Below are 57,671 nucleotides of genomic sequence, written 5' to 3' on the forward strand. Positions count from 1 at the left end.
CCCTCAAACCCCCCCCCCCCCCCCCGCGCCCGCCCGCCGCCGCGCCCCCGGGGGGGGGGCGGCGGTTTTTCCAGGCCGCCCCCCCCCCCCCCCCCCCCGGCCCCCCCCCCCCCCGCCGCACATACACAGATACCCTTGACACGTGACCGACGCCCAAGAGACCGCAGCAGACACATCACTGCGAACCACCGGGGGCGCTCCCCCGGACGACGTCGCCCCGGCGCCGACCCCCTTGCTCGAACCTCGCGAGGGCATCCCCCCGGTGGTGGCATCCGACGACGCCCTGGCCCGGGTGATCTCCGCCTTCGCCGCCGGCTCCGGCCCGGTGGCCGTGGACGCCGAGCGCGCCTCCGGCTACCGCTACGGCCAGCGTGCCTACCTCGTGCAGCTGCGCCGGGACGGCGCGGGCAGCGCGCTGATCGACCCCGTCGGCTGCCCCGACCTGTCGGGGCTCGGAAGCGCACTGAGCGGCAGCGAGTGGATCCTGCACGCCGCCACCCAGGACCTGCCCTGCCTGCGCGAGATAGGAATGACCCCCACCGGGCTCTTCGACACGGAGCTGGCCGGACGGCTCGCCGGCTTCCCGCGCGTCGGCCTCGGCGCCATGGTCGAGAACGTGCTCGGGTACTCCCTGGAGAAGGGCCACTCCGCCGTCGACTGGTCCACCCGCCCGCTGCCCGACCCCTGGCTGCGCTACGCGGCGCTCGACGTCGAGCTGCTGATCGACCTGCGCAACGCCCTGGAGGAGGAGCTCGACCGGCAGGGCAAGCTGGAGTGGGCCCGCGAGGAGTTCGACGCGATCGCCTCCGCGCCGCCCGCCCCGCCGCGCAAGGACCCCTGGCGCCGCACGTCCGGCATGCACAAGGTCCGCCGCCGCCGGCAGATGGCCGTGGTCCGGGAGCTGTGGACCACCCGTGACCAGGTCGCCCGGCGCCGCGACATCTCGCCGGGCAAGGTGCTGAGCGACGCCGCGATCGTCGAGGCGGCGCTCGCGCTCCCGCCGAACACCCAGGCGCTGACCGCGCTGCCCGGCTTCGGCCACCGCATGGGACGGCGTCAGCTGGAGCAGTGGCAGGCCGCCGTCGACCGCGCCAAGGCCCTGCCCGACTCCGAACTGCCCCAGCCCGGCCAGGCCCTCGCCGGTCCGCCGCCGCCCCGCGCCTGGGCGGAGAAGGACCCGGCCGCCGCGGCCCGGCTCTCGGCCGCTCGCGCCGCGGTGTCGGAGCTCGCCGCGCGGCTGAACATGCCCCAGGAGAACCTGATCACCCCCGACACGGTGCGCCGGGTCTGCTGGGAGCCGCCCAAGCACCCGACGCCGGACGCGGTCGAGACCGCGCTCGCCGGGTACGGGGCGCGGCACTGGCAGATCGAGCAGGTGGCCCCGCTGTTGGTCCGCGCGCTGGCCGCGACGGCCTGACGAATCGTCACCGGACGCCCCGCCGGACGCGTACGGGGGTCGCATTCGCGCCAGGTTCCACGGCGGCGCGCACACCGCGCCACGAGCGCCGGACGGGCTGATTCCGCCCTGTCCGGCGCTCGTCGTCGTATCCGCTCCTTCCCCGCGCCCACGACCCGTCCCCGCGCGGCCGTGCGGGGCCCCGCGGCCACTGGCCGGAACGGGCCGGACGGGTGGCTTTCCCGCATGTGACCTTCGCCGCTCCCGGTACCAGGGGTGGGCAGTCTGGTTACCCGCAAGTAGCATGAGGGTGCGGCGCGCTCGGGCGCGCCCGCAGCAGTGCCATCCCGCACCCTGGAGGAGAGCCACCGTGCCTCGTACCATCCGGGACGTCGTCTTCGTCGACGGCGTCCGCACCCCGTTCGGCAAAGCGGGCCCGAAGGGCATCTACCACGAGACCCGCGCCGACGATCTCGTCGTGAAGGCCATCCGGGAGCTGCTGCGCCGCAACCCGGCCCTGGACCCCGCGAAGATCGACGAGGTCGCCATCGCCGCGACGACCCAGATCGGCGACCAGGGGCTGACGCTGGGCCGCACCGCCGGAATCCTGGCCGGTCTGCCGCAGTCCGTCCCCGGTTACTCCATCGACCGCATGTGCGCGGGCGCCCTGACCGCCGTCACCTCGACGGCCGGTTCCATCGCCTTCGGCGCGTACGACGCCGTCATCGCCGGTGGCGTCGAGCACATGGGCCGTCACCCGATGGGCGAGGGCGTGGACCCGAACCCGCGCTTCGTCTCGGAGAAGCTGGTCGACGAGTCCGCCCTGTTCATGGGCATGACCGCGGAGAACCTGCACGACCGGTACCCGCAGATCACCAAGGTCCGCGCCGACGAGTACGCGGTCCGCTCCCAGGAGAAGGCCGCCAAGGCGTACGCCGACGGCAAGATCCAGCAGGACCTGGTGCCGATCTCCGTGCGCCGCACCAACCCGGAGGGCGGCGAGACCGGCTGGGGCCTGGTCACCGCCGACGAGCCGATGCGGCCGGGCACCACGATGGAGAACCTGGCGGGCCTGAAGACCCCGTTCCGCGCGCACGGCCGGGTCACCGCCGGCAACGCCGCCGGTCTCAACGACGGCGCGACGGCCTCGATCATCGCCTCCGAGGACTTCGCCCGCGAGAACGGCCTCCCGGTCAAGATGCGCCTGGTCTCCTACGCCTTCGCGGGCGTGGAGCCGGAGGTCATGGGCTACGGTCCGATCCCGGCGACCGAGAAGGCCCTGGCCAAGGCCGGGCTGACGATCGGCGACATCGGCCTGTTCGAGATCAACGAGGCCTTCGCCGTCCAGGTGCTGGCCTTCCTCGACCACTACGGCATCGCCGACGACGACGCCCGGGTCAACCAGTACGGCGGCGCCATCGCCTACGGCCACCCGCTGGCCTCCTCCGGCGTGCGTCTGATGACGCAGCTGGCCCGCCAGTTCGAGGAGCAGCCGCAGGTCCGCTACGGCCTCACCACCATGTGCGTCGGCTTCGGCATGGGCGCCACGGTCATCTGGGAGAACCCGCACCACAAGGACGCCGGAGGCGACAAGTGAGCACCACCACCGAGCTCCTGAAGGGCGCGGCCGAACTCTTCCCCGACGAGGTCGTCACCCAGGCGCACGTACGCCACCTCGACCTCCCGGCCGGTGCGGGCCGCTTCGCCCTCATCACCCTGGACAACGGCCTGGACCACACCAAGCCGACCACCTTCGGACCGCAGTCGCTGGCGAACCTGAACGCCGCGATCGACCAGGTCGAGAAGGAGGCCGCCGAGGGTGCGATCACCGGCGTCGGCATCACCGGCAAGCCGTTCATCTTCGCGGTCGGCGCCGACCTCAAGGGCGTCGAGCTGCTGAAGAACCACGACGACGCGCTGGCCATCGGCAAGGGCGGCCACGACGTCTTCCGCCGCCTGTCCGGCCTCGCGGTCCCGACGTTCGCGTACTACAACGGCGCGGCGATGGGCGGCGGCGTCGAGGTCGGTCTGCACTGCTCGTACCGCACCGTCTCCAAGGCGCTGCCCGCGTTCTCGCTGCCCGAGGTCTTCCTCGGTCTGGTCCCGGGCTGGGGCGGCTGCGCGCTGCTCCCCAACCTGATCGGTGCCGACCGCGCGGTCTCCGTCATCATCGAGAACTCGCTGAACCAGAACCGCCAGCTCAAGGGCAAGCAGGTCTTCGAGCTCGGCATCGCCGACGCGATCTTCGAGGGCGCCGACTTCCTGGAGCAGTCGCTGATCTGGACGGCGAACGTGCTGAACGGCACGGTCGCGGTGGAGCGTCCCGAGGTCGACCGCGGGGACGCCTGGGACCAGGCCGTCGCGCGCGGCCGGGCCATCGCCGACTCCAAGGTGCACGGTGCGGCCCCGGCCGCGTACCGCGCGCTGGAAATCATCGCCGCGGCGAAGGACGGCGACCTGGGTGCCGGCTTCGACGCCGAGGACCGGGCCCTCGCGGACCTGATCATGGGTGGCGAGCTGCGCTCGGGCATCTACTCCTTCAACCTGGTCCAGAAGCGCGCCAAGCGCCCGGCCGGTGCCCCGGACAAGAACCTGGCCCGTCCGGTCACCAAGGTCGGCGTCGTGGGCGCCGGCCTGATGGCCTCGCAGCTGGCGCTGCTGTTCCTGCGCCGCCTGGAGGTGCCGGTCGTGCTGACCGACATCGACCAGGAGCGGGTCGACAAGGGCGTGGGCTACGTCCACGCCGAGATCGAGAAGCTGCTCGGCAAGGGCCGGATCAACCAGGACAAGGCCAACCGCCTCAAGGCCCTGGTCTCCGGTGTGCTGGACAAGGCCGAGGGCTTCTCCGACGCCGACTTCATCATCGAGGCCGTCTTCGAGGAGATCGGCGTCAAGCAGCAGGTGTTCGCGGAGGTCGAGGCGGTCGCCCCGGCGCACGCGATCCTCGCCACCAACACCTCGTCCCTCTCGGTCACCGAGATGGCGTCGAAGCTGAAGCACCCCGAGCGGGTCGTCGGCTTCCACTTCTTCAACCCGGTCGCGATCCTGCCGCTGCTGGAGATCGTCCGCGGCGAGCGGACCGACGACGCCTCGCTGGCCACGGCGTTCGGTGTGGCGCGGAAGCTGAAGAAGACCGCGGTGCTGGTGAAGGACGCCCCGGCGTTCGTCGTCAACCGCATCCTCACCCGTTTCATGGGCGAGATCCAGAACGTCATCGACGAGGGCACCCCGGTCGAGGTCGCGGAGAAGGCCATCGAGCCGCTCGGCCTGCCGATGTCCCCGCTGGTGCTGCTGGAGCTGGTCGGCCCGGCGATCGGTCTGCACGTCTCGGAGACCCTGAACCGCGCCTTCCCGGACCGGTTCACCGTCTCGGAGAACCTGGCCGCGGTCGTGAAGGCCGGCAAGCGCGGCTTCTACGTCTACGACTCCGGCAAGCCGGAGCTGGACCCGGAGGTCGCCGCGCTCCTGAAGCAGGGCGACGTCGTCCTGACCGAGGAGCAGGTCCGCGACCGGGTCCTGGACGCGGTGGCGCAGGAGATCGGTCTGATGCTGGACGAGGGCGTCGTCGCCGAGGCCCAGGACATCGACCTCTGCCTGATCACCGGTGCGGGCTGGCCCTTCCACCTGGGCGGCATCACGCCGTACCTGGACCGTGAGGGCGTCTCGGAGCGGGTGAACGGCAAGAAGTTCCTCGCTCAGGGCGTGGCGAGCGTTCCGGCGTAACGCCTCCTCGCCGACGCGACGGCGGGCCGTACGGAGACCACTCCGTACGGCCCGTTCCCCGTTCCGGGGGGCGGGCGGCGGCGCCGCGTCACCAGGCGGGCAGCGCCGGGTAGTGCTCGCAGTCCGGGCCGCAGGGCAGCCGCGCGGACATCGAGGTGTGCAGCCAGCTGTCCTCGGGAACACCGTGCACCTTCAGCTCCAGTCGCGTCGGGGGCGAGTGGATGGCGCTGAACACCGCGACGAACTCCACCGTGTAGGTGCCCGGCCGCCAGTCGTGGGAGTGGGTGACCCGCCAGCTCCCGTCGTCCCGCACCGGGGCCTCGGCGATCAGCCGGCCCCGCTCCAGCACCATGACCTTCTGGACGCCGCGCGCCGCCGTGCCCGAGAACCGGGGGCGGGGACCGCTCCACGCCCCCTTGCGCGGCCCGATCACCTCGGGCGCCTCCAGCCGGTCGAGGACCTCGAACTCCGTCTCCGCGGCCGTGGACACCGCGTTGCCCGCGAGGGCGACCGCGGTCACCTCGTGTCGGCCGGCGGGCCACTGCACGGCGCGCCGCCACTGCCACGTCCCGTCCTCGGCGGTGCGGGTGCCGCCGAGGTACTCCCCCGCCTCGAAGAAGATCACGTAGTCGGCGCCCGCCGGCGCCGTTCCCGTCAGCTTGCGTCCGGCGCCGACCGGTTCGGCGAAGGCGGGTGAGGTCACGGTCGGGGCGGCGGCCACCTCGGGCCGCGCGGTCAGCGCGAGCTGCGGCTGCTGCACGGTGAACTCGGTCTGCACCGGCGGCGCCTGTCCCGGCACCAGCCGCTGGACGTCCACCAGCCCGGGCGGCAGTCCCGGCACGCCGGCCAGACCGCTCGCCACCAGCCGCGCCGCTTCCCGGGCCCCGGCATGGTTGAAGTGGGAGGCGTCGACGATGCCCTGCGGGTGCCCCGGGTGATCGCCCGGATCAAGCCACCGGAAGAGGCCGCGGGCGCGCATGGGGCCCAGCTCGGCGAGGAGCCGGGTGGTGGCGGCGTTCATGTCGACGACCGGGCAGCCGAGTTCCCCGGCGGCCTCCAGGGTCAGCCGCGCGTAGCCGTCATGGGTGTCCACCGGGTTTCCCGAGGTGTCGAAGACGCAGCGGGCCGCCGGGGTCACGAGGACCGGCACGGCGCCCTCGGCACGCAGCGCCTCGACGTACAGCCGCAGGTACTCCTTGTACTCCCGCGGGCCGTGGTACCGGTTGAGCTGGTTGATGCGCTGCTCGACGTGGCCGAAGGCGATGAGCACGAGGTCGCCGGGGCCGACGAGGGTGAGCAGCGCGGCGAACCGTCCCGTGTAGTAGTCCCGCAGCGTCATGGCGTCGCGCGCGTAGTTGCGCACGTCGCAGTCGGGCCCCAGGAACTCCTCCAGGTACTGGCCCCAGCCCGCGAGGGGCGCCTCCTCCTCGGTGCGGGAGGCGGCCACCGAGTTGCCGATGACGCAGATCTTTCGCATGTCTTCTTCTCGTCTCCGTTGTCGTGCGGCCCCGGGGCGGGGTCAGCACGCCTGCCAGGGGCCGAGGGCGGCGCCCGGCCGGGCTTCTTCCTGCCGTGCCCAGTGCAGTCGGCCGTCCGTGCCGAGCGCCGCGACGACCGCCCGGCCGTACGCGTCGGCGGCGACGGCCGGGGCACCGGCCATCTGGATCTCGTGGTGTGCCCAGTCGGGCCGTGCCGCGTCGTGGCCGTCCGCGGACAGCACGGTCACCGCGGGCCTGCTCCGCTCGTCCCTGCGGGCGACGACCAGGAGGTCGTGGTCGGGAGCGAGCAGCCGGAGCGCGGCGACCGCCCCGGTGCCGCCGTCGTCGCTGAGCCGTTCCACCCGCTGTTCCCACGTTCCGTTGGGGCGCTGCCGGTGGCACATCACCGCCCCGGTGTCCTCCTCCCGGTAGAACAGCGCCATGCGGTTGCGGCCCACCTGCACGGGGGTGAGGCCGGAGGCCGGCCGCCAGCTCTCCGGCACGCCGGTGACCAGCTGGTCCTCCAGCTTGAACGGCCCGTACACGGCTTCCTGCCGCCACCGCACCCCGCCGGTGCGGTTGGTGGCGTACATGTCGATGCGGCCGGTGGAACGCAGCACGGTGGTCAGGGAGTCCTGCATCCAGCGCCCGCCGAGCGTCTCCCAGGCGGTGAACCCCTCCGGCGTCTCGCGCCGCAGGCTGACGCCCACCGAGAAGTTCCGCACGAAGACGTGGAGGTGGCCGGCCGGGTCCACCACCGCCGCGGGCACGCCGACCTCGCGGCAGCGCCGCCAGTCGCGGGTGGCCTCGTCGGGGTTGCCGAGGGATTCCCAGGGCAGCACGGAGCCGGTGTGCGCCTGGCGCCACATGCGCACCACCTCGATGTCGACCCGGCCCTCGGCGCCCTGGAGGCGGCGCAGCCCGACCAGGTGGACGCCACCGGTGCGGTCGGGGGCGACGTCGAGGCACGGCAGGAGGTCGCCGCCGGGCAGCAGCAGCGGTCCCTCGAAGCGTCCGGCGCCGGCTTCGGTCTCCGTCCACACCGCGGCCTGGTCGCCGAGGACCGCGTAGGCGGCGAGCCGGCCGTCGGCCTGCCGGTGCAGCCACCGGGTGCCCTGGGGGTAGCGGCTGCGGGTGCTCCAGCCGTAGCGGCGGATGTCGGCGCCGTCGCCGAGCTGGAGGTCGCCGCAGTGGCGGTGGGCGCAGGCGTGGCCGTCGGCCCCCGCGTACACGTCGACCAGGGACTTCTTCAGCGCGTGGGAGCGCTCGCTCAGGTTGCTCGGCCAGTTCTTGTTGCCGTAGCCGGTGAAGTGCTCGACCAGCGGCGGACGGCTTCCGGCGCGCAGGTGGCGGCGGAGCGCCTCGCGGGCGAACTGGGCCGTGGCGGTGTGGTCGGCGTGGTCGCTGGAGGTGATGCCGCGGGCCTCGTCGTACGACTCGTGCAGCGGGTCCGGGTCCATGGTCCACAGCGCCGTGGGCTGCGCGTAGGAGAGCAGCTGGACGAGGGCGGTGACGACGTCCTCGCGGCCGAGGGCCTGCGGCTGGTGCAGCTCGGAGTTGGCTGCCAGCAGGGTGGGCTGGCGGGCGGCGCGCCCGTCCCACAGGCTGGTCAGCCGGGCCTGCGGCTGGTCCGCGGGGAAGCCGTGCGCGGCGTCCGCCATCCGCAGGCCCAGGAAGAAGAGCTGCACGTGCGGCGCCTGTTCCAGGTAGAACCGCTCCGCGGCCACGCCGGGGACGAGTTCGACCGGTTCCCGGGCCCAGGGGGCCTCCCGGTCGCCGAGGACCATGGTGGCGTAGGCGGCGCGCAGGCCGTTCTGGCGGGCCTCCATGTATCCGGCGAAGTCGACCGGGGCCTGGTCCCGCAGCGGGTCGCGGGTGTCCACGTTGCGCCCGTCGGCCTCACCGGCGGTGAGGTAGACGCTGGTGACGCGGTGGCCCGCGGTCAGCAGCCGGTACAGGTCGGGGTTGACGAAGTAGAGGTCGTCGTCGGCGTGGGCGAACACCTGGAACAGCGAGGTGGGGTTCGTCCCGGCGGGTTGGGTCATGGTCGGTGGATGCTCCGATCGGGCACGGCCGGCGAACGGCGGACGGGGCGGGGCGTGCTCACAGCGGCCACTGCGGCAGTTGTCCGGCGTGGAAGCGCTGGTTGCGCGGGGAACCCGCCTCGAACTGGCTGGCCACCGGGAAGTACGAGGGCAGGAAGGCCGCCAGGACGGCGTCCTGCTCGTCCTCGGTGACGTCGCCGTCGTGGTAGTCGTTCAGACAGAAGACGTCGTGCGGGCGGTTGAGCTGGAGGCGGGAGAGCCGTTGCTTGTGCTCGCTCAGCCCCACGTTGACGAAGCCGCAGTTGATGCTGCCCGGGGCCGAGCGCTGGGTGTGGAAGCCGAAGTAGTGGTGCAGCGACGACGCGATCGCGAGGTCGGAGTGGCTGCGGAAGCGGCTGGCCGCGGTGGCCGCGACCGCGTCGGGGTACTGGCGCTCGATGTCCGCGAGGACGCTGCGCCGCAGCGGATGCGGGGCGTGCAGGAACGAGTGGGCGAGGACCTGTCCGAAGGTGTCGGCTATCAGGCCGCGGTTGTTCTTGGCCGCGCTCATGTTGAACTCGTCGCCGGTCGTGGCCGGTCCCATGGGCACGGTGGTCGGGGACATGAAGTGCTTGGCGACCCCGTTGCCGTGGAAGAACATGCCGGGCTGGAGCACCCGGCCGATGAACACGTCGTCGTTGAAGTACAGGAAGTGCTCGGCCAGCCCGTCGATCCGGTGCAGCTGGCTCTCGATGGCGTGCGAGTTGTACGTCGGCAGCACCGACGGGTCGGCGAAGATCTCCCGGTGGTCGACCACCCTGATCCGGGGATGGTTCAGGTCGAGCCATTCCGGCACCTGCTGGTCGGTGACCAGGTGGATGGTGCGGATCCACGGGGCGTACATGTCGATGGAGCGCAGCGAGTAGCGCAGCTCGTCCCGGTCGCGGAAGCGGGCGGCGCTGCTCGCGGAGTCCTCGGTCTGCATGCCGAGGGCGCGCATCACCGCGTTCTTCCGCTCCAGCCAGGAGACGTCCCCGCCGTTGACCCAGGTGTACACGGCGTCGACGGGGAAGCCGATGTCCCCGTGGACGGTGTGGGCGTACGGCTCGATGGTGGGGTAGGTGCGTCCGCCGAGCACGGTCTCGTGCACGCGCATGGTCCGGGTGGGCACCCGGTCGCCCACCAGGGTGCGGACCGGGGAGACCATCATGTACGGGTCCTCGGGGTCCTCCTCCCAGAAGTTGATGGTGCAGCCGTAGACCCCGGCGAGGCGGAGGGTGCGGGCGGGCGTGACGGCGTTCTGGTAGACGCGCACGGCCGGGCAGGTGGCCTGGGCGTACTTCTCGGCGAAGGCGGCGAGGACGGTGGCGGTGGGGCTCTGTCGTTCGTTGAGCAGCGCCACGTAGACCGCGCTGCCGCCGTGGGCGGCGGTGAGTGCCCTGAGCACGGCCTCCCGGTTGGAGGTGTGGACGGCGACCGCGTGCCGGACGTTGGTGTCCCGGGTGACGAAGTACGGGATCTGCGCGTGTTCCAGGGCCGTGGCGACCAGTGCCAGGTTGTTCTGGACCACGTCCCAGGGGGATTCGCTCCCCAGCCGGCGGCACAGCTGGCCGCCGTCGCGCACGAGGCCCCGGTCGGAGCGCAGCAGCCGTTCCTCCAGGGCCCGCTGCTCCTTGGTGTCGACGGAGGTGGCGGGGGCGGGGGCGGCCGGGCGGAGCATTCCCTCCTGGCCGCTCATCAGGGAGTGCAGGGCCTGTCGTTCCGCCCTGCGGGCCTCGCGCTCCCCCGAGGCCCGTTCCTTCTCCAGTTCGGCGAAGACGTTCTCCCACATCGCGGTCACCACGGGCGGGGCGAGCCGGGAGACCGATTCGGCGGCCGCGCGGCCCATGTCGTGGCGCAGCGGGGCGTCCTCGATGAGCCGGATGAGCGCCCGGGCCGCGGCGTCGGTGTCGTTCGCCGGTACGAGGATGCCGGTCCGCCCGTCCAGGACGACCTCGCGCGGGCCGTTGGGGCAGTCGTAGGAGACCACGGGCACGCCGGCGGCCTGGGCCTCGGTCAGCACCAGCGGGAACGCCTCGTTGCGGGAGGTCATCAGGGCGATGCTGGCCTTGGCCCACTCCTCGGCCAGGTGGGGGGAGTTGCCGTTGAGCTGGACGCTGTCGTGCAGGCCGAGCACGTCGATCTGCCGTCGCAGGGCGCCGGAGAGCGGTCCGTCGCCGAAGACCCGCAGCGTCCACGTGGGGTGCCGGCGGACCACGGTGTCCCAGATGGTGATGGCGTGGTCGATCTGCTTCTCGCCGACCAGGCGGCCCGCGATGACGACGGTGCGGGTCTCCAGGGTGGAGCGGGGCCGGAATCCGCGTGGCAGGGCGTTGGGGACCACGTCGATGCGCGGCGCGCTGTGGCCGAGGGTCTCGGCGAACCAGTCGCGCGTGCGGTTGCTGAGCACGGCGAGCGCGTCCAGGCGGGAGGCGTAGCGCAGCAGCGGTTCGGCGCTGGGGCCGCGCAGTTCGGAGACGCGGTGCTCCTGGTGGAGCGTCATCACGTGCGGGGGTGCCAGCTGCACCGCCAGTGCCATGAGCGCCGGTGTGGTGGTGATCAGCAGATCGGTGTCGGTGTGCTGGAGCGCGTACTCCAGTTCCAGGTCGGTCAGCCGGTTGAAGGCCGCCTCCCAGGAGGGGTCCACCAGGGCGCTCGGCCGGTCGGCCACCTGGGCCCACGCCTCGGCGGCCAGGCCGGTGCGGCGGATCGGTACGGGAGCGGGTCCGGTCCGGTCGATCAGGTAGTCGACCCGGATGCGCTCGTCGATCGGGAAGAACAGCTGCGGCTGGGTCTTGAGGATGCTCAGCACGCGGACGTCGTGGTTGCCCACGAGTTCGGCGGCCTGGTTGAACACCGCTCGTTCGGTGCCCCCGACGGCGTCCGCGGTGAGCAGGAGGAAAGTGATCTTCATGGTGTGCGGTTACGCGGCTTCCGTCATCGGGCTGCACTGGATGCGGAAGTTACCCGCGGGCGTGTAGCGGGGCAGTACGAGCATGGGGGAGCCGCCGACGGGCGTCACGGTGGTCTGCCGGACGGCGAAGACCCGGCCGGGGTTGCGGACGTCGTGCAGGCGTCGTCCCAGGCGCATGTCGCGCAGGTTGTCCGAGCACAGGACCAGGTCCCACTGCTCGGCGCGGTCGCGGCGCGGCGCCATGAGGTGCAGCGGTGCGGACACCTGCCACAGCCCCTCGTCCAGCCGGGCGGCCTCGACCGCCAGGCGGCGCCCGGAGGCGACGAACTCGACGCGGGGGGCCTCGGGTTCGTCCCCTCCGACCACGCGGAAGGCGACCTCGGCCTGGCTGTGGGTCACGTGCACCCGTACGACCTCCACCGAGGGCCGGGCCGGGCTGAACGTCACCCGGGCGTTGCCGGTGACGCTGCGGCCCAGCCGGTAGCGGGCCCCGGTCGCCGCGGACGCCTCCATGGGCCGGGTCGGGCCGCCGTAGGGCGCGGGAAGGTCCACCAGGAGCAGGGGCAGTGTGCGGCGGCGCAGCCCCTGTGACAGGCGCAGCCGGATCTTCCAGCGGCCGGGGGTCAGGGGCAGGCCGTTCACGTCCTGGCCGAGCAGGATCGCGGCGTCCATCGCGACGCCGCCGTCGTGGTCGGTGTAGACCCTGGCGGCCGTGGCGAGCCGGCGGCCCCTGCGCCTCAGTTCGATCCGGGCGTCCTCGTCCGGCCGGACCCGGCGCGGCATCCGGGCGTGCAGGTTGATGGTCTGCCCGTCGAGCACGGCGGCGTAGTGGAGCACGGCCGCCCGGCCCTTGCGCCGGGGCAGGAAGAACCGGCGCAGCAGGACGGATCGGACGCGGGTGGTCTGACGGCGCGTCCTGCGGCGCAGGGCGCGCAGAGGTCGTCGGCGTTTCATCGGAGGGCTCCGTCGGCGGGACCGTGGTGGGTGGGAATCGCGTCCGGGCCCGGGGGCAGGACGCGGCGATCATCGAGCCGGGCGGGGCCGGTGATCCCGTCGGGCAGCTCGTACCGGCTGGGGACGGGGAAGTAGCTTTCGAGGAACGACCGGACCATGCGGTCCTGCGCCTCGGGGTCGGGGTGCACGACTGTGTCGTTGAGGCAGAACGTGTCGAAGTCGCGGCGGGCGAGCAGCGAGTTCAGGCGGTGCTGGGCCTGTTCGGCGGCGAGGTCCACGTAGACGTAGCGCAGGCTGCCGACGGTCGCGCGGCCGGTGTGGAAGCCGTAGTAGTGGTGCAGGGACGAGGTGATCGGCACGTCGTCGGGTGAGCGGAAGCGCGAGTGCTGGGTGCGGTGGTGCTCCTGGTCGTACACCGACTCGATGTCGGTGAGGACGCTGCGGCGCAGTGCGTGCGGGGTGTGCTTCATCTTCTGCGCGATCCGGGTGCCGAAGGAGCGCTCGATCAGGGCCCTGCTGTTCTTGCCCGCGGCGTTCACCGGCAGGTCGTCGTGGATCGAGGAGCCGGTCGGCACGAGTGCCTTGGACTGGAAGAACTTGCTCAGTCCGTTGGCGTGGAAGAAGTGTCCGGGGGTGAGCGGGCGGCCGAGGAACACGTCGTCGTTGAGGTACAGGAAGTGCTCGGACAGCCCGTCGATCCGGTGCAGCTGGCTCTCGATGGCGTGCGAGTTGAAGGTCGGCAGGGCGGTGGGGTCGGAGAAGATCTCGCGGTGGTCGACGACCCGCAGGCCCGGTACGTCGGTGTCGAGCCAGGTGGGCACCTGTCCGGCGGTGACCAGGTAGACGTTGCGCACCCAGGGCGCGTACTGGTGCAGGGAGCGCAGCGAGTAGCGCAGTTCGTCGCGGCTGGTGAACCGGGCGTCGTTGGCGGCCTGGGCGTGCAGGCGGGGGGCGGGCGCGCCGGGGCGTCCGGAACGGGCGGCGTCCCGTTCCGCGGCCCATACCGGATCCGAGTCGTCGACCCAGGTGTAGACGACGTCGACGGGGAAGAGGTGGTCGTCCGGCAGCGGCTGGGTGAACTCCGGCAGGGTGCGCGTGACGCCGGTGGCGTAGGCGCCGGGCACGAGGGCGAACAGGGCCTGCGGGGCGGTCGGCCGCGGGGTGTCCGCGGGGACCAGGTCGACCACGCGGTTGGGGCGGGGGGCCTCGTAGTGGCCGTCCCGTTCCGCCCAGAACTCCAGGTCGCATCCCTGGTCGGCGCCGAAGACGAGGCTCTGGGTGGGGTCGGTGACGTACCAGGCGAGCCGGAGGACGTCGTGCCTGCGCAGCTGGCGCCAGGACCTGGCGTCCTCGCCCGGTCGCATGTCCGCCTCCGCCGCGGTGTCCGGGCCCACGTAGCCCGGGGTCTGCTCGAAGGCGATCCGGAGCATCTCCTCCGCCGCTTCGCGCAGCGCGGCGGGCACCGCGACCGTGGGGACGTCCTTCGTGGCGCCGCGGACGCAGAAGTACTCGATGTTCCCGGCCTCCAGCACGGAGACGAGGATGTGCAGGTTGCGGGCGCGGGCCGCCCACGCCGTGGCGCCGTCCACGAGCAGGGCGTGCACGTGCCGGCCCCTGGCCCGGACCACCCGGTGCGTGGAGGCGGCGCTGTGCCGGGGCGTCCTGCGGCGGCCGCCCATCGCCCAGACGACCGTCGCCGACCGCACGGCATCGACGGAGGTGAGGGAGGACTTGACGACGGAACGCAGCGGCAACGGCACCTTGCGGACGATGCCCCTGCGCGCGCCCACCGGCACCACCGACCGGTAGGCCGAGACCAGTGATCCCGCCTCCGGGTTGCCGGAACCGGCCAAGAGGCATCCACCACCCACGCCACTGCGGTCCAGCGCCTATCCCGTCCGGACACCACTTCGTGCCCGGACGTCGAACGGTATGAGACCGAAACCTGTCATTCGCCATGCGGACCGCCCCGCCGGGGGTCCGCCCTGCCCACCGACGAGCAAGTCACAGAACTTTCACATAAAAAACCGATCAACGTCCAACCAAAAAGACGGACATATACGACATATGGTCGTGAGGAATCCCACCCAGCGGTTATACAACCTTTTACAACTTCACGAGGTCATCACATGAAATCGAGGTGACGCACCGGTAACACATCGGTGGCGCACCGCTGTTGCCCCGGAGGCCGTCCGGGGCGCCGGCTCATCGGGTCACAGCCGGTTCCAGTGCGGCGAGAGCGTGAGCCCGGGGCCCGCCTCCTGGCGGACGACGGACACGCCCCCGTCCCGCCCGCAGACCGCGACGACGACGCGGCCGTGCCCGTCGAGGGCCAGGGCGGGGTCGCCCACGCACTGCTCGGCGGTGTCCGACCACCAGACGCCGTGCTGCTCCCCCTCGGTGGCGCAGACCCCGATCAGCAGGGTGCCGCCCGCCCCGCGCTGCGCGAGGACCGTGCAGTCGTAGCCGTCGAGCGGGGCGCGCAGCGCCACCACGGCACCGTCCCCGGGCTCTCCGCCCACCGGCACGGGCCAGGCGCCCGCACGATGGGCGACCACCCCCGCCGTGTTCGCGTCGACCCAGTAGTGGGTGAGGCGGTCCGGTGCCGTCTCCAGCGCCGTCACGGAACCCGCCGACGCGTGGAACTGGAGGGGCGGCAGACTCCGCAACGGGCCGTCCGGGCTCTCCTGGCGCCACTGCTGCACCCCGCGGTCACTGGGCGCGAAGACCTCCACGAGCCCGCCCGAGGTCGCCGACGCCACGACTTCGGCGGCCAGCCCGGCCCCTTCGAGGTCCCGCCACGCCTCCCACTTGCCCCCCTTGCCCTCACGGCGGAGCTGCAGTCCACTGCCCGCGTTGCGCACGAAGACGAAGACGGTCCCCTGCGCGTCGACGGCCCCGGCCGGCGCACCGATCCTCCGGCCCGTCTCCCGGTCGCGGTAGAAGTTGCCGAGGGAGCGCCACGCGGTGGCGGGGCGACCGGTCTGGTACTGGACGGCGTGCACGATGTCCACGCGCGGCCCGTCGGAACCCTGGCGCTCGCGCCGCCCGAGGAAGTGCACGTACGAGTCGGCCCCCTGGACGACGGCCAGGTCCGTCAGGTCCGCGGCCGGCATGAACTCCGGTCCGTCCCACCGGTCCCCGCCCGCACCGCGCTGCGTCCAGCGCAACAGGCCGCCGTCCGTGCGGGTGTGGAGCGTGAGCCTGCCGTCCTTGCCGAGCGTCATCCAGCGACCGCGCGGCGTTCCGGAGACCCGGTGGCGCTCGGACGACGGGGCGGAAGGGCGGGCGCTGCTCGCGGAGTCCGGTCCTCTTCTCCGCATGACCCGCAACACCCTCTCCGCTTCACCGGTTCTTCATCCTGCCCGCACGGGGCCGACACATCATATGCTCAGCGCCGGTCCGTCCCGCGGAGCGGCGGCACCCGGCTCAGCGGCGTGCTCCGGGGTTCCTCAGGCACCATCCCTCCCACGCCGAGACGATCATCGCGCGGGCGTCGTGCCGGGCGGACCAGTCCAGCTCGGAGCGGATCCGGTCCGCCGAGGCGACGACCCTGGCCGGGTCGCCCGCCCGGCGCGGGGCGCTCACCGGCGCGGCGGCGGGCCCGTACCCCGTCACGTCGCCGATCAGCTCGATCATCCGGCGCACCGAGACGCCCTCGCCGCGGCCGACGTTGAGCGTCAGGTCCGTGCCCGGTCCGCGGTCCGCCAGCGCGCGGGCCGCGGCGAGGTGCGCCGAGGCGATGTCGTCGACGTGGATGAAGTCGCGGACGCAGGTGCCGTCGTCGGTGTCGTAGTCGTCGCCGAAGACCACCGGGGCCTCCCCCCGCGTCAGCCGTTCGAAGACCATGGGCACCAGGTTGGACACACCGGTGTCGGCGAGCTCCGGGGCGGCGGCGCCGGCGACGTTGAAGTACCGCAGCGAGGCGGTGGCGATGCCGTGCGCCTTCCCGACGGCGCGCACCATCCACTCGCCGGCCAGCTTCGTCTCGCCGTAGGGGTTGATCGGGGCGCACGGGGTTTCCTCCGTCACCAGCCGCACGTCCGGCATGCCGTAGACGGCCGCCGAGGACGAGAAGAGGAACGCCCGCACCTCTCCCCCGGCCGCCGCCTCCAGCAGGGTCTGCAGGCCCTGCACGTTCTCCCGGTAGTAGTGCAGCGGGCGCTCGACGGACTCCCCCACCTGCTTCTTCGCCGCGAGGTGGACCACGCCGCGCACCGAGAGATCGGCCAGGGTGCGCCGCAGCAGGTCCGCGTCGAGCGTCGACCCCCGGACGAACGGCACGTCCCGGTGCACGCGCGAGGGGTCACCGGTGGAGAGGTCGTCGTACACCGCGACCCGCTCGCCGGCCGCCCGCATGGCGCGGACGACGTGCGCCCCGATGAATCCCGCTCCGCCCGTGATCAACCAAGTCATGGGCGAATAGTAGTTCGAGGTGCACACATCACGATTCCGGGGACCAAAACACCCATTCGCACGATCCTCTGTTCTATAGTGCACGGTCAGTCATGCACGCACGGACCGGCCACACCCCCCACCCGAGTCCCACGCACTTCACCGTCCGCTCCGGGCACTGAGATTTGAGGACTCGACCACGATGAGCCACGACGCCACGGCACCGGGCCCCTCGGCCTCCCAGGAGGGCGGCCGGAAGCGAAGGGGCGGCCCCCGCAGGCGCCGCCGCGGCCTGCGGATCGCACTCGTCTCGGTGCTCGTCCTGCTGCTCGCCGCCGGCGGCACCCTCTACTGGCTGTACAGCCGCCTGGACGGGAACATCAAGGGCGTCGACATCGACAAGGCCCTCGGCGAGGACCGCCCCGAGAAGCTGCCCACCAGCGGCCAGAACCTGCTGGTCCTGGGCTCCGACTCACGGGCCGGCGCGGAGAACAGGGAGCTGGGCGGGGGCGGCGCCGTCAGCGGCGCCCGCTCGGACACCGCGCTGGTGGTGCACATCCCCGAGGGCCGGACGAAGGCCGTCGCGGTCTCCATCCCGCGCGACACCCTGGTCACCCGGCCCGAGTGCACCAGGGCCGACGGCACCTCGGTGCCGTCGGCGGACCGTGTGATGTTCAACTCCGTCTACTCCCAGGTCGGACCGGCCTGCGTGGTCAAGACCGTCGAGAAGATGTCCGACGTCCGCATCGACCACTACCTCGAAATCAACTTCGCCGGGTTCAAGGACCTGGTGGACGCCATCGGCGGCGTCACGGTCGACGTCCCGAAGGACATCCACGACAAGTCGTCCGGCCTCGACCTCACGGCGGGCCGGCACAAGCTCGACGGCACCCAGTCCCTGGCGTACGTCCGCACCCGGCACGGCATAGGCGACGGCAGCGACCTCGGCCGGATCGGGCTCCAGCAGCAGTTCCTGCTCGCGCTGCTGAGCGAGGTGAAGTCGCAGGACCTGCTGGGCAGCCCGGCCAAGTCGTACAAGATCGCCAGTTCGGCCACCCGGTCGCTGACCACCGACTCGGGACTCGCCTCGCTGACCTCACTCGCCGAGTTCGGCCGGTCGATGAACGGCGTGGACCCGGCGACCATGGAGACGATCATGCTTCCGGTGGCGTACGACACGCAGGACCGCAACCGGGTGGTGGCGGCCCAGCCGCAGGCCGACCGGCTCTGGAAGGCCATCCGCAAGGACGGCGTGATCCCCGAGTCCGCCAAGAAGTCCCCCGCGACCGGCGGCTGACGCGACGCGGGGCACGGCCCCGTGACACCCTTCCGGCATGCCGAGCGAACCAACCCTGGTGATCGTGGACGCGGCCAACGTGGTCGGCTCCGTGCCCGACGGGTGGTGGCGGGACCGCCGCGCCGCCACCGAGCGGCTCCGGGACGCCCTGGCCCCGCTGGCCCCGGCGGGGCTGCCGGGACACCCCGGCCCCGTCGAACTGGTGCTGGTCGTCGAGGGCCGGGCCCGCGGCGTCGCGTCGGTGCCCGGCGTGCGGGTGGACCCGGCTCCGGGCAGCGGCGACGACCGGATCGCCGAACTCGCCGGGGCCGCGGCGGACCGGGACTGCGTGGTGGTCACCGCCGACCGGGAGCTGAGGCGGCGGGTCGAGGAACACGGGGCCCGGTGCGTGGGGCCCCGCACGGTGCGGCCGGCCCCGCCCGCCGGTACGCCCTGACGGCCCGCCTCAGCGATCGGCCGGATCGTTGAGGCGGCTGTGCCCGCGCCCGTACACGAAGTAGACGATCACTCCGATGGCCATCCAGACCCCGAACCGCAGCCAGGTCTCCGTCGGCAGGTTGAGCATCAGCCACACCGAGGCGGCCACCGAGAGCAGCGGGACCAGCGGCACCCACGGGGTGCGGAAGGCGCGGTGCAGATCGGGGCGGGTGCGGCGCAGCACCAGGACGCCCAGCGCGACGACGACGAAGGCGAAGAGCGTGCCGATGTTCACCAGCGCCGCCAGCTCGTTGATGCTGGTGAAACCGGCGACGACCGCGATGATCACGCCGAGCAGGATGGTCGGGCGGTACGGGGTGCCGAACTTCGGATGGGTCTTGGAGAAGAACCTCGGGAGCAGCCCGTCGCGGCTCATCGCGAAGAAGACCCGGGTCTGCCCCAGCAGCAGGATCAGACAGACGGTGGTGAGGCCGATCGCCGCCCCGAAGCTGATCAGTCCGGCGTAGACGGGGTGGCCGACGGCCTTGAAGGCGTCGGCGAGCGGGGCCTCCACCGACAGGTCGGAGTAGTGCTCCATGCCGGTCACCACCAGTGAGACGGCGACGTAGAGCACGGTGCAGATGAAGAGCGAGGCGAGGATGCCGCGCGGCATGTCGCGCTGCGGGAGCTTGGTCTCCTCGGCGGCGGTGGCCACCACGTCGAAGCCGATGAAGGCGAAGAAGACGATGGAGGCGGCGGTGAAGATGCCCATGACGCCGAAGTTGGTGGGTGCGTAACCGAACATCAGCTGGACCAGCGGTTCGGTCAGCCCCGAGCCGGAGGGCTGCGGCTGCGCCTCGGGGATGAACGGCGAGTAGTTGGCCGCCTTCACGAAGAAGCTTCCGGCGATGATCACGATCAGGACCACCACGACCTTGATGGCGACGACCACGGTCGTCACCCGGGCCGAGAGCTTCATGCCGAGCACCAGCACCACGGTCAGGACGAGCACCAGGGCGAAGGCCAGGATGTCGAAGCCGAAACCTTCCGCCACGTCCGTCCCCGAGAGCGCCTGGGGCATGTGCCAGCCGAAGTTGTCCATCAGTGAGCGCACGTAGCCGGACCAGCCGACCGCCACCACCGCCGTGCCCAGCGCGAACTCCAGCACCAGGTCCCAGCCGATGATCCAGGCGACCAGCTCGCCGAGCGAGGCGTAGGAGAACGTGTACGCGGAGCCGGCGACGGGCACGGTGGAGGCGAACTCGGCGTAGCAGAGCGCCGCCAGCGCGCAGACGACGCCCGCGACCACGAAGGCGAGGGCGGTGGCGGGGCCGGCCGTCTCCTTGGCCACCTTGCCGGTGAGCACGAAGATGCCGGTGCCGATGATGACGCCCACTCCGAAGACCGTGAGGTCCAGCGCGGAGAGGGACTTCCTGAGCGCGTGCTCCGGCTCCTCGGTGTCGCGGATGGACTGCTCGACCGTCTTGGTCCGGAACAGTCCGTCTCTGCTGGGTGGTGTGTCCTGCTGGGCCGTCACCGGCGTACCTCCACGCGCTCGTCGTGTACGCCATGTTCGGGACCGCCCCGGCCCCGAAGGGGTTGACGGCTGGTGATTTCACGCGAATGGGCCGGGCGGACCACTCGTGCGGAGTGGCCCGCCCGGCCCATTCGCAGTAGCGGTGCGAACGGCCGGCTGCGGGGTGTCAGTCGCGGGCGGACTCGATCACGGAGCGGGGGTCGGCGTCCCCGAAGCGGCCGTCCAGCTTGGCGACCAGGCCGGTGACCTGGCGGGCGATGTCCGGCGCGGTCAGCCCGATCTCGGCCAGGACCTCCTTGCGGGAGGCGTGGTCGAGGAAGCGCGGCGGGATGCCGAAGTCGCGCAGCGGTACGTCGACCCCGGCGTCGCGCAGCGCCTGGGAGACGGCCGAGCCGACACCGCCGGCCCTGCTGTTGTCCTCGACGGTGACGACGACCCGGTGCCGCTCGGCGAGCGGGGCCATCGCCTCGTCGACCGGCTTGACCCAGCGCGGGTCGACCACGGTCGTCGAGATGCCCTGGGCCTCCAGCAGGTCCGCGATCTCCAGGCACATCGGGGCCAGCGCGCCGACCGAGACCAGCAGGACGTCCGGCCGGCCGGTGCCGGGCTCGCGCAGCACGTCCATGCCGCCGGCCTTCCCGACGGCCTTGACCGCCGGGCCGACCGCGCCCTTGGAGAAGCGGACCACGGTCGGGGCGTCGTCGACCTCGACGGCCTCGCGCAGCTGGGCGCGGACCTGGTCGGCGTCGCGCGGGGCGGCGATCCGCAGCGTGGGCACGCACTGCAGGATCGACATGTCCCACATGCCGTTGTGCGAGGCGCCGTCGGTGCCGGTGATCCCGGCCCGGTCCAGGACGAAGGTCACACCGCACTTGTGCAGCGCGACGTCCATCAGCACCTGGTCGAAGGCGCGGTTGAGGAAGGTGGCGTACACCGCGAAGACGGGGTGCAGCCCGCCGGTGGCGAGCCCGGCCGCGGAGACCGCGCCGTGCTGCTCGGCGATGCCGACGTCGTAGATCCGGTCCGGGAACTCCTTCTCGAACTTGGTCAGGCCGACCGGCTGGAGCATGGCCGCGGTGATCGCGACGATGTCCTCGCGCTCCTTGCCGAGCTTGACCATCTCCTCGCCGAAGACCGAGGTCCAGTCCAGGCCGGAGGTGGCGATGGGCAGCCCGGTGTCCGGGTGGATCTTGCCGACCGCGTGGAAGCGGTCCGCCTCGTCCTGGAGGGCCGGGGTGTAGCCGCGGCCCTTCTCCGTGATGCAGTGCACGATGACGGGACCGCCGAAGCGCTTGGCGCGCTGGAGCGCCGACTCCAGGGCCTCGATGTCGTGGCCGTCGATCGGTCCGACGTACTTCAGGCCGAGGTCCTCGAACATGCCCTGCGGGGCGATGAAGTCCTTCAGCCCCTTCTTGGCGCCGTGCAGCGTCTCGTACAGCGGCCGGCCGACGACGGGGGTGCGCTCCAGGATGTCCTTGCCGCGGGCCAGGAAGCGCTCGTAGCCGTCGGTGGTGCGCAGCGTGGCGAGGTGGTTGGCGAGGCCACCGATGGTCGGCGCGTAGGAGCGCTCGTTGTCGTTGACGACGATGACGAGCGGGCGGTCCTTGGCGGCGGCGATGTTGTTCAGCGCCTCCCAGGCCATGCCGCCGGTGAGAGCTCCGTCACCGATGACCGCGACCACGTGGTCGTCCTTGCCCAGCACCTCGTTGGCCTTGGCCAGGCCGTCGGCCCAGCCGAGCACCGTGGAGGCGTGCGAGTTCTCGATGACGTCGTGCTCGGACTCCGCGCGGGAGGGGTAGCCGGAGAGGCCGCCCTTGCTCTTGAGCTTCGAGAAGTCCTGTCGGCCGGTGAGCAGCTTGTGCACGTAGCTCTGGTGGCCGGTGTCGAACAGCACCTTGTCCTTCGGAGAGTCGAAGACCCGGTGCAGGGCGATGGTCAGCTCGACCACGCCCAGGTTGGGGCCGAGGTGGCCACCGGTCTTCGACACGGCTTCGACGAGGAAGGTCCGGATCTCCTCGGCGAGCTGGTCCAGCTGCTCGGGTGTGAGCCGGTCCAGGTCACGCGGTCCACCGATGCGGGTCAGCAGGGCCACCCGTGCCTCCTTGCGTTTTGAGCTGGTCGAGCATGCCGATCCGATGAGTCTAATGTTCCGGTCGCGTGCGGGGTCATCGGGCGGTGCGTTCGGGACGTATTCCGTACACACCGCCGTGCCCCGTGCACATGGCCGTGTCCGGCCGGTCACATCCCGGTCCGGCCGGCCGTGGCCCGCGCCGCCGGGGCGGGGACACGGCGGTGCCCGGCGCCCGGGCGGGGGCGCCGGGCACCGGGCCGGGCCGGCGGGCCGCCGTGCGGCCCGCCCTTCCGTGCCGCTACGCGCGGCCCGCCGTCTTCTGGGTGCGGCGCGAGACCGAGTCGATGACCACGGCGGCCAGCAGGACGGCACCCGTGATCATGTACTGGATGGCGTTGGCCATGCCGATCATGTTCAGGCCCTGCTGGATCGACTGGATCACGATCATGCCGAGCAGCGCGGACCAGACCTTGCCCCGGCCGCCGAAGAGGCTGGTGCCGCCGATGACGGCCGCCGCGATGACCAGCATCAGCGTGTTGCCGCCGCCGACGCTCTTGGTGGCGCCGCCGGACAGGCTCGCGATGAACAGGCCGCCGAAGGCGCCCAGCATGCCGGAGAGCGCGAAGACGGTGATCCGGATGCGGTCGACGCTGATGCCCGCGCGGCGGGCCGCCTCCGGGTTGCCGCCCACCGCGAAGACCTGGCGGCCGAAGGTGGTCCGGCGGGCCACGAAGTCCGCGACGACCAGCACGGCGAGGAAGAGCACCAGGGCCAGCGGCAGGCCGCGGGCGCCCGAGGGCTCGTTCAGCACGTACGCGACGGCGAAGCACAGGATCGCGACGACACCCGTGCGGAGCGCGATCTCGCTGGTCGGACGGGCGGGCAGGGCCGCGGCCCGGCGGCGCCGGCTGTCCATCAGGAGCGAGGCGGCGTACGCCAGGACGGCGACCAGGGCGAGGCCGTATCCGGCGGCCTTGTCCTCGAAGAAGTAGTTGGTGAGGTTCTCGACGATGCTGCCGCTCGGGGTGTTGATCGAGCCCTCACCGCCCATCATCCATTCCTGCAGACCGCTCCAGCCGAGGAACCCGGCCAGGGTGACGACGAAGGCCGGCACACCGATCTTGGCGAAGAAGAAGCCGTGCAGCGCGCCGAGCGCCGTGCCGGAGAGCACCGCGACGAGGACCGCCAGCCAGTCGTTCCAGCCGTGGTTGACGTTGAGCACGGCCCAGACGGCCGCGCCGACGCCGGCCACCGAGCCGACGGACAGGTCGATCTCGCCGAGCAGCAGCACGAAGACGATGCCGACCGCCATGATGCCGAGGCCGGAGCTGTAGACGGCGACGTTGGCGACGGAGCTGGCGGAGAGGAAGTTGCTGTTCTGGAGCTGGAAGACGATCGCGATGACGATCAGTCCGACGAAGACCGGCAGTGAGCCGAGCTCGCCGCCGCGCACCTTGCGGGTGAACTCGGACCAGTAGCCCTTGAGTCCCTCCTCGCGGACCAGCAGGCGCGGGTCCACCGCGGGCACGGGGGCCGCCGACGGCTCGACGGTCTTCTCGGCGGAGACCCGGGAGGTCTCGGCAGGGGTCTCGGGGGACTTGGGGGTCTTGGCGAGGTCGCTCACTTCGCGTCCTCCTTCGAGGCGGTGCGGGCCTGGCGGCGCGTGACGGCATTGTCCGTAGCGCCGGTGATCGCGGAGATGATCTCCTCGTGGGACGTGGTCGCCACGTCGAAGACTCCGTTGTTGCGGCCCAGCCGCAGCACCGCCACCTTGTCGGCGACCGCGCGCACGTCGGCCATGTTGTGGCTGATGAGGATGACGCCGTGACCGCGCTCGCGCAGTCGCTCGACGAGGTCGAGGACCTGGGCGGTCTGCTCGACGCCGAGGGCGGCGGTCGGCTCGTCGAGGATGACGACCTTGGGGTCGCCGATCAGGGCACGGGCGATGGCCACGACCTGGCGCTGACCGCCGGAGAGCGAGGCGACCGGGATACGGACGCTGGGGATCCGGATGGACAGGGTGTCCAGCAGTTCCTTGGCGCGCTTCTCCATCCCGATCTCGTCGAGGACCGAGGCCCTGCGCAGTTCGCTGCCGAGGAAGAGGTTGGCGACCACGTCGAGGTTGTCGCAGAGGGCCAAGTCCTGGTAGACGGTGGCGACTCCGAGCTCCTGGGCGTCGTTGGGCCGGTTGATCCGGACCGTCCGCCCCTCCCACTCGATGGCGCCTTCGTCGATCGGGTGGACACCCGAAATGGTCTTGACGAGGGTCGACTTGCCGGCGCCGTTGTCGCCGACCAGGGCGACCACTTCGCCGGAACGGATCTCCAGGTCCACATCGGTGAGCGCCTGGACGGCGCCGAACCGCTTGGAGACCCCGCGCAACGCCAGCACGGGCGTAGCGGACACGTGAATCATCTCCTTCGCCGCCTGACCGGCGGGGATGGTGCTGCTGAGCTCAAGGGGGCGGTGCCGGTCACCGGACCGCGGCGGCGGCCGGGAGGTCATCGGGCACCGGGCCGGGAGACCTCCGGACGGGTCCGCCTCGGAACGTCGTCGCCGGGGGACGACCGCGCGCCGAGGGCAGGGCCCGTGGGAGGTTCCGCCCGGCCGGGCCCGTGGCGCGTCCCGGGGGACGGTCGCACGCGGGTGACCGGAACCGTGGGAAGTCCGGCGCCCGCCCCTGCTGCGGGGCATGTGACGGGGCGGGCGCCGGACCGGACCGGGGGGACGCCGGCCGGCGGGCGTTACTTGATGCCGGCCGCGGCGCAGGCCGCCTTGTACTGGGCGGTGCAGATCTCCTCGACCTTGTACACCTTGTCCGCGACGATCGTGGAGGCAATGTTCTCCTTGGTCACGACCGAGGCGTCGTACAGCTTCGAGGGGATGCCCTTGAACTCGCCCGAGAGGCTGTCGACCTTGACCGGGGCCAGGTCGTCGATCTTCTCGCCCTTGAGCAGCCTGACGGCGATCTCGGCGGTGGTCTCGGCCTCCGGCTTGATCTGCTTGTAGATCGAGAAGGCCTGCTCGCCCGCGATGATCCGCTGCAGACCGGCGAGTTCGGAGTCCTGGCCGCCGACCGGGACCTTCACGTCCTGCTTCTTCAGGGCGGTGATGATGCCGCCGGCCATGCCGTCGTTGGCGGAGTAGACGCCCTGGAAGCCGTCCTTGCCCAGGGAGTCGATGGCCGCACCCATCTTCTTGTTGGCCTCGTCCGGCGACCAGTCCGGGATGTCCTGCTCGTAGACGACCTTCTTGACCTGCTTGTCGAGGACGCTGTGCGCGCCCTTCTTGAAGAAGGGGGCGTTCGGGTCGGTCGGCGAGCCGTTGATCATGACGACATTGCTGTCCTCGGCCTTGGCACCCAGCGCCTTGACCAGCGCCTCGCCCTGGAGCTGGCCGATCTTCTCGTTGTCGTACGACACATAGGCGGAGATCGGGCCCTCGGCGAGCCGGTCGTACGCGACGACCTTGACGTCCTTCTTCGCGGCCTGCTGGACCCAGGACTTGGCGGCCTTGTAGTCGACGGTGTCCAGGATGATGACCTTCACACCCTGGGTGACGAGCGCGTCGAACTGCTTCTTCTGGGTCTCGGTGTCCTGCGCGGCGTTGTTGTACTTGATCTCGCAGTCGCCGCACAGCGACTTGATCTTGTCCTCGATGATCGGACGGTCGAACGTCTCGTAGCGCGTGGTCTTGTTCTCCGGGAGGAGCAGACCGATGGTCTTGCCGTCGCCACCGCTGCCGGAGTCCTTGTCGTCGCCCGCCTTGCCGCAGGCGGCGAGGGAGAGGGCCATCGAGACCGCGGCCGTTCCTATGACCAGGCGTCGCGTCGTTGCGTTCATTACGGGTTGCCTCCCTGACGAGGCCGCAACGTTGCGGCCGAGGTGGCTGGCAGTCAACTCGGCTGCAACGTCAGCGTCAAGGAGTAAATCCTTAACGAGATGACAACGGTGCCATTCGTTATCTAAGTGAAGGCAGGAGTGCCCGTCGGCAGGGTGCTCTCCAAAAGGGGTGAATCCCCCATCTCGCTGAGCACCAGGGCCAGCGCCCCCAGCACCTCGGCCCGGCCGCCCAACGCGCCCGGCAGCACCGACAGTTGACGGGCCGCGCTGGGGATCGCGTACCGGGAGACCGAGTCGCGGATCGGCGCGAGCACCAGCTCCCCCGCCTCGGCGAGCGAGCCCCCGAGGACCACCCGGCTGGGGTTGAGCAGATTGCAGAGGTTGGCCACCCCGCTGCCGATGTGCCGCCCGACGTCCCCGATCACCCGGCGGCAGCCCGGGTCGCCCCCGCGGGCCAGCTGGACCACCCGCTCCATGGTGAGATCGGGCCCGTGACCGGGCCGGAGCAGCGGCAGGACGTACCGGGCCGCCGCGAAGGTCTCCAGGCACCCCCGGTTCCCGCAGCGGCACACCGGCCCCGACTCGTCGAGCGTGATGTGCCCGATCTCGCCGGCCGTGCCGCCCGGCCCCCGGTAGATCCGTCCGTCGATCACCAGGCCCGCGCCGACGCCGCTGGCGACCTTGATGTAGGCGAGGTCCTTGACGCCGCGCCCGCTCCCCCAGACCAGCTCGCCGAGCGCCCCGAGGTTGGCGTCGTTGTCGACGTGCACCGGCACGCCGAGCCGGCTCGCGAGTTCCTTGCTGGGGTTGATGCCCGTCCAGCCCGGCAGGATCGACGTGGAGCCCAGCGTGCCGGACTCCACGTCGATCGGGCCGGGAACACCGAGGCCCACCCCGATCACCTTGTCCTGGCTGATCCCGGTCGTCTCGATCAGCCGCTTCACGAGCTGCTCCGCCCGCCCGAACCCCTGCGCGGACGAGGCGTCCACGTCCAGCGGCTCGGCCTCCTCGGCCAGCACCTGGTGGGCGAGGTTGCCGACCGCCACCCGCAGGTGCGTGTGCCCGAAGTCGACGCCGATCACGATGCCCGCGTCACCGCTGAGCGAGACGCTGCGGGCCCGGCGGCCGCCCGCCGAGGTGGGGGTCACCTCGACCGTGCCGCCTTCCTTCAGTTCACGAACGATGTTGGAGACGGTGGCCGCTGACAGGCCGGTGCTCCGTGCGATCTCGGCCTGGGTGAGCGAACCCGCCATGCGCACCGCACGCACGACCCGCTCCAGGTTGGCGCGATGCAGAGACGTCTGCGACCCCGGAGTCTCCATTGACTCTCTCACTCCTAGCGTTCTCTCCAACATGTGAACTCCAAGCTGAGCGTTTTGAGGTACTCCCCGTCAAGACCTTGAGCGAGCGAAGCCTCGGATGAGCGCCCCCCGCCCGGGTTGCGCCCGCGCCCCCGCCCTCACCCGCGGCCGTCTCCGCCCGTCTCCCGGACGGCCGCCCGCACACGGGAACCGCCCGCCGGCGGGAAGCCGGCGGGCGGTTCGTACGGATGGTGCGTATGGGTGGTGCGCGGGGACGGCCCGTGCGGGCGAGGGACCGGGGCCGAGGGGCGGACCGTTACTTCACGGCGCCCGCGGTGAGTCCCGCGACGACCTGGCGCTGGAAGACGATGTAGGCCCCGAGGACCGGCAGCATCGCCATCACCAGCCCGGCGAACAGACCCGACCAGTCGCCCTTGTACCCCTGGCTGTTGGCCAGTTCGACCAGCCCCTGGGAGAGCACCCGCTGGTTCGGGTCGGTGTTGAGCACCGTCGGCAGCATGTACTGGTTCCACTGGCCGAGGAAGTTGAAGATGCCGACGCTGATCAGGCCGGGCTTCGCCATCGGCAGCATCACCTGGAAGAACGTCCGGGTGTGCGAGGCCCCGTCGAGCATCGCCGCCTCCGCCACCGAGGTCGGCAGCGTCCGGAAGAACGAGGTGAGGAAGAAGACGGTGAACGGCAGCGAGTACGCGATGTAGACCAGGATCAGTCCGTGCTGCGTGTTGAGCAGGGACATGTTGTTCATCACGAAGAACAGCGGGACCAGCGCCAGGATGATCGGGAAGCTCATCCCGCCGATGAACAGGAAGTACAGGAAGCGGTTGCCCGGGAAGTCGAACCGCGCCAGCACATAGGCCGCCATCGACCCCAGCAGCAGCGTGCCGACGAGCGAGCCGCCCACCACCACGATCGTGTTGAAGAAGTAGTCGCTCATGTGCGCCTGGCTCCAGGCGCGCGACCAGTTCTCGAAGTGCAGCTTGTCGGGCAGCGCCCACGGTGTCGACAGGATCGAGTCGTCCGTCTTGAACGACGCCATCACCGCCCAGAGCAGCGGCATGACCACCAGGATCGCCCAGATGATCAGCACACCGTGCGAGAAGACGTTGAGGACCTTGCCCTCGCTGCTCTTCTCCTCGACGGCCGGCGCGGGACGCCCGGCCGCGGGCGCCGGGTCCGCCGCCGGGGCCACGGGCGGGGTGTCAGTCGTCTTCACGTGTACTCACCTCGTACTGTCGAGCCGGACACGGAGGCCGACCTGTGGTGCCTGCTGGGGGTCCGGGGGCCGTCGCCCATCGTTCGCGGCATCAGAACTCCAGCCGTTCGCGCCGGCCCAGTCGCATCACGACGGCGGCGAAGAGCATGGTGACGATCAGCAGTCCGACACCGATCGTCGTCGCGTAGCCGGCCTGCCCGTCGCGGAAGGCCGTCTGGTAGACGTACAGCGGAAGGACCGTGGTGGAGTAGTCGGGGCCGCCGGGGCCCACGGTCATGACCTGTACGGCGGTGAACGCCTCCACGCCGAGGGCCAGGATGCCCATGTACACCCAGCCCGACTGGACCGTGTCCCAGAGCAGCGGCAGCGTGATCTTGAAAAATGTGGTGAAACGGTTTGCCCCGTCGAGGAGCGCCGCCTCGTAGAAGTCCTTGGGAATGGACGCCATTCCGGCCGAGAAGAGGACGACGAAGAATCCGACCGTCGACCAGATCAGCACCGTCATGACGCAGACGAGCGCCAGGTTCGGATCGCCGAGCCATTCGGGCTGGAAGGAATCCAGACCGATTCCCTTCAGCGTCGAGTTGATCATCCCGTCGCGCGGATTGAACGCGAACTGGAAGAGCAGGGCGACGATGACGATCGAGAGCACCTGCGGGAAGAAGTAGGCGATCTTGTAGAAACTCGACCCGCGCACGCCGGAGACCGTGGCGTTCTTCCGCCGACGGCCCCCGACATTGAGCATGAAGGCGAAGAACAGCGCCAGACCCAACGTCACCAGCGGCAGCAGCAGCACGAGCAGCACACTGTGCTGCAGCGACTTCCAGAAGATGTCGTCCTTGAACATCCTCGTGTAGTTGTCGAACCCGACCATCTTGAAGTCCGGGCTCAGGCCGGTCCAGTCCGTGAACGAGTAGTAGATGGACTGGATGAACGGCCAGATGACGAAGACCGCGTACAACGCCAGTGGGGCCACCAAGAACCCCACGATGAAACGGTACTTGCCGTGCTGCATCGTTTACCGACCCCGATCTTTCCGCGGGTGCCGCCGCTGGTGACGGTTGCTCACTGGTGCTTGTAGTGCTTGATGGACTGGTCCTTGGCCGCCGCGTCGGCGAAGGCCTGGATCTTCTTGATGGCCTCGGCGGGAGTCAGGCGGCCGGCCATCATCTCGCCGATGCCCGCCGTGCCGATCTGCTCCTTCTGGAGCTTCACGTACCAGTCCTGCATACGCGGGTTCACCACGTTGTCGCCGGCCTTCTTCAGCGCGTCGACACCGGCCTGCAGCGCGGTCGACAGGGTCAGGCCGTCGGTGCCGCCGTTGAAGGCGCTGAGCGACTTGACCTGCTTGGTGAAGTTCTTCGAGGACTCCTCGGAGAGCATGATGCGCAGCTGCTCCATGCCGCCCTCGGGGTTGTTCGCCTTGGCCGGGACGATGAAGGGCTCGCCGCCGGAGGCCCAGATGGTGCCGAACGGCATCTTGTCGGACGCGTCCAGGCCGGAGGGGGCCGCGACCATCATCTTGAAGTCCTTGGGCGTGGTCGGCGCCGCCTCGTTCTCCACCCACGAACCGTTCGGGATGAAGAGCGCCTTGCCCTTGGTCCACTCGGTCTGCGACTGGATGTGGGTGAGGCCGGGCGTGCCCTTGAGGATGTAGCCCTTCTTGTACAGCTCGTAGTACGCCTCGAACGCCGCCTTGACCGCGGGGTCCTTCCAGGCGTTCGGCTCCAGGTTGTCGATCTTGTCGAGAACCTCCCGGCCACCGATCTTGCCGATGAACGGGTAGAGCGAGAACGGCAGGTAGTAGGGGTACTTGCCCGGGTACGTCCAGCCGGCGATGCCCTGCTTCTTCGCCTTCGCACAGAGGGCGAGCATGGCGTCCCAGTCCTCCGGGTACTCCGCGTCGAGCTTCTCGAGCGCGGTCTGCGAGTACCAGACGCCGTAGACCGTGTACGCGTAGTACATGATCCAGACCGGGTCGCCGTCGAACTGGCCCATCTCCAGGACACCGGGGCGCAGCGTGTCGCGGACCTTCTTGTTCGGGTCGTCGATGGACGGGGCGTCCATCAGCGGCGTCAGGTCCATCAGCTGCTTCTTGCCGACCAGGACGCCCATGTCCATCTGCTCGGCGCCGGAGTTGTCGATCAGGTCCGGCGGGGTGCCGCCGTTGAAGCGCGGCTGCAGCTGCGACTGGATCTTCTGGGTCGCGGCGTGCTTGACCTTCGGGGCCTTCGGGAACGCCGCGTTGTACTTCTTCTCCGCGTCGATCGCGTACTGCTCGCCGAAGCCGCCGTTGAAGATGACGACTTCGAGCGGGGCCGTCTCGTTGACGCCGAGCGGGTTGGTCTTGGTGACCTTGCCCTTCTCGACCTTCTTGTCGCTGCCGCCGTCGCTGCTCGCGCACGCCGACAGGAAGCCCATCGCCGGAACGCTGATCAGGCCGAGTGCGGCAGATCGCTTGATCACATCGCGACGGCCGGGGCCCTCATTCTTGTGGGCGGAGGTGGATCCCATGCTCAAGTCCTCGCCTTCTCCAGGACTCAGGCGGTGTGTACCGGTCGCCCGTCGAAATTCGCCTCAGGCGAAGGGCCCCGCCACCGCGGTCAGTTGCGCTTGGGTACTGCTGATTCAAGGCTAGCCACGTGCTTCGGGGGTGGAGGGGGCCGGACATCGGGCGCATTTCTCGCGCCGTGCCCGTCCGTTCCCCCCGCGTCCCCCTCGTCCGCGCCGACGAAACATCGGTGCGGACGCCGACAGGTATAGTCCACTCACACTCAACTGAGCAAGATCGAACACAAGGTTGAGCAGCAGTCTTTCCCGAGTTGAGACCTCGCGGATACCTGGAACCCGCGCCTCCCGCTCCGGCTGTAACGTTTTCCGCATTACGGTCGATAAGGTCGGCCACTGCTTTCCAACACCCTTGACACATCAAGCCACTTGCCTCCCTACTGGACCTTGCGCACCTCTTTGACAACGTTGTCCATGCGTACGTCCCCGGGAGGAATGGCTCGGCATGCAGCCCCGACATGGTTCTCGCAGAAGACAAAGCCGTACGGTCGCGCTGATCGCGGCCTCGCTCGTCCTGGTCGCGACCGCTCCCGCCGCCGCGGCGCAGTCGGCCGGCCCGCCCGGAAAGGACCGGGTCCTCACGGGGGAACGAACCTTCAGATCTTCCTTCGAAGCGGACGAAAAGCAGCCGGACTGGCTCGACTCGGTGGAAGAGGGCCCGGACGGCAAGAAACGGTCATCGGGTGTCGACGGCGGCTTCTCCGCAGGAATACCGGGCAATGTCACCGACCGGGTGACGGACGTCCGCGCCAGTGGCGAGAACACCGGCGGCGGGGAGGTCAAGGAGAACCTGATCGACGGGGAGCCCGGCACCAAGTGGCTGACCTTCGAGCCCACCGGCTGGATCGAGTTCGACCTCGCCGAACCGGTCGAGGTCGTGACGTACGCGCTGACCTCGGCCAACGACCACGACGAGCGCGACCCGAGGGACTGGACCCTGCAGGGCTCCGCCGACGGCACCGACTGGAAGGAACTCGACTCCCGGACCGACCAGACCTTCACCGAACGGTTCCGGACGAAGTCGTACGACTTCGCCTCCGACACGGCCTACCGGCACTTCCGGCTGCGGATCACGAAGAACAACGGCTCCCCCGACATCACCCAGCTCGCCGACGTCCAGTTCTCCGACGGCGACACCTCCACCCCGGCCCCGGCGCAGATGCTCAGCCGGCCCGAGCGCGGCCCCTCCGGCTCCCCCACGGCCAAGGCGGGCGCGGGCTTCACCGGCCGGAAGGCCCTGCGGTACGCGGGTACGCACAAGGCGGACGGCCGGGGCTACTCGTACAACAAGGTCTTCGACGTGAACACGGCCGTCACCCGTGACACCTCGCTGTCCTACCTGGTGTATCCCCAGATGGGCGAGACGGACCTCGCCTACCCGGCCACGCACGTGGCGGTCGACCTGGCGTTCACGGACGGCACGTACCTGAGCGAGCTGCGGGCCACCGACAGCAACGGCGGCCCGCTGACCCCGCAGGGCCAGGCCGACGCCAAGCGGCTGTACGTCAACCAGTGGAACAGGGTCGAGTCGGCGATCGGCACGGTAGCTGCGGGCAAGACGGTGGACCGCGTCCTGGTGGCATACGACTCGCCCCGGGGCACGGCGAAGTTCCAGGGCTGGATCGACGACATCGCGATCGCCCCGAAGGCGCCCGAGAAGCGCCGCGCCCATCTGTCCGACTACGCCTCGACGGTCCGCGGCACCAACTCCAGCGGCGCCTTCTCCCGCGGCAACAACTTCCCCGCCACCGCCGTGCCGAACGGCTTCAACTTCTGGACACCGGTCACCAACGCCGGCTCGACGAGCTGGCTGTACGACTACGCGCGCGGCAACAACGCCGACAACCTCCCCACCCTCCAGGCATTCAGCGCCAGCCACGAGCCGAGCCCCTGGATGGGCGACCGGCAGACCTTCCAGCTGATGCCGTCGGCGGTCGCCGGCACCCCGGACGCCGCCCGCGGGGCGCGGGCGCTGCCCTTCCGTCACGAGAACGAGACCGCGAGGCCGCACTACTACGGGGTGACCTTCGACAACGGCCTCAAGGCCGAGATGACCCCGACCGACCACGCGGCCCGGATGCGGTTCACCTATCCCGGCGACGACGCGAGCGTGGTCTTCGACAACGTCTCCAACGACGGCGGCCTCACCCTCGACCCGGCCACCAGCTCCTTCACCGGCTTCTCCGACGTGAAGAGCGGCGGCTCGACCGGCGCGACCCGGCTGTTCGTGTACGGCGTCTTCGACGCCCCGGTCACCGCGAGCGGCAAGCTGTCCGGCGGCGGCGGTGACGACGTCACGGGCTACCTCCGTTTCGACGCCGGCAAGGACCGCACGGTGAACCTGCGGCTGGCCACCTCTCTCATCGGCGTCGACCAGGCGAAGCGGAACCTCGCCGCCGAGATCCCGGCCGCCCGCTCCTTCGACCGGGTCGAGGACCGCGCGCAGCGGGCCTGGGACGACATCCTGGGGAAGGTGGAGGTCGAGGGGGCCACGGCCGACCAGCTGACCACCCTCTACTCCAACCTGTACCGGCTGTACCTGTACCCGAACTCGGGCTTCGAGAAGGTGGACGGCAAGGACAAGTACGCCAGCCCCTTCTCCCCGCAGACCGGCCCCGACACCCCGACGCACACCGGCGCGAAGATCGTCGAGGGCAAGGTGTACGTCAACAACGGCTTCTGGGACACCTACCGGACCACCTGGCCCGCGTACTCCCTGCTCACCCCGGGCAGGGCCGGCGAGATGGTGGACGGCTTCGTCCAGCAGTACAAGGACGGCGGCTGGATATCCCGCTGGTCGTCCCCCGGCTACTCGGACCTGATGACCGGCACCTCCTCGGACGTCGCGTTCGCCGACGCGTACGTCAAGGGCGTGCGGTTCGACGCCGAGGCGGCGTACGAGGCGGCCCTGAAGAACGCCACGGTGGTCCCGCCGACCTCGGGCGTCGGCCGCAAGGGCATGGTGACCTCCCCGTTCACCGGTTACGCGAACACCTCGACGCACGAGGGCCTGTCCTGGTCGCTGGAGGGCTACCTCAACGACTACGGCATCGCGCGGATGGCCGAGGCCCTCCACAGGAAGACCGGGAAGGCCCGGTACGAGGAGGAGGCCGCGTACTTCCTCGACCGCGCCCGCAACTACGTCCGGCTCTTCGACCCGAAGGCGGGCTTCTTCCAGGGCAGGGACGCCGGGGGCGGCTGGCGGCTCCCCTCGGAGGAGTACGATCCGCGGGTCTGGGGCTACGACTACACGGAGACCAACGGCTGGGGCTACGCCTTCACGGCCCCGCAGGACAGCCGCGGTCTGGCCAACCTGTACGGCGGGCGCGCCGGTCTGGCGAAGAAGCTCGACACGTACTTCGCCACCCCGGAGACGGCCGGCCCCGAGTTCGTCGGCTCGTACGGCGGTGTCATCCACGAGATGACCGAGGCGCGCGACGTGCGGATGGGGCAGTACGGCCACAGCAACCAGGTCGCCCACCACGCCACCTACATGTACGACGCGGCCGGGCAGCCCTGGAAGACGCAGGAGAAGGTCCGCGAGGTCCTGGGCCGGCTCTACACGGGCAGCGACATCGGGCAGGGCTACCACGGCGACGAGGACAACGGCGAGCAGTCGGCCTGGTACCTCTTCTCCGCGCTCGGCTTCTACCCGCTGGTCATGGGCAGCGGCGAGTACGCGATCGGCTCCCCGCTCTTCGAGAAGGCCACCGTCCATCTGGAGAACGGCCGGGACCTGGTCGTCCGGGCGCCGGAAAACAGCGCGAAGAACATCTATGTGCAGGGCCTGCGGGTCAACGGCAAGAAGTGGACCTCGACCGCCCTGCCGCACGGACTGCTGGCCAAGGGCGGTGTGCTGGACTTCGCCATGGGCCCCGAGCCGTCCTCGTGGGGCACCGGCAAGGACGCGGCCCCGGTCTCGATCACCACGGACGACGAGGTGGCGTCGCCGCGGACGGACGTGCTGAAGGGCGCGGGCGCCCTGTTCGACGACACGTCGGCCACCTCGGCGGAGGTGGCCGCGGTGGACCTGCCGGTCTCCTCGGCCACGGAGGCGGTCCGCTACACGCTGACATCGGACACGGCGGCCGGGGCCCCGTCCGGCTGGGTCCTCCAGGGCTCGTCGGACGGCACCACGTGGAAGGACCTCGACAGGCGCCGGGCCGAACGGTTCGCCTGGGACCGGCAGACGCGGGTCTTCTCGGTGAACGCTCCGGGGACGTACGCCCACTACCGCCTGGTGTTCGCCGGCGGGGGCAGGCTGGCGGAACTGGAGCTGTTCTCCTGACCCCGGGCTCCCCCGTCTCACGGCCGGCGGCCGGTGCCCCTTCCCCCGGGGCGCCGGCCGCCGGTCCGTTCACCGGTCCCGGTCCCGCTCCGGGATCTCCGGGACGGCCCGGGAGAACAGGCTCTCGGGCAGCGTCACGTTCCACGCCGTGATCACCGGCTGGCCGTGCTCGGTGCCCAGCCGCGAGACGGCTCCCGTGGCGAGCTGGAACAACGTGCCCTCGGCCGGGGTCAGTCCGAGGTAGCGGGCGGTGAGCACCCGCAGGAAGTGGGAGTGGGCGACGAGCGCGACGTCCTCGCCCTCGTCCCGGCCCGCGGCCTTCACGACCTCGGCCAGCACCCGGTCGGCGCGGGCACCGACCTCGGCGGGCGTCTCCCCGGGGTGCGCCTCGGGCCCGGGGGCGACCCCGTCGGTCCACAGGTTCCAGCCGGGGCGGGAGCGGTGGATCTCGTCGGTGGTGATCCCCTCGTAGCCGCCGTAGTCCCACTCGCGCAGTTCCGGCGTGATGCGGGGAGCGGCGAGCCCGGCGAGCTCCGCGGTGCGCCGGGCGCGTACCGCGGGGCTGACCAGGGTGAGTGCGATCGGCCGGTCGGCGAGCAGGGGCGCCAGCGCACGGGCCTGGAGTTCGCCGAGGGGAGTCAGGGGCAGATCGGTGTGACTCGTGTGCTGTCCGGACCGCGACCACTCCGTCTCGCCGTGCCGGATCAGGATCAGCTCGCCCATGGTGTTCCGCTCTCTCCTTCTGTTTCCGTACCGCTGTCTCTTGTCGCTGCGTGAACCCGCGGGCCCACGATCGCATTCCCGTACGCCCGGCGGCGGGTGCGGCTCGCCCTCGGCGTACGGGCGGTGACGGGTCGTCCGGCTCCGGTGGGCCGGTACGGGAAAGGGCCGCCCCCCTTCGTCGTGCGAAGGGGGGCGGCCCGTTGTCTCCTGCCGGATCGGCTACTTGCGGATCAGGCTGCGGAGCACGTACTGCAGGATGCCGCCGTTGCGGTAGTAGTCCGCCTCACCGGGGGTGTCGATGCGGACGACGCCGTCGAACTCCACACCGGTGTCGGTGGTGACCTTGACGGTGCGCGGCGTGGTGCCGTCGTTCAGCTCGGTCACACCGGCGATGGAGAAGGTCTCCTCACCGGTCAGGCCGAGGGACTCGGCCGTCTGCCCCTCCGGGAACTGGAGCGGGAGGACGCCCATGCCGATGAGGTTCGAGCGGTGGATGCGCTCGTAGGACTCGGCGATGACGGCCTTGACGCCGAGGAGCGCGGTGCCCTTGGCGGCCCAGTCGCGCGACGAGCCGGAGCCGTACTCCTTGCCCGCCAGGATCACCAGCGGGGTGCCCGCGGCCTGGTAGTTCTGCGAGGCGTCGTAGATGAACGACACCGGACCGCCGTCCTGGGTGAAGTCGCGGGTGAAGCCGCCCTCGGTGCCCGGCGCGATCTGGTTGCGCAGGCGGATGTTGGCGAAGGTGCCGCGGATCATGACCTCGTGGTTGCCACGGCGCGAGCCGTAGGAGTTGAAGTCACGACGCTCGATGCCGTGCTCCGTGAGGTACTTGCCGGCCGGGGTGTCGGCCTTGATGGCACCGGCCGGGGAGATGTGGTCGGTGGTGACCGAGTCGCCGAGCTTGGCCAGGACACGGGCGCCGGCGATGTCCTCGACCGGGGTCGTCTCCATGGTCATGCCCTCGAAGTACGGGGGCTTGCGCACGTAGGTGGACTCGGAGTCCCACTCGAAGGTGTTGCCGGTCGGGATCGGCAGCGCCTGCCACTGGGCGTCGCCCGCGAAGACGTCCTGGTAGGACTTGTTGAACATGTCCTCGCCGATGGCGTTCGCCACGACGTCGTTGACCTCGGCCTCGGACGGCCAGATGTCCGCGAGGTGGACGGGCTTGCCGTCCTGGTCGACGCCGAGGGCGTCCTTGGTGATGTCGACCTTCATCGAACCGGCGATGGCGTACGCGACGACCAGCGGCGGGGACGCCAGGTAGTTCATCTTGACGTCGGGGTTGATCCGGCCCTCGAAGTTGCGGTTGCCGGAGAGCACCGAGGTCACGGCCAGGTCGTGCTCGTTGACCGCCTTGGAGACCTCCTCCGGCAGCGGGCCGGAGTTGCCGATGCAGGTGGTGCAGCCGTAGCCGACGAGGTTGAAGCCGACCTTGTCGAGGTACGGGGTCAGGCCCGCCTTGTCGAAGTAGTCGGTGACGACCTTGGAGCCCGGGGCGAGGGTGGTCTTGACCCACGGCTTGCGGGTCAGGCCCTTCTCGACCGCCTTCTTCGCCACGAGCGCCGCGGCGACCATGACGTACGGGTTCGAGGTGTTGGTGCAGGAGGTGATCGCGGCGACGGTGACGGCGCCGTGGTCCAGCTCGTACGTCGAACCGTCGGGGGCGGTCACGGTGACCGGGTTGGACGGACCGCCGTTGGGCGTGACGGCCGGGGCGTCGGAGGCCGGGAAGGACTCCTTGCCCGCCTCGTCGACCTCGTCCACGTAGTTGCGCACGTCCTGCGCGAACTGCTGGGCGGCGTTGGCCAGGACGATGCGGTCCTGCGGGCGCTTCGGGCCGGCGATGGAGGGGACGACCGTGGCGAGGTCGAGCTCCAGCTTCTCGGAGAAGTCCGGCTCGGCGGCCGGGTCCAGCCAGAGGCCCTGCTCCTTGGCGTACGCCTCGACGAGCGCGACCTGCTGCTCGTCACGGCCGGTCAGGCGCAGGTACTTCAGCGTCTCGTCGTCGATCGGGAAGATCGCGGCGGTGGAGCCGAACTCCGGCGACATGTTGCCGATGGTGGCGCGGTTCGCGAGCGAGGTGGCGGCGACGCCCTCGCCGTAGAACTCGACGAACTTGCCGACGACACCGTGCTTGCGGAGCATCTCGGTGATGGTCAGCACGAGGTCGGTGGCGGTGGTGCCGGCCGGGAGCTCACCGGTCAGCTTGAAGCCGACGACGCGCGGGATGAGCATCGAGACCGGCTGGCCGAGCATCGCGGCCTCGGCCTCGATGCCGCCGACGCCCCAGCCCAGGACACCGAGGCCGTTGACCATGGTGGTGTGCGAGTCGGTGCCGACGAGGGTGTCGGGGTAGGCCTGGCCGCCCCGGACCATGACCGTGCGGGCCAGGTGCTCGATGTTGACCTGGTGGACGATGCCGGTGCCCGGGGGGACGACCTTGAACTCGTCGAAGGCGGTCTGGCCCCAGCGCAGGAACTGGTAGCGCTCCTTGTTGCGGCCGTACTCCAGCTCGACGTTCTGGCCGAAGGCGTCCTTCGTGCCGAACTTGTCGGCGATGACGGAGTGGTCGATGACCAGCTCGGCCGGGGCGAGGGGGTTGATCTTCGCCGGGTCGCCGCCCAGCTCCTTGACGGCCTCGCGCATGGTGGCGAGGTCCACGACGCACGGCACACCGGTGAAGTCCTGCATGATCACGCGGGCCGGCGTGAACTGGATCTCCTGGCTGGGCTGGGCCTGGGAGTCCCAGCCGCCGAGGGCCCGGATGTGGTCGGCGGTGATGTTCGCGCCGTCCTCGGTGCGGAGCAGGTTCTCCAGCAGCACCTTCAGGCTGTAGGGGAGGCGCGCGGAGCCCTCGACCTTGTCCAGCTTGAAGATCTCGTACGACTCGTCGCCCACGCGCAGCGTGCTGCGGGCGTCGAAGCTGTTCGCCGACACGACAGTCTCCTTCATCAATGTGCGCGTACTCCGCGCCGCGCCTCTCTTACGGCGGGCGCCGCGTGGTGCCGCCTACGGCCCCGGCCATCCGCTAAGGTAAGGCTTGGTTAGGTAACCCTTACCATCTGGCTGGCGCGTGCGCCTTCGGCATATATCTCGATGTCGAGATAACTCTAGTACATCACCGTGGCGCGGTCATGCCCGGCCGGTGCCCCCTGCGCCCGCCTGCGGCCATGTGGGCCATCGACCGGGACCGGTCCGCGCCGCCCGACACCCCCGCTCGCCGGATCAAGGGGTGGCGACGAGTTCGCCGAGCCGCGTGGCGAGCCACGGCCTGCGGCCGCCGGCCAGCATCCGGCCGCTCGCGATCGCCTTCCAGATCGGCGTGCGCCGGAAGGCGACCAGCAGGAACGCGACCGGCGCCGCCGTGATCCGGCAGTCGTAGCCGCGCGGCGGGGCGTCGCGGGTCACCGTCATCGCCCCGTCCTCGACGACGACCGCCAGTCGCGGCCCGCCCTTGATCCTGAGGTCGAACGCGATGCCGACCCCCCGCGCCTTCTCCTCGTCCAGGGCCAGCGCCATCATCGTCGGCATCGACTGACCGATCACCAGGGCCGCCTCGTCCGGGCCGATCGACCACGGGAGTCCGGCACCGCGCGCGATGTCCAGGCCGTGCACCAGGCTCTCACCGAGCAGCAGACCGGTCATCGTCGCCAACGAGACCGTCGCCCCGTACCAGGGCACGGCGACGGGGGTGTCCGGGGCGAGGCCCTCGGTGATCCGGAGGAACGCCCCGCCCCGTTCGGCGACGACATCGCCGGGACGGGCGCGCTCCTCGCCATCGAAGAGGCCGACGGACCCGGCGTTCACGGCCGCGATCCGCTCGCCGAACGACACCTCGCCCGACGGCAGCAGGCTGTCCCACTCCACGGCCCCGTCGGCGGAGACGAGGGAGCAGTACCCGAGGTACACGGCCGCGAGGTGCGCGCCGACGTCGCCCACCGTCCACTCCGGGACGCCGGAGGCCGCGCCCGCGTCGGGGACGTCGCGCAACAGCCGGACCAGCCGCGGGATCACCCCGCCCAGCGCGGCGCGGGCCCTCTCGTGCTCGGCGACGGGATCGAAGCTCGTGACGGTGCCCATACCCACTCCCCACGCTGCGGACGGGCCCGCAGATTACCGCCGAGTAGCGTCATCGCGACAGGGCCCGCGCGGCCCCGGCAGGGGAGGTAATCGCTGGGGCGCCCGGCCCGCGGGGACTAACCTCCGTGCGATGGGAGTGTGCATCGAGGTCCTGATCGTGGACTGGGAACGACTGGGAACCGTCCCGGCGGACGAGCAGTCCGCCCTTCTCTGGGACGTCTTCGACGACGATGACACCTGGGACTCCCCTCCTCCGGCGGGGTGGGTCCGGCCGAGGAAGGAGGACGCCGACTGGTGCCGCAGATACGACTTCCACGGCACGCTCGGCTCCTACAAGCCCCACTTCTGGGCGGGCGAACGGTGGGAGGACGTCCGCGACCACGCCGCCCCCGGTCTGCGCACCGCCCTGGACCACTACCTGTCGGCGCTGTTCTGGGGCGGCCTTCCGTTCATGGACGGCGGCGACGGCGAGGAGGCGCCCGAGCCGGAATGTCCCTGGAACGTGAGGACGTTGATGTGGTCCGCACCGGACGAGGTGCCGGGGATCAAGCGGCTCTGGGACCGGACCGCGCCCGAACTCGACACGCTGCGGGAGCCGTTCGCGAAGCACGCCGCGTCCCCGGGAAGCTGGATCGCGGACTTCGACGAGTTCGCCCTGCTGCTGAAGGACTGGGGCGAGGTCATGACCGAGGCCGAACGGCGCGGCTGGGGAGTCCTCGGCCTCTACTGCTGACCGTCCGGCATTCATGAGAACGCGTCGTCCATGAAGGCGCGAACCACCGAAGACGAAGGAGAGAGCGGAACGTGAACGAAGCCGACGGATTCAAGGGCATCTCCCCGACCACCCTCGCCGACCTCCTGGGACGCGAACAGGTCATGGACATCGGCATCCGCCCGTTGTGGTCCCCGATGCCGCGCGTCGCCGGACCGGCGTTCACCGTGCGGTGCCCGCCGGGCGACAACCTCATGCTCCACGCGGCCATCCACCGCGCGGAACCCGGCTCCGTCATCGTCGTCGAGTCGGGCGACGTGGACCACGCGCTCGCCGGCGGGAACGTCTGCGCCGTCGCCCGGCGCCGGGGGATCGCGGCGTTCGTGGCCGACGGGGTGATCCGCGACCTCGCCGAGGTGCGCGAGATGGGCTTCCCCGTCTTCGCCCGGGGCGTCATCCCCATCCCGGGCACGAAGAAGGCCGTCGAGCCGCTGGGCGGGCCGGTGCGGTGCGGCGGTGTGCCGGTGAACGCCGGTGACATCGTGGTGGCCGACGAGGAGGGCATCGTGGTCACGCCCCGGGACCGGCGGGAGCAGGTGCTCGCCGACGCCCGGAAGAAGGCGGACAAGGAGGCCGGTGAGTCCCTCGACGCCTGGGAGGCCGCGCACCGCGCCCGCATCGACGCCGTCCTGCGCGCGAACGGCTTCGAGGACTGACGACGAGGAACACCCCGTGCCCCGGACGGACGCGCAGCGCGTGCCGTCGCGGCGGCCCGCGGGAACCATGGAACGCGCGGTGAGCGCCGGGCCCGTACCACTCGTACGGGCCCGGAAGCACGACCGCCACGCGGTCACGCGCACCCGTTCACCCGAACGGCATACCCCGGCGCAGGGCTCATCTCATATCTGAGATAACCTTTCGCCATGTCAGACGATTACCTCGTACGCATCGGCAAGCTCATCCGTGACGCCCGTCAGCACCGGGGCTGGACACAAAGTCAGCTCGCCGAGGCGCTCGGCACCAGCCAGAGCGCCGTGAACCGCATCGAGCGCGGCAACCAGAACATCAGCCTTGAGATGATCGCGCGCATCGGTGAGGCGCTCGACAGCGAGATCGTGTCGCTCGGCTACGCCGGGCCCATGCACCTGCGGGTGGTCGGCGGGCGCCGGCTCTCGGGCTCCATCGACGTCAAGACGAGCAAGAACGCGTGCGTGGCACTGCTCTGCGCCTCGCTGCTCAACAAGGGCCGCACGGTGCTGCGCCGGGTGGCCCGGATCGAGGAGGTCTACCGCCTCCTGGAGGTGCTCAACTCCATCGGCGTGCGCACCCGGTGGATCAACGGGGGAACCGACCTGGAGATCGTCCCGCCGGCCCGGCTCGACATGGACGCCATCGACGCGGACGCCGCGCGCCGGACGCGTTCCATCATCATGTTCCTCGGTCCGCTGCTGCATCGCATGGACCGGTTCAAGCTCCCGTACGCGGGCGGCTGCGACCTCGGCACGCGGACCATCGAGCCGCACATGATCGCGCTGCGCCGCTTCGGCCTGGAGATCGCCGCGACCGAGGGCATCTACCACGCCCAGGTCGACCACGCGGTCACCCCCGGCCGCCCCATCGTCCTGACCGAGCGCGGCGACACCGTGACCGAGAACGCGCTGCTGGCCGCCGCCCGGCACGACGGCACCACCGTCATCCGCAACGCGTCCTCCAACTACATGGTCCAGGACCTCTGCTTCTTCCTGGAGACGCTCGGCATACGCGTGGACGGCATCGGCACGACCACACTGACCGTGCACGGAGTCCCGCACATAGACGTGGACGTCGACTACTCCCCCTCCGAGGACCCGGTCGAGGCGATGAGCCTCCTCGCCGCCGCCGTGGTGACGGAGTCCGAGCTGACGATCCGCCGGGTGCCGATCGAGTTCCTGGAGATCGAACTCGCGGTGCTGGAGGAGATGGGCGTCGACTGCGACCGCACGACGGAGTACGCCGCCGACAACGGCCGCACCCGCCTGGTCGACCTCACGGTCCGGCCCTCCAAGCTGGAGGCGCCGATCGACAAGATCCACCCCATGCCGTTCCCCGGGCTCAACATCGACAATGTGCCCTTCTTCGCGGCGATCGCCGCCTCGGCCCACGGCCAGACCCTCATCCACGACTGGGTCTACGACAACCGGGCCATCTACCTCACCGATCTGAACCGCCTCGGCGGCAGGCTCCAACTCCTCGACCCGCACCGGGTGTTGGTCGAGGGCCCGACCCGCTGGCGCGCCGCCGAGATGATGTGCCCGCCCGCCCTGCGCCCCGCGGTGGTGGTGCTGCTCGCCATGATGGCGGCGGAGGGCACCTCCGTCCTGCGCAACGTGTACGTCATCAACCGGGGTTACGAAGAGCTGGCGGAACGGCTCAACTCGGTGGGTGCGCAGATCGAGATCTTCCGGGACATCTGAGTCGCGGACACCGTCACACCCCTTCTTCACCGCGAACGCCGTCGCGCCCTTCCCCACCCCCGCATGCGTGCCGGGCGGGGAAGGGCGCGGCGGCATTTCCGTTGTTTCTCCGGGGAGTTGGGCCGGGAGGAGTCATGCCTTCCAGTTGTTCGAGGCCGTCACTACCGCATCGCCGAATGCCAAATCGGCCACCTGTCGGGTGCATCGCCGATTGCGGCCGAATCATGTCGGTCCTCGGGCAAACATGCGCAAGGGCACGATCATCGTATCGAGTTAACGTCGACGGCTTCCCTTGCTCCGGGAAGCGAAGCGGCAACTAGGGTTCCCCTGGATCTGGACGGATTCCCGTCACATACCCCATTCCTCCCCTGTTGCCCGATGACGTCCGCATACGCGTGTCGCCGCCCTCCCAAGGAGCGCTTGCCCGATGACTGTTGACTCGAGCCCGGAAGTACGACCGGAGCTGCCCCGGCAATCCAGCCTGGGCACGGCGGCCGCCCGCAACCTGGCCACCACGACCAAATCGGCCCCGCAGATGCAGGAGATCACCTCCCGCTGGCTGCTGAGGATGCTCCCCTGGGTGGAGGCCCGGGGCGGGGCCTACCGGGTGAACCGCCGCCTGTCCTACACCGTCGGCGACGGGACCGTGGAGTTCGTCCAGGACGGCTCCCGGGTCAGGGTGATCCCCCGCGAACTCGGTGAACTGGCCCTGCTGCGCGGCTTCGACGACGTGGAGGTGCTGACCGCGCTCGCCGGGCGCTGCGTCCAGCACGACTTCCAGGCGGGCGAGACGCTGGTCGAGCACGGGACGCCCGCGGACAAGCTGCACCTGATCGCCCACGGACGCGTCAACCAGACCTCCGTCGGCAACTACGGCGACGAGGTCGCGCTGGAGGTGCTGGCCGACGGCGACCGGTTCGGGGAGCACGCCCTCCTGGACGGGGACGGCCGGTGGGACCGCACCGTCACCGCCGAGACCTCGGGCACGCTGCTCACACTGTCGCGCGCCGACTTCGCGGCCGTGCTGTCCACTGCGCCGGGCCTCCAGGCCCACGTCCAGGAGTTCTCCTCGCTTGCCGGCCGGCGGCAGAACCACCGCGGCGAGGCGGAGATCGCGATGTCGGCCGGTCACGTCGGGGAGCACGAACTGCCCGGCGCCTTCGTCGACTACGAACTGCACCCGCGCGAGTACGAACTCTCGGTCGCCCAGACCGTTCTGCGGGTCCACACCAGGGTCGCCGACCTCTACAACGAGCCGATGAACCAGACCAAGGAGCAACTCCGGCTCACCATCGAGGCGTTGCGCGAACGCCAGGAACACGAGCTGATCAACAACCGGGAGTTCGGCCTGCTCCACAACGCCGACTTCAAGCAGCGCATCCAGACGCACTCCGGTCCGCCGACCCCGGACGACCTGGACGAACTGCTCTGCCGGCGCCGCGGTTCCAAGTTCTTCCTCGCGCACCCGCGGACGATCGCGGCGATCGGGCGCGAGTTCAACGCGCGCGGGATCTACCCCGACCACACCGATCTCGGGGGCCAGCAGGTCCCGGCCTGGCGCGGGGTGCCGATCCTCCCCTGCAACAAGATCCCCATCACGCCGGAGAAGACCAGCTCGATCCTGGTCATGCGTACCGGCGAGGACAACCAGGGCGTCGTCGGCCTGCACCAGACCGGGCTGCCGGACGAGTACGAGCCGGGCCTGTCGGTCCGCTTCATGGGCATCGACGAGAAGGCGATCATCTCCTACCTCGTCAGCACCTACTACTCCGCCGCGATCCTCGTGCCGGACGCGGTCGGTGTGCTGGAGAACGTGCAGATCGCCCGCTGGCCCAAGTAACGGCCCCGGCCCGGAGGGCAGACGCGCGACGTCCCGGTCCCCCGGGGAGGTCGCGCGTGCCCGAGGGCCCCGGACAGCCGCCCACCCACCGAGGAGCCATGGATGCCCGTGCCCGAACTGCCGCCGCCGCAGTCGAGCCTGCCCGAGGCCGCTTCCCGCTTCGGGACGCACGTACTGGCTGCCGCCGCGGCCCGCGCCCACGATGTCGGGGCCGTCTTCGGCGGCCCGCCCGCCGCGCCCACACTCTCCGCGCCCGCCCCGACCGTCCCCGAGACCCCGGCGCCCCCGGCACCGGCCGCCGACCTGGACCGGATCCTGCGCGGCCCCAACGGGCTGGGCACGGCGGGTCTGCGCCTGACCCCGCGGGAGGAACCGCCGACGCCTCCGGTCCCCTCCGCGGGGGCGCCGGAAGGCGTGCCCGTCCCGGGCCTCTACCACCACCCGGTGCCCGAGCCCGACCCGGTGCGGGTCGAGGAGGTCAGCCGAAGGATCAAGGCCTGGGCGCTGGACGAGGTCTCCCTGTATCCGGAGGAGTGGGAGGAGCAGTTCGACGGCTTCTCCGTGGGCCGTTACATGGTCGGCTGCCACCCGGACGCGCCCACCGTCGACCACCTGATGCTCGCCACGCGTCTGATGGTGGCCGAGAACGCGGTGGACGACTGCTACTGCGAGGACCACGGGGGCTCGCCCGTCGGCCTCGGCGAACGCCTCCTGCTGGCGCACACCGCCCTCGACCCCCTGTACACGACGGCGGAGTACCAGCCGCAGTGGGCGAAGTCGCTCCACTCGGACGCGCCCCGGCGCGCCTACCGCTCCGCCATGGAGTACTTCGTGCGTGCGGCCAGCCCCTCCCAGGCGGACCGGTTCCGGCACGACATGGCCCGGTTGCACATGGGGTACCTCGCCGAGGCGGCCTGGGCCCAGCTGGGCCGCGTCCCGGAGGTGTGGGAGTACCTGGCGATGCGTCAGTTCAACAACTTCCGCCCCTGCCCGACCATCACCGACACCGTCGGCGGCTACGAACTGCCGGCGGACCTGCACGCCCAGGCCGCCATGCAGAAGGTCATCGCCCTCGCGGGAAACGCGACGACCATCGTGAACGACCTGTACTCGTACACCAAGGAGCTCGACGCCCCCGGGCAGCACCTGAACCTGCCCGTCGTGATCGCCGAGCGCGAGGGCCTCTCCGACCGGGACGCCTATCTGAAGTCGATCGAGGTCCACAACGACCTCATGCACGCCTTCGAGACCGAGGCCGCGGCCCTGGCCGCCATCTGCCCCGTACCGACCGTGCAGCGCTTCCTGCGGGGCGTGGCCGCGTGGGTCGACGGCAACCACCACTGGCACCAGTCCAACACCTATCGCTACAGCCTGCCCGATTTCTGGTAAGAGAATGGATTCATCCGTGCCCAACACCGAGCTCACCGCCACCGCCGCGTCCCCGCTCATCCCCCACCCCGCGACGCCCTACCAGGGGGACATCGCCCGCTACTGGGACGGGGAGGCCAGGCCCGTCAACCTGCGTCTCGGCGCTGTCGACGGTCTCTACCACCACCACTACGGCATCGGTGAGGTCGACCACGCCGCGCTCGGCGACCCCGAGGACAGCGAGCGGGAGAAGAAGCTGATCACCGAGCTCCACCGGCTGGAGTCGGCGCAGGCCGAGTTCCTCCTGGGGCAGCTCGGCGACATCGGGCCCGAGGACACCCTGGTGGACGCCGGCTGCGGCCGCGGCGGCACGATGGTGATGGCCCACCAGCGCTTCGGGTGCAAGGTCGAGGGCGTCACGCTGTCGGCCAAGCAGGCCGACTTCGCCAACGGACGCGCCCGTGAGCTCGGTCTCGACGACCACGTCCGCGCCCGCGTCTGCAACATGCTTGCCACGCCCTTCGAGACCGGTTCGGCCGCGGCCTCGTGGAACAACGAGTCGAGCATGTACGTCGACCTGCACGACCTCTTCGCCGAACACTCCCGCGTCCTCTCGGTCGGCGGCCGCTACGTGACCATCACCGGCTGCTGGAACCCGCGGTACGGCCAGCCCTCGAAGTGGGTCTCGCAGATCAACGCGCACTTCGAGTGCAACATCCACTCGCGCCGGGAGTACCTGCGCGCCATGGCCGACAATCGCCTCGTGCCCCAGGCCGTCATCGACCTCACCCCCGACACCCTGCCCTACTGGGAGCTGCGGGCCACGTCCTCGCTGGTCACGGGGATCGAGGACGCGTTCATCAACTCCTACAAGGACGGTTCCTTCCAGTACCTCCTGATCGCGGCCGACCGCGTCTGATCCGGCCTCCTGCCGACCGGACGCAGGCGTCCGGGGCCTGAGAAGCACCAGGAATCCACGAGGGCTCCCCTCCGCAGACCGAACCCCTGCGGAGGGGAGCCCTCGGCGCAGTCGCCCGCTCGCGGCCGGAGCCGCAGGCCGCCATATCGCCTCACGCGTTCCCCGGAGACCAGGCTGTCCACGGCCTCTCCCCAGGATCATCCCGGGGCCGCATCGGTACGCGGCCCGGCCCCTGCCGCCCCGCGCTCGCGGGCAGCAGCTCCGTTCCCTGCGCGGAGCCATCTCCCGGAAGGTGCTTCCGGTGAATCCGAAGAGGCCGTCCGGATCCTCGAACTCTGCTTGTCCGAAACGGAGTTGGAGACCGGAAGATTCTTCACAACATCTCTTTCGAAACAATTGTTGTGGCTCTAGTCTCGGCACATGGTCGCCCCCTCCACCCCACCCGAAGATCCTTCCGTGCGGGACATCGAGCTCGACACGGCCGCCCTGCGCGTACTCGCGCACCCCCTGCGTCTGAACGTGCTCTCCCTGTTGCGGGAGCGCGGTCCGTCCACCGCCACCCGGACGGCCGAGGAGCTCGGCATCAATCCCGGGGCGGCCAGTTACCATCTGCGGCGCCTCGCCTCGGGGGGACTCATCGTGGAGGAACCGGAGCGCGGCACCGGACGGGAGCGGTGGTGGAGGGCCGCTCACCGTCAGTCGATCCACAACCCCGCTGCCGCGTCCGGGGAGCAGCACGAGGCCGGGCTCGGGTACACGCACGCGGTGGCCCTCGCCGCGGCGGACCGGCTGCGCAGGTCGGCACACGAACTGCCCCTGATCCCCCGGGAATGGCTCGACGTCGTCACCTACAGCGACTTCCTCCTCCATCTGGCCCCGGCCGATGTGCACCGGTTGCGGGCGGAGATCTTCGGGGTGATCGCGCGTTACCGCCGCGGCGGGAGCGAGGTGCCCGAGGGCTCCGCCCCGGTGACACTGCAGGTTCAGGCCTTTCCGGTGCCGGGAACGGCCCTGCCGGCGGCCGGTGACGCATGAGTGCCCCCGACACGGCCGCGCCCTTACGGCCCGCCTACCGGGATGCCAACGTCCTGCGCTGGCTGACCGCGTACACGGCGTCGGTCGCGGGCGACGTCGTGTACTTCCTCGCGCTGTCCTGGGCCGCCGCGCGGGCCGGCGGCCCCTCGCAGGTGGGGTTGGTGGTCGCGGCGGGGGCCCTCCCCCGTGCGGTCCTCATGCTCGGCGGCGGGGTGGTGGCCGACCGGTTCGGGCCGCGCCGGGTCGCCGTGCTCAGCGACGCGGTCCGCTGCGCGGTGATCCTCGCCGCCGCCGCGGCGGTCGCGCTCGCACCTGCGCACATATGGCTGCTGGCCGTCGTCGCGCTGATCTTCGGTGTGGTGGACGCCGTGTTCATGCCGGCGGTGGGGGCGCTGCCGCCGCGCATCACGACGGTCGATCAGCTCGCCCGGGTCCAGGGGATGCGCGGGCTGTCGATCCGGCTGAGCAACGCCGTGGGTCCGCTCGTGGCGGGGGCCGTCCTGGTGTCCGGCGGAGCCGCAGGCGCGTTCACCGCGGCGGGTGTGCTCTTCGCCGTCTCCCTCGGGACCCTGCTCACCGTACGCGTCACCCCTCCGGCCGAAACGCCTCGACGTACCTCGGCACGGAACGAGTTGAGGGACGGCCTGCGTTATGTCCGCCGCCATCGGCTGCTGGCGCCGCTGGTCGTGGTGATCGGGCTGAGCGAGATGTGCTTCAGCGGGCCCGTGGCCACCGGGCTGGTGCTCCTGGCCGATGAACGCGGCTGGGGCGCCGAGGGCATGGGGTGGGTGGCGAGCGCGTTCAGCATCGGGGCCACGGCCTCCGCGCTGCTGCTCACCGTGGTCCCGCGCGTACCCCGGGCGGGGATGACGATGTCCGCCGCCCTGCTCGTCACGGCTGCGGGTGCCGTGGGCCTGGGGCAGGCGCCCTCACTGGCCATGGCCGTCGCGTTCGGTGCGCTGATCGGCCTGACCAGCGGGTTCGCCACCACCTTGACGGGTGCGCTGGTCCAGACGGAGACCGATCCCCGGTACCTCGGCCGGGTCACCTCGGTCACCACCCTGTGCACACTCGGCCTGGCGCCGGTGCTCTTCCCCGCCGTCGGCGTCACCGTGGCGCTCTGGGGCGCGGGCACGTTCTTCGCCGGGTGCGGCGCGATCTGCCTGCTCGCCGCGGTGCTCGGGCTCTCCGTTCCCGCCCTGCGCCATGCCGAACTCAAGTCGTCCAAGTCCGCGTAGCCGACAGGGGGTGCGGCCCCGTGGCACGTGGTCCCGACCGACGCCGCTCACCGCCGTACGTGCCGAGGGTCCGGGCGCGCCCCGGCCGGAGCGCACGGGGCCGGGCGGCGTTCCGGCATCCGCGACCCCCCGGGAGTCACGATGCCGTTCCGCACATCCGTCTGTGCGCCGGCTTCGAACAGGAGAGATTCGAGGGTGTGTGAGGATGACTGAGGCACAGCGAATCGGAACGAATTCCCTCGCGGGCAAGCTGAACCACCTCTTCGCCACCGTGGTTCCCGCAGGCCGGGGCCCCTACAGCACCGAGGAGGTCGCGCGGTTCATCACCGACGACGGCGTCCCCATCTCCGGAAGCTACATCTGGCTGTTGCGCAAGGGGCAGCGCAGCAACCCGACGCTGCGTCACATCACGGCCCTGAGCAAGTTCTTCGGTGTGCCGCCCGCCTATTTCTTCGACGAGGACGTGACGAAGCACGTCGACAGCCACCTGAAGCTCGCGGCCGCCCTGCGCGACCGTCATGTCCGCCGCCTCGCGCTGCGCGTCTCCGGCCTTTCGGCGACGACCATCGAGGCGCTGCTCACCCTGGTGAACGAGGTGCGCAGAGCCCACGGCCTTTCTCCGGACGAACAGCTCCCGGGCCTCACAGGTGGTGCGGAACGGGGCGCGCCCCGGGACTGAGACGCCCCGGGGCCCGGGGCGTCTCAGTCCCGGGGCGCGGCGGGCCCACGGGTCGGGTAGGTGGGGCTACCACATGGCGGGAACCCGCTGCCGCCACGGGGCGGCCCGCTCCAGTTCCGCGGAGAGGGTGATCAGAGTGCCCTCGTCGAAGGGGCGGCCCGCCAGCATGACGCCGATGGGGAGCCCGTCCTCGGTCCACCACAGGGGGATGCTCACACAGGGCTGGCCCGTGGCGTTGTACGGACCGGTGAACGGGGAGAACCGCGCCATGCGGGCGAGGGTCTCCTCGGGGGCGACGCCGTCGGTGAACCATCCGAGGGGTCGCGGCGGCTGGGCAAGCGTGGGCGTCAGCAGGGCGTCGCATTCGGCGGTGGAGCGGATGACGCGCCGCGACCACATGCGGATGCCCTTCATCGCCGCCAGGAACTCGGCCACGGGTACCTCGGATCCCGTCTCCTGCATCCAGCGGGCCAGCGGGGTGATCTTCCCCCGTGTCTCCGGGTCCACGAGGCGGGTGGTCTGTCCGGCACGGTGCAGGGTCTGCAGGACCGACCAGAACTCCTCGGTGAACGGCGGGTCGATGTCGACCACCTCGTGACCGAGTTCGGCGAGCAACGCACTGGCGTGCTCCCAGGCCGCCACGCATTCCGGACTCGCCGTCACGCCCGGTGCGCACGGCTCGATGTAGCGGCCGACGCGCATACGGGGCACGTCGCCACGGCGCGCGTATCCGAGGAAGGTGTCCCCCGGGGGCAGGGACGGGGTCTGGTACGCCTCGGTGGGAATCGGCACGGCCATGGCGTCCAGCATCGCCGCGGCGTCGGCCACCGAGCGGGTGATCGGCCCGTTGCAGGAGAACGCGGTCGTGTCGGTGCTCGCGGGGCCGTTGCTGACGCGTCCGCGCGACGGCTTGATGCCGTACAGGCCGGTGACGCTGCAGGGCAGCCGCAACGATCCGCCGCCGTCGCTGCCCTGCGCGAAGGGGAGGAGGCCCGAGGCCACCGCCGCGGCCGCGCCACCGCTCGATCCACCGGCCGAACGGGACAGGTCCCAGGGGGTGCGGGCGGGCGGCGCGATCCGGTTCTCGGTGTAGAACGGGTACCCGTACTCCGGGACGTTCGTCTTGCCGAGGCTGTTCGTGCCGGCCTCGGCCAGGAGTTCCACCACGTGGTCGTCGAAGTCCGGGACGTCCTCCAGCCCCAGTACCGATCCGTGCGTCGTCCGGACCCCGGCCGTGTGGTTGAGGTCCTTGATCGCCGTGGGAACACCGTGCAGGGGCGGGAGCGGTTTTCCGTCGAGAACGGCGCGCTCGTCCCGCTTCGCCCTTTCCCGCGCCGCCCGGTCGGTGACGGTGATGAAGGCGCCGACGGATGCGCCGATTCGGTCGATCCGCTCCAGATAATGATCCACGATTTCTACGGGACCCAGCTCGCGACGCCGTATCGCAGTCGCCAATTCCAATGCGGTCAAATCATGTATGTCACCCACGCTCCGCATCGTATGAGGGAGATCTTCACCCCTTCAATAACGAAGCCCCGTTGGGTCAGGCGTTGACCTCTTGAAGCCGCCGGAAACCAATTCGGCGGGCTCCCCACTACCTTGCTGTCAGCCACTTGCGAGATGAGTACCCCGAAGGGAGAAGAGTGAAGACCGTTCAGCACGTCACGCCATCCGTACGAGCGGCCCTGGACCTCCACCGGCACGAACTCTCCGGTGCCGAACGGTCCGCGGTGCGGTCCCTCGCCGAGCAGCTGGCGTCCTTGGGGGGCGGTCTGATCGAGGACGGCGCCTGGCTCGACGGCGCGCGGCGCCTCAGCTGTTCCCTGCCGCCCCGGCTGCTGGAGGTGCTGCGGGCCTTCCGCCACGACCCGGGGGAGCTCGGGGCACTGTTGCTGGCGGGTCTGCCCATCGGCGAGGACCCCCTGCCGCCGACACCGGTCGAGCCGGATTCGGTGGAACGCGTCGCCACCGTGCCCGCCTCCGTCTCCGTCCTGATCGGGCTCCAGCTGGGCGAGCTGGTGGCCTACCGGCAGGAGAAGTCCGGCGCCCTGGTGCAGAACGTCGTCCCGGTGCGCGGCCTGGAGGGGTCCCAGAGCAACGCGGGTTCCGTACCGCTCGAATACCACGTGGAGAACGCCTTCCACCCGTGCCGCCCCGACTTCGTCGGCCTCACCTGCCTGCGGGCCGATCACGAGTCGAACGCGGGCACCCTGGTGGCCTCCGTCCGCCTCGCCCTGCCTCGTCTCGACGCGTCCGACCGTGAGGTGCTCCATCAGGCGCGCTTCACCACCTCGCCGCCCCCGTCCTTCGACGCCGGTGCCACCACGCCCGCCCATCCGGTGTTGGACGGCAGCCCCGAAGACCCGAACGTCTGCGTGGACTTCCACGTCACCGAGGCCCTCGACGAGGAGGCGCGGGAAGTCCTGGAGCGGTTGCGCGGCGCCATGGCCGCGTCCGCGCTCCCGGTGCGTCTCGCCACGGGCGAGATGGTCCTGCTCGACAACCGTGTCGTCCTGCACGGCCGTTCCCCCTTCACACCGCGCTACGACGGCGGGGACCGCTGGCTGCAACGCATATTCATACACCTCGACAATCGACGCAACCGGGTGCATCGGGCGGGCGGCGGAGCCGTACTCGACTGATGACCGGACCGAATTTGCCGACGGCGGCCGGATTCTACGGAGGGATGATTCGGGAATGAGCGGCGAAGCATACGGGAACGACGGAACCGATCTGTCGACCCGGACGGAGAAAATAGTCGCGCACATCTGGCAGGAAGTTCTGGAGATCGAGGAAATCACCGTCTCGGACAATTTCTTCGAGCTCGGCGGGCACTCTCTTCTCGCCGTGCAGGTGATGGCGATGATCAGCGAGGAGATCGACGTCCCGGAGCTTCCCGTACGTGTTCTCATCGAGGCTCCCACGGTCGCCGAGCTGGCCCGGGCGATAGACCGGCCATGACCTCCGACGAGGCGAGCATCCTCACCCTCAACCCCGCGCAGGAGAGAGGTCTGAGGAACTGGACCCGGCGGGAATGGCCGTCCAAGGCGATAGAGGTGGTCGTCCCGACCCCCGGTGGCCCGGCCGTGGAGCTGGTGCGCGGCGCCGTCGCCCAGCTGGTGGCCGCGCACGAGGCGTTGCGCAGCCGTCTGGTGCGCGACGCGGACGGCTCCTGGCGCCAGCAGGTCATGGACCGGGACACCGCGATACGTGACCTCGCCTTCGACACGTGCGAGCTGCCGCCGGAGCAGGACCTCACTGCCTTCGTCGCCGGTCTGGCACCGGAGCCCGTCGACCCCGAGCGCCTCGGCATGCGTTGCCGCGCCTTCACCCGGGCCGGGGACGTGCGGGTGGTCCTGCTGTCGCTCTCCCACTTCTTCGCCGACGGGGTGAGCCAGCTCCTGCTCTGGCGAACGCTCCACGGCGTGCTGGAGAAGGGCGACACCAAGGTGGTGAGCCCCTCCATGCAGGCACGGGACTTCTCCGGTGAGCAGCTGGCCCCCGCCGTGCGCCGGAACACCCGCGCGTGGCGCGACTTCCTTGCCGACGCGCCCCGTTGCTGCGTGTTCGCCGCCGCCGACCGGGCCGCCGTCGAGGAGGTCCACGGCGCCGAGTCGCGGGTCCCGGAATCCCTGGTGCGTGCCCTTCCGGGTGCCGCGCGCGCCCTGGGCGTCACGCCGTACACGGTGTGGACCACCGCGACGAGCCTGCTGGTGTCGCGGTACACCGGGCATCACTCCATGGTCTTCAAGACGCAGCTGGCCAACCGCACGAGACCTGCCGAGTTCCGGGCCGTCGCCCAGCTCGCCCAGGCCGCCTTCATACCGGTGACAGGCAGTGGGCGGGACACCGCCGCCGACCGGGCCGCCGCGGTGTTCGAGGCGGGGCTGCGCGGCCAGGGCATCGGCATCCACGACACCGTGGGGCTTCTCGACTGGCTCGACGACCCGTCGCGCCGGCTCGGTGCCGCCTTCCGTCCCGCCTTCGACATCAACTACGGGGCATCGATCGGTGGCGCCCGGCTGCCCCAGGTCACCCAGGGGACCGACCGGCGGGAGTTCCGGGAGTCCCAGCGCATGGACCCGCGTTCCGGGGCGGCGGATCTCGCCGTGACGGTGTGGCAGGAGTCCGATGCCACCACCCTGACCCTGCGCGTCAAACCGCCCCTGTGGGGCCTGCGCCCGGTCGGCGACGTCCTCGACCAGCTCCTCGCCACCGTCGAAGCCCTGCTGAGGCGGCCGGACCTGACGGTCGACGAGGTGCCGGCCGCGCCACTGCCCGGCAGGGAAGGACTGCTGCGCGATCCCGTGAGCGGCGTGGACATCGCCCCTGCGGCCATGGACCGCCTGCTCCGTTCCCACCCGCGCGTCGTCTCCGCCGCGTTCACCGTGCCGTCCGGAACGGACCGTGACCGCGGGGTGTCGGCCACGGTGGTCACCGACCGTCCCGTCGACGGGACGGAGCTCGTGCACACCTACACAGAGGCCCAGCGCCGGATGGACGGCACGGTCGTCCCGGCCCGGCTGGACCTATCGTTCGTCGACGAGGGAGATCCCGCGTGAACAACCGTTCGGTACTGGTGACGGGGGCACACGGCTATTTGGGGTCCGTGCTGATCGGTGAGTTGGACCGACGCGGATACCGGACAACGGGCATCGACAACGGCCTCATGTCCGATGTGCGGGTCCCCCTGCGAAACGGCCGGTACGTGGCCGCCGACCTCAACGACGTCGCCGACTGGGAGTCGCTGCTCGCCGATGTCGGTGCCGTCGTCCATCTGGCGGCGATCGTGGGCGACCCGGCGTGCGGCCTCGACCACGACCTGGCGTGGGAGACCAATTACCTCGCCACCGTACGGCTGACGGAAGCCTGCCGGCGCCGGGGCGTCACCGACTTCGTCTTCGCCTCGACATGCAGCAACTACGGCCTGTCCGTCGGTGCGGCGGCTGACATCCACACCGCCCTCCATCCGCAGTCCGTCTACGCGGAGAGCAAGATCTACTCCGAGCACCACCTGCTGTCCAACGCCGGTGACGGGTTCAATCCGCGCATTCTCCGGCTGTCCACGCTGTACGGCCGCTCGCCCAGGATGCGGTTCGATCTCGCCGTGAACGTCATGACGGCGCACGCCGTCAACCGGGGCGAGATCACCGTGCACGGGGGCACCCAGTGGCGCCCCTTCCTCCATGTGAGCGATGCCGCCGACGCGTTCGTCCGGGCGTTGGAGGCCCGGCCCGCCACGGCCCTGCGCGTCTGGAACTGCGGTTCCCCGGCCCAGAACCACCGCATCGACGACATCGCGCGCATCATCGCCGAGGCCGTCCCCGACGCGAAGGTCGTGCACGAGGAGTCCGCAGTCGACTCCCGCGACTACTTCGTGAACTTCACCAGCATCCAGGAGGACCTCGGTTTCGTCCCCGCCCGTCTGCTGGCCGACGAGGTACGGGAACTGGCCTCGGCCATCCGGGACAGCCGGTTCGGTGCCTGCGACCGGCCCGGCTTCAGCAACTACGAGACGCTGCGCGCCGTCATGGCCGCCCGGTCCGGCCCGCTGTGCGGCGCCGACGGGTCGGCACAGCTCACCCGGCAGGGGGTCTGAGCATGGAAGTCGGGCTCAGCGCGGCACAGACGGAGATCTGGCTGGCACAACAGCTGGAGCCGCAGAGCGCGAAGTACAACCTGTGCGAGTACACGGAGATCCGGGGGCTGGTGGACCCGGACCTCTTCGAGCACGCCGTGCGGTCCGCGGTGGCGGAGGTCGAGTCCCTCACGGTCCGCTTCACGGAGCGGCCCGACGGAACACTGCGGCAGGAACCGGACCCCGCCCGCACGTGGCCGTTCCGGGTCATCGACTTCGGTACGGCCACCGATCCCGCCGGATCGGCGCTGCGCTGGATGCGGGACGACACGGACACGCCCACCCCGCTGAACGGCCCGCTGCTCCTCGGGGCGCTGATCCGGCTGTCCGCCGGGCGCTTCCTCTGGTACCAGCGCTACCACCACATCGCCATCGACGGATTCGGTATCGCGCTGGTGGCCCGGCGGGTCGCGCACCTCTACACGGCGGCGGTCCGGGGAGAAGCCCCCGAGGCACCCTCGTTCGGCTCCCTGGAACGGGTTCTCGCCGAGGACCGCGCCTACCGGGCGAGCGCGGGGCACGCGGCCGACGCCGCGTACTGGCGCGACCGCCTCTCGGACTGGACCGGGCCCAGCCTGCCGGCCGCCTCCTCGGCGCCCGCCGACAGCACCTGCCACCGGGTGGAGTCGCGGCTGTCCGAGGAGGCGACGGCCGCGCTGGCGCGCCTCGGCGGCGAACTGCGCACCTCCGTGCCCCGCCTGCTCACCGCTGCCGCCGCCCTCTACGTCCGGCACACGACGGACAGCCCGGATGTGACCCTCGGCTTCGTCATGGGGGGCCGGGACAGTGACCAGACGGCTCCGGTGACCATGGCCAACATCCTCCCGCTGCGCCTGCGCATCGCCGCGACCGACTCGGTGGCGGACGTGGTGGCGGCGGTCGCGCGGGAGGTCAGGGAGGCGAAGCGGCACCAGCGCTACCGCTACGAGGACATCCGCCGCTCCTGCTTCCCCGCCGGGCGCGCCTCGTCCTTCGGCCCTCTGGTGAACAACTACCGGTTCGACTACGACTTCGATTTCGCCGGCCACCGTGCCGTCGGTACCAACCTCGCCACCGGCCCCATCGAGGACATCTCCTTCTCCTTCCACGACCGGTCCGACGGCAACGGCATCAACGTCGTGGTGGAGGCCAACCCCCGGCTCCACACCGAGGCCGGAACCCGGGAACACCTGACGCGGCTGCTCCACGTCCTCGATCTGATCACCTCCGGCCCACCGGACACGCCGGTGCGGGACATCAAGCTGCTCACCGAGGCCGAGGAGCGGTACATCCTCACCGAGCTGAGCCGGTGCCCGGACAGTGCGCCGCCGCGCACCCGCTGCCTGCACGAGCTGTTCGAGGAACAGGTCGCCGAGCGGCCCGACGCTCCCGCGCTGATCTGCCGCGGCACCACCTGGAGCTACCGGACGCTCGACGCCCTGGCCAACAGGCTGGCCGCGTACATGGCACAGCAGGGGGTCGGCCGCGGCGACATCGTGGCCGTGGCCATGGACCGCGGCCCCCACCTG

General features: G+C 70.8%; 40 protein-coding genes (1 of these 40 only partly in view). 20 read left to right on the forward strand and 20 right to left on the reverse strand.

Features of this window, described 5'->3' with window-relative positions:
- Positions 1–142 precede the first annotated feature (142 nt).
- The 3 genes from ACFYW1_RS01925 to ACFYW1_RS01935 all read left to right on the forward strand — a co-directional run bounded on the left by ACFYW1_RS01925 (position 143) and on the right by ACFYW1_RS01935 (position 5,119).
- Positions 143–1,417, forward strand: coding sequence for an HRDC domain-containing protein (locus tag ACFYW1_RS01925; protein WP_388985670.1), 1,275 nt, complete (start codon positions 143–145; stop codon positions 1,415–1,417).
- A 349-nt stretch (positions 1,418–1,766) separates the two neighbouring features.
- Entirely contained in the window at positions 1,767–2,993 is a 1,227-nt protein-coding gene (locus ACFYW1_RS01930; RefSeq protein ID WP_388985672.1) for a thiolase family protein, read from the forward strand.
- A complete protein-coding gene (locus ACFYW1_RS01935; protein ID WP_388985674.1) occupies positions 2,990–5,119 on the forward strand; it encodes a 3-hydroxyacyl-CoA dehydrogenase NAD-binding domain-containing protein in 2,130 nt (709 codons plus the stop codon). Before ACFYW1_RS01930 ends, ACFYW1_RS01935 begins: the two co-directional genes overlap by 4 nt.
- An 88-nt stretch (positions 5,120–5,207) precedes the next feature.
- On the opposite strand, the gene ACFYW1_RS01940 is transcribed toward ACFYW1_RS01935, so the two are convergent.
- The 7 genes from ACFYW1_RS01940 to galE all read right to left on the reverse strand — a co-directional run bounded on the left by ACFYW1_RS01940 (position 5,208) and on the right by galE (position 16,944).
- Positions 5,208–6,596 (reverse strand): GDSL-type esterase/lipase family protein, encoded by a 1,389-nt coding sequence (locus tag ACFYW1_RS01940; protein WP_388985676.1) that lies wholly within the window; start codon positions 6,594–6,596, stop codon positions 5,208–5,210.
- A gap of 42 nt (positions 6,597–6,638) precedes the next feature.
- Positions 6,639–8,642 (reverse strand): PIG-L family deacetylase, encoded by a 2,004-nt coding sequence (locus ACFYW1_RS01945; RefSeq protein ID WP_388985678.1) that lies wholly within the window; start codon positions 8,640–8,642, stop codon positions 6,639–6,641.
- A 58-nt stretch (positions 8,643–8,700) separates the two neighbouring features.
- Positions 8,701–11,574 (reverse strand): stealth conserved region 3 domain-containing protein, encoded by a 2,874-nt coding sequence (locus ACFYW1_RS01950; protein ID WP_388985680.1) that lies wholly within the window; start codon positions 11,572–11,574, stop codon positions 8,701–8,703.
- 9 nt (positions 11,575–11,583) lie between these two features.
- Positions 11,584–12,528, reverse strand: coding sequence for a hypothetical protein (locus ACFYW1_RS01955; RefSeq protein WP_388985682.1), 945 nt, complete (start codon positions 12,526–12,528; stop codon positions 11,584–11,586).
- A complete protein-coding gene (locus tag ACFYW1_RS01960; protein ID WP_388985683.1) occupies positions 12,525–14,381 on the reverse strand; it encodes a stealth family protein in 1,857 nt (618 codons plus the stop codon). Before ACFYW1_RS01960 ends, ACFYW1_RS01955 begins: the two co-directional genes overlap by 4 nt.
- Before the next feature lie 360 nt (positions 14,382–14,741).
- Positions 14,742–15,851 (reverse strand): hypothetical protein, encoded by a 1,110-nt coding sequence (locus ACFYW1_RS01965; protein ID WP_388985685.1) that lies wholly within the window; start codon positions 15,849–15,851, stop codon positions 14,742–14,744.
- 106 nt (positions 15,852–15,957) lie between these two features.
- Positions 15,958–16,944, reverse strand: coding sequence for a UDP-glucose 4-epimerase GalE (gene galE / locus ACFYW1_RS01970; protein ID WP_388985687.1), 987 nt, complete (start codon positions 16,942–16,944; stop codon positions 15,958–15,960).
- Positions 16,945–17,125: 181 nt separating this feature from the next.
- Between galE and ACFYW1_RS01975 the strand changes: the two genes are divergently transcribed.
- Together ACFYW1_RS01975 and ACFYW1_RS01980 are read left to right on the forward strand one after the other, a co-directional pair.
- Positions 17,126–18,220, forward strand: coding sequence for an LCP family protein (locus tag ACFYW1_RS01975; RefSeq protein ID WP_388985689.1), 1,095 nt, complete (start codon positions 17,126–17,128; stop codon positions 18,218–18,220).
- A 37-nt stretch (positions 18,221–18,257) separates the two neighbouring features.
- Positions 18,258–18,656: an NTP pyrophosphohydrolase gene (locus tag ACFYW1_RS01980; RefSeq protein WP_388985691.1), complete on the forward strand. Its 399-nt coding sequence runs from the start codon at positions 18,258–18,260 to the stop codon at positions 18,654–18,656.
- Positions 18,657–18,665: 9 nt separating this feature from the next.
- Here ACFYW1_RS01980 and ACFYW1_RS01985 read toward each other — a convergent pair whose 3' ends face one another.
- The 9 genes from ACFYW1_RS01985 to ngcE all read right to left on the reverse strand — a co-directional run bounded on the left by ACFYW1_RS01985 (position 18,666) and on the right by ngcE (position 31,136).
- Complete coding sequence (locus ACFYW1_RS01985; protein WP_388985692.1) at positions 18,666–20,174, reverse strand: amino acid permease; 1,509 nt, start codon at positions 20,172–20,174, stop codon at positions 18,666–18,668.
- Between the two features lie 166 nt (positions 20,175–20,340).
- Entirely contained in the window at positions 20,341–22,266 is a 1,926-nt protein-coding gene (dxs, locus tag ACFYW1_RS01990) for a 1-deoxy-D-xylulose-5-phosphate synthase (RefSeq protein ID WP_388985694.1), read from the reverse strand.
- 277 nt (positions 22,267–22,543) lie between these two features.
- Complete coding sequence (locus ACFYW1_RS01995; protein ID WP_388985696.1) at positions 22,544–23,869, reverse strand: sugar ABC transporter permease; 1,326 nt, start codon at positions 23,867–23,869, stop codon at positions 22,544–22,546.
- Entirely contained in the window at positions 23,866–24,660 is a 795-nt protein-coding gene (locus tag ACFYW1_RS02000; RefSeq protein WP_388985698.1) for an ATP-binding cassette domain-containing protein, read from the reverse strand. Before ACFYW1_RS02000 ends, ACFYW1_RS01995 begins: the two co-directional genes overlap by 4 nt.
- 329 nt (positions 24,661–24,989) lie before the next feature.
- Positions 24,990–26,087, reverse strand: coding sequence for a substrate-binding domain-containing protein (locus ACFYW1_RS02005; RefSeq protein ID WP_388985700.1), 1,098 nt, complete (start codon positions 26,085–26,087; stop codon positions 24,990–24,992).
- Between the two features lie 122 nt (positions 26,088–26,209).
- Positions 26,210–27,409, reverse strand: a complete 1,200-nt coding sequence (locus ACFYW1_RS02010; protein ID WP_388985702.1) for an ROK family protein — start codon at positions 27,407–27,409, stop codon at positions 26,210–26,212.
- A gap of 295 nt (positions 27,410–27,704) precedes the next feature.
- Positions 27,705–28,622 carry a carbohydrate ABC transporter permease gene (locus ACFYW1_RS02015; RefSeq protein ID WP_388985703.1) on the reverse strand — a complete coding sequence of 306 codons (918 nt, stop codon included), beginning with the start codon at positions 28,620–28,622 and terminating at the stop codon, positions 27,705–27,707.
- 91 nt (positions 28,623–28,713) lie between these two features.
- Positions 28,714–29,637 (reverse strand): carbohydrate ABC transporter permease, encoded by a 924-nt coding sequence (locus ACFYW1_RS02020; RefSeq protein WP_388985705.1) that lies wholly within the window; start codon positions 29,635–29,637, stop codon positions 28,714–28,716.
- A gap of 50 nt (positions 29,638–29,687) precedes the next feature.
- On the reverse strand, positions 29,688–31,136 hold the full coding sequence (gene ngcE, locus ACFYW1_RS02025) for an N-acetylglucosamine/diacetylchitobiose ABC transporter substrate-binding protein (protein WP_388985707.1): 1,449 nt from the start codon (positions 31,134–31,136) through the stop codon (positions 29,688–29,690).
- A 499-nt stretch (positions 31,137–31,635) separates the two neighbouring features.
- Between ngcE and ACFYW1_RS02030 the strand changes: the two genes are divergently transcribed.
- Positions 31,636–35,478, forward strand: a complete 3,843-nt coding sequence (locus ACFYW1_RS02030) for a GH92 family glycosyl hydrolase (RefSeq protein ID WP_388985709.1) — start codon at positions 31,636–31,638, stop codon at positions 35,476–35,478.
- Between the two features lie 69 nt (positions 35,479–35,547).
- On the opposite strand, the gene ACFYW1_RS02035 is transcribed toward ACFYW1_RS02030, so the two are convergent.
- The 3 genes from ACFYW1_RS02035 to ACFYW1_RS02045 all read right to left on the reverse strand — a co-directional run bounded on the left by ACFYW1_RS02035 (position 35,548) and on the right by ACFYW1_RS02045 (position 40,281).
- Positions 35,548–36,201: a histidine phosphatase family protein gene (locus ACFYW1_RS02035; protein WP_388985711.1), complete on the reverse strand. Its 654-nt coding sequence runs from the start codon at positions 36,199–36,201 to the stop codon at positions 35,548–35,550.
- A gap of 219 nt (positions 36,202–36,420) precedes the next feature.
- Positions 36,421–39,138 carry an aconitate hydratase AcnA gene (gene acnA / locus ACFYW1_RS02040; RefSeq protein ID WP_388985712.1) on the reverse strand — a complete coding sequence of 906 codons (2,718 nt, stop codon included), beginning with the start codon at positions 39,136–39,138 and terminating at the stop codon, positions 36,421–36,423.
- Between the two features lie 288 nt (positions 39,139–39,426).
- Positions 39,427–40,281, reverse strand: a complete 855-nt coding sequence (locus ACFYW1_RS02045) for a maleylpyruvate isomerase N-terminal domain-containing protein (protein WP_388985714.1) — start codon at positions 40,279–40,281, stop codon at positions 39,427–39,429.
- A 130-nt stretch (positions 40,282–40,411) separates the two neighbouring features.
- Here ACFYW1_RS02045 and ACFYW1_RS02050 point away from each other — a divergent pair, with 130 nt between their 5' ends.
- The 9 genes from ACFYW1_RS02050 to ACFYW1_RS02090 all read left to right on the forward strand — a co-directional run bounded on the left by ACFYW1_RS02050 (position 40,412) and on the right by ACFYW1_RS02090 (position 50,525).
- Complete coding sequence (locus tag ACFYW1_RS02050; protein ID WP_388985716.1) at positions 40,412–41,014, forward strand: hypothetical protein; 603 nt, start codon at positions 40,412–40,414, stop codon at positions 41,012–41,014.
- Between the two features lie 71 nt (positions 41,015–41,085).
- Positions 41,086–41,709 (forward strand): RraA family protein, encoded by a 624-nt coding sequence (locus ACFYW1_RS02055; protein ID WP_388985718.1) that lies wholly within the window; start codon positions 41,086–41,088, stop codon positions 41,707–41,709.
- 207 nt (positions 41,710–41,916) lie between these two features.
- Positions 41,917–43,446 (forward strand): helix-turn-helix domain-containing protein, encoded by a 1,530-nt coding sequence (locus ACFYW1_RS02060; RefSeq protein WP_388985720.1) that lies wholly within the window; start codon positions 41,917–41,919, stop codon positions 43,444–43,446.
- A gap of 427 nt (positions 43,447–43,873) precedes the next feature.
- Positions 43,874–45,286, forward strand: coding sequence for a family 2B encapsulin nanocompartment shell protein (locus ACFYW1_RS02065; protein WP_388985722.1), 1,413 nt, complete (start codon positions 43,874–43,876; stop codon positions 45,284–45,286).
- A gap of 102 nt (positions 45,287–45,388) precedes the next feature.
- On the forward strand, positions 45,389–46,675 hold the full coding sequence (locus tag ACFYW1_RS02070; RefSeq protein ID WP_388985724.1) for a family 2 encapsulin nanocompartment cargo protein terpene cyclase: 1,287 nt from the start codon (positions 45,389–45,391) through the stop codon (positions 46,673–46,675).
- A 16-nt stretch (positions 46,676–46,691) separates the two neighbouring features.
- A complete protein-coding gene (locus ACFYW1_RS02075; protein WP_388985726.1) occupies positions 46,692–47,573 on the forward strand; it encodes a geranyl diphosphate 2-C-methyltransferase in 882 nt (293 codons plus the stop codon).
- A 420-nt stretch (positions 47,574–47,993) separates the two neighbouring features.
- The gene (locus ACFYW1_RS02080) at positions 47,994–48,608 is read left to right on the forward strand and encodes an ArsR/SmtB family transcription factor (protein WP_388985729.1); all 615 of its coding nucleotides are present in this window, start codon (positions 47,994–47,996) and stop codon (positions 48,606–48,608) included.
- Positions 48,605–49,846, forward strand: a complete 1,242-nt coding sequence (locus ACFYW1_RS02085) for an MFS transporter (RefSeq protein WP_388985731.1) — start codon at positions 48,605–48,607, stop codon at positions 49,844–49,846. Before ACFYW1_RS02080 ends, ACFYW1_RS02085 begins: the two co-directional genes overlap by 4 nt.
- A 205-nt stretch (positions 49,847–50,051) precedes the next feature.
- Positions 50,052–50,525 carry an XRE family transcriptional regulator gene (locus tag ACFYW1_RS02090; protein WP_388985733.1) on the forward strand — a complete coding sequence of 158 codons (474 nt, stop codon included), beginning with the start codon at positions 50,052–50,054 and terminating at the stop codon, positions 50,523–50,525.
- A 66-nt stretch (positions 50,526–50,591) separates the two neighbouring features.
- Here ACFYW1_RS02090 and ACFYW1_RS02095 read toward each other — a convergent pair whose 3' ends face one another.
- On the reverse strand, positions 50,592–51,935 hold the full coding sequence (locus ACFYW1_RS02095; protein WP_388985735.1) for an amidase: 1,344 nt from the start codon (positions 51,933–51,935) through the stop codon (positions 50,592–50,594).
- A gap of 233 nt (positions 51,936–52,168) precedes the next feature.
- On the opposite strand from ACFYW1_RS02095, the gene ACFYW1_RS02100 reads away from it, so the two are divergent.
- The 5 genes in view from ACFYW1_RS02100 to ACFYW1_RS02120 are tightly spaced (at most 55 nt apart) and all read left to right on the forward strand, a layout consistent with a single transcriptional unit that may run on beyond the window.
- A complete protein-coding gene (locus ACFYW1_RS02100) occupies positions 52,169–53,167 on the forward strand; it encodes a TauD/TfdA family dioxygenase (RefSeq protein WP_388985737.1) in 999 nt (332 codons plus the stop codon).
- Between the two features lie 55 nt (positions 53,168–53,222).
- A complete protein-coding gene (locus tag ACFYW1_RS02105; protein ID WP_388985739.1) occupies positions 53,223–53,486 on the forward strand; it encodes a phosphopantetheine-binding protein in 264 nt (87 codons plus the stop codon).
- Positions 53,483–55,087, forward strand: coding sequence for a condensation domain-containing protein (locus tag ACFYW1_RS02110; RefSeq protein ID WP_388985741.1), 1,605 nt, complete (start codon positions 53,483–53,485; stop codon positions 55,085–55,087). The genes ACFYW1_RS02105 and ACFYW1_RS02110 overlap by 4 nt, the downstream gene beginning before the upstream one ends.
- Positions 55,084–56,124: an NAD-dependent epimerase/dehydratase family protein gene (locus tag ACFYW1_RS02115; protein WP_388985743.1), complete on the forward strand. Its 1,041-nt coding sequence runs from the start codon at positions 55,084–55,086 to the stop codon at positions 56,122–56,124. The genes ACFYW1_RS02110 and ACFYW1_RS02115 overlap by 4 nt, the downstream gene beginning before the upstream one ends.
- Before the next feature lie 2 nt (positions 56,125–56,126).
- On the forward strand, positions 56,127–57,671 hold the beginning of the coding sequence (locus ACFYW1_RS02120; protein WP_388985745.1) for an amino acid adenylation domain-containing protein. 2,946 nt of this gene lie beyond the right edge of the window; only the first 1,545 of its 4,491 coding nucleotides appear in the window; it begins with the start codon at positions 56,127–56,129; its stop codon lies beyond the right edge, outside the window.

Origin of the sequence: Streptomyces sp. NPDC002669 (assembly GCF_042889165.1) — a bacterium.
Taxonomy (GTDB): domain Bacteria; phylum Actinomycetota; class Actinomycetes; order Streptomycetales; family Streptomycetaceae; genus Streptomyces.

Excerpts from the sequence above, each read along its gene's own strand:
- ACFYW1_RS02105 (WP_388985739.1), top strand. The coding sequence starts at position 53,223 with ATGAGCGGCGAAGCATACGGGAACGACGGAACCGATCTGTCGACCCGG.
- ACFYW1_RS01955 (WP_388985682.1), bottom strand. The coding sequence starts at position 12,528 with ATGAAACGCCGACGACCTCTGCGCGCCCTGCGCCGCAGGACGCGCCGT.
- ACFYW1_RS01945 (WP_388985678.1), bottom strand. The coding sequence starts at position 8,642 with ATGACCCAACCCGCCGGGACGAACCCCACCTCGCTGTTCCAGGTGTTC.
- ACFYW1_RS01980 (WP_388985691.1), top strand. The coding sequence starts at position 18,258 with ATGCCGAGCGAACCAACCCTGGTGATCGTGGACGCGGCCAACGTGGTC.
- ACFYW1_RS02080 (WP_388985729.1), top strand. The coding sequence starts at position 47,994 with ATGGTCGCCCCCTCCACCCCACCCGAAGATCCTTCCGTGCGGGACATC.
- ACFYW1_RS02010 (WP_388985702.1), bottom strand. The coding sequence starts at position 27,409 with ATGGAGACTCCGGGGTCGCAGACGTCTCTGCATCGCGCCAACCTGGAG.
- ngcE (WP_388985707.1), bottom strand. The coding sequence starts at position 31,136 with ATGGGATCCACCTCCGCCCACAAGAATGAGGGCCCCGGCCGTCGCGAT.
- ACFYW1_RS02060 (WP_388985720.1), top strand. The coding sequence starts at position 41,917 with ATGTCAGACGATTACCTCGTACGCATCGGCAAGCTCATCCGTGACGCC.
- ACFYW1_RS02020 (WP_388985705.1), bottom strand. The coding sequence starts at position 29,637 with ATGCAGCACGGCAAGTACCGTTTCATCGTGGGGTTCTTGGTGGCCCCA.
- galE (WP_388985687.1), bottom strand. The coding sequence starts at position 16,944 with ATGACTTGGTTGATCACGGGCGGAGCGGGATTCATCGGGGCGCACGTC.
- ACFYW1_RS02085 (WP_388985731.1), top strand. The coding sequence starts at position 48,605 with ATGAGTGCCCCCGACACGGCCGCGCCCTTACGGCCCGCCTACCGGGAT.
- ACFYW1_RS02045 (WP_388985714.1), bottom strand. The coding sequence starts at position 40,281 with ATGGGCACCGTCACGAGCTTCGATCCCGTCGCCGAGCACGAGAGGGCC.
- ACFYW1_RS02070 (WP_388985724.1), top strand. The coding sequence starts at position 45,389 with ATGCCCGTGCCCGAACTGCCGCCGCCGCAGTCGAGCCTGCCCGAGGCC.
- ACFYW1_RS02090 (WP_388985733.1), top strand. The coding sequence starts at position 50,052 with ATGACTGAGGCACAGCGAATCGGAACGAATTCCCTCGCGGGCAAGCTG.
- ACFYW1_RS01950 (WP_388985680.1), bottom strand. The coding sequence starts at position 11,574 with ATGAAGATCACTTTCCTCCTGCTCACCGCGGACGCCGTCGGGGGCACC.
- ACFYW1_RS01975 (WP_388985689.1), top strand. The coding sequence starts at position 17,126 with ATGAGCCACGACGCCACGGCACCGGGCCCCTCGGCCTCCCAGGAGGGC.
- ACFYW1_RS02035 (WP_388985711.1), bottom strand. The coding sequence starts at position 36,201 with ATGGGCGAGCTGATCCTGATCCGGCACGGCGAGACGGAGTGGTCGCGG.
- ACFYW1_RS02050 (WP_388985716.1), top strand. The coding sequence starts at position 40,412 with ATGGGAGTGTGCATCGAGGTCCTGATCGTGGACTGGGAACGACTGGGA.
- ACFYW1_RS02030 (WP_388985709.1), top strand. The coding sequence starts at position 31,636 with ATGCAGCCCCGACATGGTTCTCGCAGAAGACAAAGCCGTACGGTCGCG.
- ACFYW1_RS02000 (WP_388985698.1), bottom strand. The coding sequence starts at position 24,660 with ATGATTCACGTGTCCGCTACGCCCGTGCTGGCGTTGCGCGGGGTCTCC.
- ACFYW1_RS02110 (WP_388985741.1), top strand. The coding sequence starts at position 53,483 with ATGACCTCCGACGAGGCGAGCATCCTCACCCTCAACCCCGCGCAGGAG.
- ACFYW1_RS01965 (WP_388985685.1), bottom strand. The coding sequence starts at position 15,851 with ATGCGGAGAAGAGGACCGGACTCCGCGAGCAGCGCCCGCCCTTCCGCC.
- ACFYW1_RS02005 (WP_388985700.1), bottom strand. The coding sequence starts at position 26,087 with ATGAACGCAACGACGCGACGCCTGGTCATAGGAACGGCCGCGGTCTCG.
- ACFYW1_RS02065 (WP_388985722.1), top strand. The coding sequence starts at position 43,874 with ATGACTGTTGACTCGAGCCCGGAAGTACGACCGGAGCTGCCCCGGCAA.
- ACFYW1_RS01940 (WP_388985676.1), bottom strand. The coding sequence starts at position 6,596 with ATGCGAAAGATCTGCGTCATCGGCAACTCGGTGGCCGCCTCCCGCACC.